The organism is Pantoea sp. T14 (genome assembly GCF_036663535.1).
Classification (GTDB): Bacteria; Pseudomonadota; Gammaproteobacteria; order Enterobacterales; family Enterobacteriaceae; genus Pantoea; species Pantoea phytostimulans.
The window spans coordinates 1-57,671 of the sequence record NZ_JAWUEB010000003.1; the positions used below are offsets into that span (position 1 = coordinate 1).

41 protein-coding genes, 2 tRNA genes and 1 pseudogene are annotated in these 57,671 nt (G+C 52.9%); 10 read left to right on the plus strand and 34 right to left on the minus strand.

Annotation, left to right across the window (positions count from 1 at the left end):
* Positions 1-92 precede the first annotated feature (92 nt).
* The 16 genes and pseudogenes from SC127_RS00730 to trxA form a co-directional block, all read right to left on the minus strand.
* Positions 93-168, minus strand: a tRNA-His gene (locus SC127_RS00730).
* 97 nt (positions 169-265) lie between these two features.
* Positions 266-342: transfer RNA gene (locus SC127_RS00735), tRNA-Arg, on the minus strand.
* 158 nt (positions 343-500) lie between these two features.
* Positions 501-1,241 carry a lipopolysaccharide N-acetylmannosaminouronosyltransferase gene (gene wecG, locus SC127_RS00740; protein WP_215847988.1) on the minus strand — a complete coding sequence of 247 codons (741 nt, stop codon included), beginning with the start codon at positions 1,239-1,241 and terminating at the stop codon, positions 501-503.
* 37 nt (positions 1,242-1,278) lie between these two features.
* Positions 1,279-2,622 carry an ECA oligosaccharide polymerase gene (gene wzyE, locus SC127_RS00745; RefSeq protein ID WP_243079720.1) on the minus strand — a complete coding sequence of 448 codons (1,344 nt, stop codon included), beginning with the start codon at positions 2,620-2,622 and terminating at the stop codon, positions 1,279-1,281.
* Positions 2,619-3,686, minus strand: a complete 1,068-nt coding sequence (locus tag SC127_RS00750; RefSeq protein WP_332624879.1) for a TDP-N-acetylfucosamine:lipid II N-acetylfucosaminyltransferase — start codon at positions 3,684-3,686, stop codon at positions 2,619-2,621. Before SC127_RS00750 ends, wzyE begins: the two co-directional genes overlap by 4 nt.
* Positions 3,683-4,933: a lipid III flippase WzxE gene (wzxE, locus tag SC127_RS00755; RefSeq protein WP_215847990.1), complete on the minus strand. Its 1,251-nt coding sequence runs from the start codon at positions 4,931-4,933 to the stop codon at positions 3,683-3,685. The genes SC127_RS00750 and wzxE overlap by 4 nt, the downstream gene beginning before the upstream one ends.
* Positions 4,933-6,063, minus strand: coding sequence for a dTDP-4-amino-4,6-dideoxygalactose transaminase (gene rffA, locus SC127_RS00760; RefSeq protein WP_332624880.1), 1,131 nt, complete (start codon positions 6,061-6,063; stop codon positions 4,933-4,935). Before rffA ends, wzxE begins: the two co-directional genes overlap by 1 nt.
* Positions 6,050-6,757: a dTDP-4-amino-4,6-dideoxy-D-galactose acyltransferase gene (gene rffC, locus SC127_RS00765; protein ID WP_332624881.1), complete on the minus strand. Its 708-nt coding sequence runs from the start codon at positions 6,755-6,757 to the stop codon at positions 6,050-6,052. Before rffC ends, rffA begins: the two co-directional genes overlap by 14 nt.
* A complete protein-coding gene (gene rfbA / locus SC127_RS00770; protein ID WP_243079724.1) occupies positions 6,735-7,616 on the minus strand; it encodes a glucose-1-phosphate thymidylyltransferase RfbA in 882 nt (293 codons plus the stop codon). The genes rffC and rfbA overlap by 23 nt, the downstream gene beginning before the upstream one ends.
* 18 nt (positions 7,617-7,634) lie before the next feature.
* Positions 7,635-8,705 (minus strand): dTDP-glucose 4,6-dehydratase, encoded by a 1,071-nt coding sequence (rfbB, locus tag SC127_RS00775; protein WP_332624882.1) that lies wholly within the window; start codon positions 8,703-8,705, stop codon positions 7,635-7,637.
* Positions 8,702-9,961 (minus strand): UDP-N-acetyl-D-mannosamine dehydrogenase, encoded by a 1,260-nt coding sequence (gene wecC / locus SC127_RS00780; protein ID WP_332624883.1) that lies wholly within the window; start codon positions 9,959-9,961, stop codon positions 8,702-8,704. The genes rfbB and wecC overlap by 4 nt, the downstream gene beginning before the upstream one ends.
* Complete coding sequence (gene wecB, locus SC127_RS00785) at positions 9,958-11,088, minus strand: non-hydrolyzing UDP-N-acetylglucosamine 2-epimerase (RefSeq protein WP_215847993.1); 1,131 nt, start codon at positions 11,086-11,088, stop codon at positions 9,958-9,960. Before wecB ends, wecC begins: the two co-directional genes overlap by 4 nt.
* A gap of 10 nt (positions 11,089-11,098) precedes the next feature.
* Positions 11,099-12,151 (minus strand): annotated as a pseudogene (wzzE, locus tag SC127_RS00790) (ECA polysaccharide chain length modulation protein); the annotation flags it as partial.
* Positions 12,152-12,181: 30 nt separating this feature from the next.
* On the minus strand, positions 12,182-13,261 hold the full coding sequence (wecA, locus tag SC127_RS00795) for a UDP-N-acetylglucosamine--undecaprenyl-phosphate N-acetylglucosaminephosphotransferase (RefSeq protein ID WP_215847995.1): 1,080 nt from the start codon (positions 13,259-13,261) through the stop codon (positions 12,182-12,184).
* A 280-nt stretch (positions 13,262-13,541) separates the two neighbouring features.
* Entirely contained in the window at positions 13,542-14,801 is a 1,260-nt protein-coding gene (gene rho, locus SC127_RS00800) for a transcription termination factor Rho (protein ID WP_215847996.1), read from the minus strand.
* Positions 14,802-15,147: 346 nt separating this feature from the next.
* Positions 15,148-15,480 carry a thioredoxin TrxA gene (gene trxA, locus SC127_RS00805; RefSeq protein ID WP_003851963.1) on the minus strand — a complete coding sequence of 111 codons (333 nt, stop codon included), beginning with the start codon at positions 15,478-15,480 and terminating at the stop codon, positions 15,148-15,150.
* Between the two features lie 117 nt (positions 15,481-15,597).
* On the opposite strand from trxA, the gene rhlB reads away from it, so the two are divergent.
* Together rhlB and gppA are read left to right on the plus strand one after the other, a co-directional pair.
* Positions 15,598-16,890, plus strand: a complete 1,293-nt coding sequence (gene rhlB, locus SC127_RS00810; protein ID WP_215847997.1) for an ATP-dependent RNA helicase RhlB — start codon at positions 15,598-15,600, stop codon at positions 16,888-16,890.
* 7 nt (positions 16,891-16,897) lie between these two features.
* The gene (gene gppA / locus SC127_RS00815) at positions 16,898-18,382 is read left to right on the plus strand and encodes a guanosine-5'-triphosphate,3'-diphosphate diphosphatase (protein ID WP_243079824.1); all 1,485 of its coding nucleotides are present in this window, start codon (positions 16,898-16,900) and stop codon (positions 18,380-18,382) included.
* 97 nt (positions 18,383-18,479) lie between these two features.
* Here gppA and rep read toward each other — a convergent pair whose 3' ends face one another.
* The gene (gene rep, locus SC127_RS00820) at positions 18,480-20,501 is read right to left on the minus strand and encodes a DNA helicase Rep (RefSeq protein WP_332624884.1); all 2,022 of its coding nucleotides are present in this window, start codon (positions 20,499-20,501) and stop codon (positions 18,480-18,482) included.
* A gap of 139 nt (positions 20,502-20,640) precedes the next feature.
* On the opposite strand from rep, the gene ppiC reads away from it, so the two are divergent.
* Positions 20,641-20,922 carry a peptidylprolyl isomerase PpiC gene (gene ppiC, locus SC127_RS00825; protein ID WP_243079729.1) on the plus strand — a complete coding sequence of 94 codons (282 nt, stop codon included), beginning with the start codon at positions 20,641-20,643 and terminating at the stop codon, positions 20,920-20,922.
* On the opposite strand, the gene SC127_RS00830 is transcribed toward ppiC, so the two are convergent.
* Together SC127_RS00830 and pdeH are read right to left on the minus strand one after the other, a co-directional pair.
* A complete protein-coding gene (locus SC127_RS00830) occupies positions 20,923-22,983 on the minus strand; it encodes an AsmA family protein (protein ID WP_332624885.1) in 2,061 nt (686 codons plus the stop codon).
* Between the two features lie 63 nt (positions 22,984-23,046).
* Entirely contained in the window at positions 23,047-23,820 is a 774-nt protein-coding gene (pdeH, locus tag SC127_RS00835) for a cyclic-guanylate-specific phosphodiesterase (RefSeq protein WP_332624886.1), read from the minus strand.
* Positions 23,821-24,090: 270 nt separating this feature from the next.
* Between pdeH and SC127_RS00840 the strand changes: the two genes are divergently transcribed.
* From SC127_RS00840 to SC127_RS00855, 4 genes are all read left to right on the plus strand, one after another.
* Positions 24,091-25,023 (plus strand): sugar kinase, encoded by a 933-nt coding sequence (locus tag SC127_RS00840; protein ID WP_332624887.1) that lies wholly within the window; start codon positions 24,091-24,093, stop codon positions 25,021-25,023.
* 280 nt (positions 25,024-25,303) lie between these two features.
* On the plus strand, positions 25,304-25,624 hold the full coding sequence (locus SC127_RS00845) for a hypothetical protein (protein ID WP_215848001.1): 321 nt from the start codon (positions 25,304-25,306) through the stop codon (positions 25,622-25,624).
* A 29-nt stretch (positions 25,625-25,653) separates the two neighbouring features.
* On the plus strand, positions 25,654-25,875 hold the full coding sequence (locus SC127_RS00850; RefSeq protein ID WP_215848002.1) for a hypothetical protein: 222 nt from the start codon (positions 25,654-25,656) through the stop codon (positions 25,873-25,875).
* 384 nt (positions 25,876-26,259) lie between these two features.
* Positions 26,260-27,132, plus strand: a complete 873-nt coding sequence (locus SC127_RS00855) for an alpha/beta hydrolase (RefSeq protein WP_215848003.1) — start codon at positions 26,260-26,262, stop codon at positions 27,130-27,132.
* A 4-nt stretch (positions 27,133-27,136) separates the two neighbouring features.
* On the opposite strand, the gene SC127_RS00860 is transcribed toward SC127_RS00855, so the two are convergent.
* The 8 genes from SC127_RS00860 to bcsR form a co-directional block, all read right to left on the minus strand.
* A complete protein-coding gene (locus tag SC127_RS00860; protein WP_332624888.1) occupies positions 27,137-28,654 on the minus strand; it encodes a M16 family metallopeptidase in 1,518 nt (505 codons plus the stop codon).
* A gap of 238 nt (positions 28,655-28,892) precedes the next feature.
* Positions 28,893-30,179, minus strand: a complete 1,287-nt coding sequence (locus SC127_RS00865) for a dicarboxylate/amino acid:cation symporter (RefSeq protein WP_215848004.1) — start codon at positions 30,177-30,179, stop codon at positions 28,893-28,895.
* Positions 30,180-30,408: 229 nt separating this feature from the next.
* Positions 30,409-32,415 carry a biofilm formation regulator HmsP gene (hmsP, locus tag SC127_RS00870; protein ID WP_215848005.1) on the minus strand — a complete coding sequence of 669 codons (2,007 nt, stop codon included), beginning with the start codon at positions 32,413-32,415 and terminating at the stop codon, positions 30,409-30,411.
* A gap of 148 nt (positions 32,416-32,563) precedes the next feature.
* Positions 32,564-36,034 carry a cellulose synthase complex outer membrane protein BcsC gene (bcsC, locus tag SC127_RS00875; protein WP_332624889.1) on the minus strand — a complete coding sequence of 1,157 codons (3,471 nt, stop codon included), beginning with the start codon at positions 36,032-36,034 and terminating at the stop codon, positions 32,564-32,566.
* Complete coding sequence (gene bcsB, locus SC127_RS00880) at positions 36,027-38,324, minus strand: cellulose biosynthesis cyclic di-GMP-binding regulatory protein BcsB (RefSeq protein ID WP_332624890.1); 2,298 nt, start codon at positions 38,322-38,324, stop codon at positions 36,027-36,029. The genes bcsC and bcsB (SC127_RS00880) overlap by 8 nt, the downstream gene beginning before the upstream one ends.
* A 27-nt stretch (positions 38,325-38,351) precedes the next feature.
* Positions 38,352-40,949 (minus strand): UDP-forming cellulose synthase catalytic subunit, encoded by a 2,598-nt coding sequence (bcsA, locus tag SC127_RS00885; RefSeq protein WP_332624891.1) that lies wholly within the window; start codon positions 40,947-40,949, stop codon positions 38,352-38,354.
* Entirely contained in the window at positions 40,946-41,677 is a 732-nt protein-coding gene (gene bcsQ / locus SC127_RS00890; RefSeq protein WP_243079738.1) for a cellulose biosynthesis protein BcsQ, read from the minus strand. The genes bcsA (SC127_RS00885) and bcsQ (SC127_RS00890) overlap by 4 nt, the downstream gene beginning before the upstream one ends.
* Positions 41,677-41,874: a cellulose biosynthesis protein BcsR gene (gene bcsR / locus SC127_RS00895; protein ID WP_215848007.1), complete on the minus strand. Its 198-nt coding sequence runs from the start codon at positions 41,872-41,874 to the stop codon at positions 41,677-41,679. Before bcsR ends, bcsQ (SC127_RS00890) begins: the two co-directional genes overlap by 1 nt.
* Before the next feature lie 236 nt (positions 41,875-42,110).
* On the opposite strand from bcsR, the gene bcsE reads away from it, so the two are divergent.
* From bcsE to bcsG, 3 genes are read left to right on the plus strand one after another with little or no spacing between them, the layout of a single operon-like run.
* A complete protein-coding gene (gene bcsE / locus SC127_RS00900) occupies positions 42,111-43,661 on the plus strand; it encodes a cellulose biosynthesis protein BcsE (protein WP_332624892.1) in 1,551 nt (516 codons plus the stop codon).
* Entirely contained in the window at positions 43,661-43,849 is a 189-nt protein-coding gene (gene bcsF, locus SC127_RS00905; protein ID WP_332624893.1) for a cellulose biosynthesis protein BcsF, read from the plus strand. The genes bcsE and bcsF overlap by 1 nt, the downstream gene beginning before the upstream one ends.
* Positions 43,849-45,510, plus strand: a complete 1,662-nt coding sequence (bcsG, locus tag SC127_RS00910; RefSeq protein ID WP_243079741.1) for a cellulose biosynthesis protein BcsG — start codon at positions 43,849-43,851, stop codon at positions 45,508-45,510. Before bcsF ends, bcsG begins: the two co-directional genes overlap by 1 nt.
* A 540-nt stretch (positions 45,511-46,050) precedes the next feature.
* On the opposite strand, the gene SC127_RS00915 is transcribed toward bcsG, so the two are convergent.
* Genes SC127_RS00915 through bcsO form a run of 7 tightly spaced genes read right to left on the minus strand, consistent with a single transcriptional unit; the run spans position 46,051 to position 57,416 of the window.
* Positions 46,051-47,055, minus strand: coding sequence for a glycosyl hydrolase family 8 (locus tag SC127_RS00915; RefSeq protein WP_442955733.1), 1,005 nt, complete (start codon positions 47,053-47,055; stop codon positions 46,051-46,053).
* A 9-nt stretch (positions 47,056-47,064) separates the two neighbouring features.
* A complete protein-coding gene (gene bcsD, locus SC127_RS00920) occupies positions 47,065-47,511 on the minus strand; it encodes a cellulose biosynthesis protein BcsD (RefSeq protein ID WP_243079743.1) in 447 nt (148 codons plus the stop codon).
* A complete protein-coding gene (locus SC127_RS00925) occupies positions 47,511-51,314 on the minus strand; it encodes a cellulose biosynthesis protein BcsC (RefSeq protein ID WP_332624894.1) in 3,804 nt (1,267 codons plus the stop codon). Before SC127_RS00925 ends, bcsD begins: the two co-directional genes overlap by 1 nt.
* Before the next feature lie 9 nt (positions 51,315-51,323).
* On the minus strand, positions 51,324-53,804 hold the full coding sequence (gene bcsB, locus SC127_RS00930) for a cellulose biosynthesis cyclic di-GMP-binding regulatory protein BcsB (RefSeq protein ID WP_243079745.1): 2,481 nt from the start codon (positions 53,802-53,804) through the stop codon (positions 51,324-51,326).
* Positions 53,801-55,909 carry a UDP-forming cellulose synthase catalytic subunit gene (bcsA, locus tag SC127_RS00935; protein WP_215848013.1) on the minus strand — a complete coding sequence of 703 codons (2,109 nt, stop codon included), beginning with the start codon at positions 55,907-55,909 and terminating at the stop codon, positions 53,801-53,803. Before bcsA (SC127_RS00935) ends, bcsB (SC127_RS00930) begins: the two co-directional genes overlap by 4 nt.
* A gap of 53 nt (positions 55,910-55,962) precedes the next feature.
* Positions 55,963-56,766 carry a cellulose biosynthesis protein BcsQ gene (gene bcsQ / locus SC127_RS00940; protein WP_243079746.1) on the minus strand — a complete coding sequence of 268 codons (804 nt, stop codon included), beginning with the start codon at positions 56,764-56,766 and terminating at the stop codon, positions 55,963-55,965.
* Positions 56,757-57,416, minus strand: a complete 660-nt coding sequence (bcsO, locus tag SC127_RS00945; RefSeq protein ID WP_332624895.1) for a cellulose biosynthesis protein BcsO — start codon at positions 57,414-57,416, stop codon at positions 56,757-56,759. The genes bcsQ (SC127_RS00940) and bcsO overlap by 10 nt, the downstream gene beginning before the upstream one ends.
* Positions 57,417-57,671: the final 255 nt, after the last annotated feature.

The window sequence follows — 57,671 nt, forward strand, 5'->3', positions numbered from 1 at the left end:
GAGGGACTTGAACCCTCACGTCCGTTAAGACACTAACACCTGAAGCTAGCGCGTCTACCAATTCCGCCACCTTCGCGTATCCCAGCAAAATCTGGGGTGGCTAATGGGACTCGAACCCACGACAACTGGAATCACAATCCAGGGCTCTACCAACTGAGCTATAGCCACCACAATACTTAATGTTGCAAGCCAAAAACCTACATCATATAAATCTTTACTACTAACTCGGTAATCAAACCACCGCAGCTCTTGCGCACAAAGTTAATGGCGCGCCCGACAGGATTCGAACCTGAGACCTCTGCCTCCGGAGGGCAGCGCTCTATCCAGCTGAGCTACGGGCGCGTAGCGCCGTTGCGGATGTGCATACTAGAGATAAGCGCCCATCGTGTCTAGTGCTTTTTAAATAAAAAAACGCGTTTGATTACGCTTTGTGCATTTCGTCGACAAATAGACCATTTATCTTGCTCGCACGCATGAAAACGCTGCATTTATCAGCAATATCAGAGATCGCCGCGCCAATGATAGCGCAGGTATTTCAGCAACTTTAACTGCCTGCGCCAGCGGCTGGGTTGTTTGATCAGCCGATAAAGCCACTCTAGCCCCATATTTTGCCACATTTTCGGCGCACGCTTCACATGCCCCGTAAAAACGTCATAGGTGCCGCCTACACCCATGTAGAGCGCATGGGTCCAATGTTCGCGGCACGCCAGCATTAACTGTTCCTGACGCGGTGATCCCAACGCCACCGTCACCAGCTTTGCGCCGCTGGCAGCCACACGCATAAACAGCGCATCACGCTCAGCCGGGGTAAAGTACCCATCCTGAGCACCAACAATATTCACATTCCATTGGCGACGCAGCTTGTCACACGTTTCATCCAGCACCGCCTGGCGGCCACCAATCAGAAAAACCGGCGTCCCTTCACGGCCAGCGCGTTCCATTAGCGCTTCCCATAAATCTGCACCCGCAATTCGGTTTACCGGCGCACCTGGGTATTTTTTGCGAATGGAACGCACAATGCTAATGCCATCAGGATATTTGAACTCAGCATGTTGCAGTAAGGTATTAAGCCCTTCATCCTGCTCAGCGGTTAATATCTTTTCCGCATTGATCGCGACCAACGTGCCCGTCCGTATGCCCTTTTCCGGCATAAGAAAATCAACAAAAGACGCCATGCTGTTAAAGCCATACAGCGCCACGCCGCGAATCTGATACTGCGGCGTGTCAGGTAACATAGTCATAGTTATTCTATATCTTCCTGTGAATCCCAAAGGCTGATCAGGATGGGCTGTGTAATGCCCGTACGCCGCGACTGCGAATCAGTCCGGCGTGATCCAGTAACCTAAAAATTAATTTCGCAATGCCTAAACAGGCAGCAAAAATGAGGCAGAAAAACACCACGCGCGAACCAAAAGCATCCAGGCCTTCGCGCGCCAGCACAATCATGTTAAACACCGCACCAAAGCAGAAGCTCTGCAAAATAGCGCCACTATAGCGATTCGTTTCAGTGCGCCCGCGTTCATACAGCCCATCAAAACCTTTGATGATCATGCCAACCGCGACCGCACCTACAGGAATAGCCCAAACACCCCCCATCACCAGCAGCGAGCCAATCAACGTTGGCGAAATTGCCAGCCCGGAATGGTTATTCAGCACTTCCCAGGTAAAGTAATTGGCACTGTTCAGCACCATAACCGGGCGACCTGGCCACAACCAGCTTGGGATAAACACATAAAAGTCACGCCACAGTGGCGCGAGGCCCTGAAACTCAATCTTGTGGTAATTCTCCAGCAACAAGGCCAGATTTTCCCACGGCGAGAACGTATCGCGCGTCAGGTAAAGAAAAGTGTAAAACGCTTCTGCACCCATCACGTCCAGGTTGTAACGCCGCAACGCCAGCCAAAACATGCCGCAAATGGCCATTACACCTGCCGCCGCCAACATCCATAACGTAATCCAGCCACGCGTAATGCCTATAAAAAGAAACAGTGCAAAGGCAATGATGATATTGGCTCGCGTGCCGCCGACCAGCGCATAGGTGAGCAAACCGAAGGCTGCGGTGATAATCAGAAACAGCATCCAGTTGCGCTGGGTTGGGCGCAAGAAATAGGGGATCAGCATTGCGGGTATAAAGAAATAGAAGAAACGCTTAAGCGCAACGCCAGAGACTTCGCTGGAGAAAATCTGGTTGTAAGCGGTCAGACGGAACAGAAGAAAACCATTGTGCAGGAAAAAAACTGTCACAGTGCCCAACGCCACCAGCGCCAGGATCACACAGGTTAAATGTGTTTCTACTCGATTCATCTGCAGCCAGGGTTTCGCTGGCGGCGCATTAATCGGTTTGAGCCGCACTTTATAACTGACGTAATAGATTGCGTAAAAGGCGCTCGCCGACAGCAGCGCCTGCAACAGAAACTGAGGGGGCACCACCGACGTATCAAAACGAAACACCAGCACGCAGCTTAATGGAAAACCAAAATAAAAAGTCAGTAAAAACAGCAAGGTAAAAAACAGATGGAAATTGAAACGCACACGCTTAAATTCCCGCCAGGTCAGGGTAAGAATAAAACCGAGTGAGAGCAGATAAACCACCAGCAGACCGCTAAACTGCATCAGGCTCATGAAGATTCCTCTTCGCAAAAATATAACGCTTCACGCCAGCCCGTCAGATAACCGGGAGCAAAGAAGGCGATTGCCTGTTTATCACATCCCATCAATTGACGTCGCGCTTCCGCCACAACGGCTGGATTGAGGGCATCTTCACTAAACAACACCGGCAGTTGCTGCTCGCTGACATCGCGCCAAAAAGGATTTTTTCGACTCAACACAAAGGGCACATTGGCCTGTATCAGTAAAGATAGCGTGCCAATGCCCTGCTGACGCTCGAACATAAAATAACCTAAATGGCAGCGTGAGAGCAGATTTAAATAGGCATCAAAGGCCAGGTTATCGCGTAGCAAGCGTACTTGCCCAGCCGGGAACAACCTGTCCGCTGTGGCCTGTACTTGCTCAATATAAAGATCGTTATTGGGCGGATAGCCGAGCGGCACCATTACTTTTACCTGTTCGCCAAACTGCTCACGAATGGCGTTTAAACCCGCAATATGACGGTTACTGACGTCGCCGGAGTTACCGAGCAGGAGAGTGAACGTTTCTCCCGGTTCAGCTGTTACCGCCGCATCAGGCATTTTGGTCGGGAAATAGAGCAACGATGTCGCAACGTTGGGATGCTGTTGTTGGTAGTGATGCAAATCACCACGCGTGGCAAACACGCGCGCCACCCTACCCTGCGCGATACGCCGCAACAGATAAAACAGGCGGAATTTCAGGCTGCGCGAGTCTTCATATAAGTCAGCACCCCACACATGCCAAAACAACTGCGAACGGCGCACTTTGCCGCTTAGCAGCGCCAGCCAGATCCAGGGATTAAACTGCCCATGACAAAAGAAGCGCTGCTGACGATGTTTCGCCCGCTCAATCAGTTTTTGCGCCAGCGCTTTCTTGCTGCTGAATGTTTCTATCTGCAGCGCGTTCAGGGACTGAAAGTGTTCAGGCTGCTGCGTGACCACCATAAAATGGCGTGGCGATGCGGTTGGCTGTTCAACGTGCATAACATCGTTAAAAAAGCGCAGCACCGTCAGATTGTGATGGGGAATATCGGATCCCAAAACGTGAATCAAAATCATTTTTTCCGACAATAAACAATGAAAGCGCCACAGCAAAGGGCGAAATAGGCCACATAAGTGAACATATAGGCTTGCGCAGCGCCGGTGGCACCGTGAAGCGGTATGAGCCAACGCGAAAAAAGTGTCAGTAATGTGAACTGGCTGATTTCGGTCAAAATATAGAAGCGCAGCGAAGCTTTGGCGATCACCAGATATCCGAAAACGTAAGCGCCGACTTTAAATACGTCACCGCAAAGTTGCCAGACAAACAGGTCGCGCATACCACGAAAGGCATCAGAGAACAGTAAACTGATCGCCATATCGCGCAGCAGCCAAACGCAGAAACTGGCAGCGGCTACTGCAGGTAAAACAAAACGTATCGCACGACCTATTTCGCGGGCGATGTCCCGCTTGTGCTCCAGACGTGCCAGCGTGGGTAAAAGCCAGACGCTAAATGTCGCGGTGATAAATTGCAGGTAGGCATCTGAGATGCTGGTGACGCCTTGCCACAGCCCAACCTGAGCCCAGCCTTGCTGATCGGCGAGTAAATTACGCATCATCACCCAGGCAACCGGTAATGTGACAGCGGTGATCAGCGCCATGACAGTGTATTTCGCCAGCCTGCGGGCAATATCGGGTTGCCATTGTGGCCGCAGCCAACTCAGCGGCAGCGGTACGCGCCGCTTTAGGATAATCATTGCCGGTAAAACCAGTAATGCAGGCACCAGCGCCAGGCCGATAAGCGCGCCCTGATAGCCGCCAAGCCACCAGCACAACACGTAACCCGCCAAGCCGATTAAGCTGCCAAGTATCAACGCCAGCGCATTACCACGCGCGTCGCGATACCCTTTGATTAACGCCAGCGTCAAATTGGCCCAGGCAATACCAAGCTGCAAAAATGCCACAACGCGAATCACGTTTTGAAAGCGATCGTGACCAAACAGCGCTTCACTGATCGGCGTAGCGGCCAGTAAAAATATCAGCGCCACCAGGGTTGAAAAACCCAACACCATCGCCGACGCCGTGCCCACCACCGCGCGTAGCCGTTCTGTTTCCTGCTGTGATTGCGCAACGTAAGTCGTCACGCCATTGAAAATTCCCGCTCCCGCTAAGACGCCCAGGACGGTGATCAACTGACGGAAATTCCCGGCCTGCCCTACGCCTTCTGGCCCGAAACTCACCGCCAGCAGTTTTACCACCAACAAGCCCGCAGCAATTTTTACCAGCGTAGACGATGCCGTCCACACTGAGGCTTTAGCTAATGACATCAGGAAAAGAAGCTCAGCAGAGAGCTGATCACTGTGTTTTGGTTATTGTCCGACAGGTTGTAGAACAACGGCAGACGTAACAGGCGTTCACTTTCTTTGGTCGTAAAGCGATCGTTGCCAAAAAAGCGTGAAAAACGTTCTCCAGCAGGCGAGCTATGCAGTGGGATGTAATGAAAAACAGTAAGAATTTCCGCTTCTTTCATCCAGTTAATCAACGCCTGGCGATCGTCTTGATCGTGCATTTTCAGATAAAACATGTGCGCGTTATGTTTACAGTCCGCTGGGATAGTAGGGAGCGTGATACGGCCTTTAGCGGCTAACGGTTGCAAGGCATCATGATAACGCTGCCACAGACGCAAACGCTGCTGGTTAATGTGTTCCGCGGCTTCCAGTTGCGCCCAGAGATAGGCTGCTTGCAGGTCAGACATCAAATAGCTGGACCCCCTATCGCGCCAGGTATATTTGTCTACCTGACCACGAAAGAACTGGCTGCGGTTGGTGCCTTTTTCACGAATGATTTCAGCGCGCTCAACCAGACTCGCATCATTGATTAGCGTGGCACCGCCTTCACCGCCCGCCGTGTAATTTTTGGTTTCGTGAAAACTAAAGCAGCCAATATGACCAATACTGCCGAGCGCCCGACCTTTGTAACTCGACATCACGCCCTGCGCTGCATCTTCAATCACGAATAATCGGTGTTGAGTCGCCAGCGCCATAATGGTGTCCATTTCGCAAGCCACACCCGCGTAATGCACCGGCACAATAGCCCGGGTCTTATCTGTGATTGCCGCTTCAATCAGGTTTTCATCAATATTCAGCGTATCAGGCCGGACATCGACAAAGACGATTTTTGCGCCACGCAGTACGAACGCATTGGCCGTTGAAACAAAGGTATAGCTCGGCATGATCACTTCATCGCCGGGCTGAATATCAATCAGCAGCGCGGCCATTTCCAGTGATGCGGTGCAGGACGGCGTTAGCAGGACTTTTTTACTGCTGAAGCGTTGTTCCATCCACTGTTGGCAACGACGCGTAAAACCGCCATCACCGCAGAGTTTGCCGCTGCTCATCGCCGACTGCATATAGTCGATTTCAGTGCCCACAATCGGGGGCGCATTAAATGGAATCATGACCTTTCCTGTAGAACCAGTACGCCGTGCTTTCCAGCCGCGCACCGCTGCGTAAATAAAGGCGCATCGCCGTGAGATTGCTAAGTTGGGTGGCAACACGTAATTGCTTTAATTGCCGAACCCGCGCCCAATCGGCGGCAGCGAGCATCAAACGCAGGCCAACGCCGTTGCCTTGCGCTTCCGGCAGCACCGCCAGCAAACCGATACGCGCATCCCCGTCAACTTCACGCATCGAGACAAATCCCTGCAAAGCACCGGCTTCATCGCTGGCAACCAGGCATTGATTATCGAACGTGCCGCGTACGGCATTTTCAATCCACTGAGCATAGAAGCGGCCACTGTCATCTGCGGCATACCAAGGCGCACGAAAGCGGCTTTGATTAAAAACCTGCATCGCTGCGTCGCGTAGCGCAGGGATCTGAGATTCCCGGGCAATGCGAATGCCGGTTTGGCGTTCAGTGTGTTTAAGGGTGAGCGCTAAATCTGCCTCGCCTTCCACCAGTTGAAAACCGTGTTGGCCGAGCGCATCAATCACTTCCGCTTGTTCTGCAGGCACTTTAATGTGTAGCAGCGCGCAGGGATGTTGCACGGCAGTAGCCAACGGCGTTTCACCATCAAGCTCCAGCCGTACCGTATCAAGGCCGAAGAACTGGCTCTCCCACGCAAGGGGATTAATATTGACGAGGACGGGCATGCAATAAATCCAGCAAATACTGGCCGTAGCCAGTCTTAGTTAAGGCTTCACCGGCAGCACGCAACTGATCGTCACTCAACCAACCGTTGCGCCAGGCAATCTCTTCCAGACAGGCAATTTTAAATCCCTGTCGCTTTTCAACCGTTTGCACAAACATACTGGCTTCAATCAGGCTGTCGTGGGTGCCCGTATCAAGCCAGGCGAATCCACGGCCAAGTAGCTCAACCGAGAGGGCACCACGCTCAAGATACATTTGATTGATGGCGGTAATTTCCAACTCGCCACGCTCGGAGGGCTGAACCTGTTTAGCGAATTCAACTACTTGATTATCGTAAAAATAGAGTCCGGTGACAGCCCAGCGCGATTTGGGTTGCTTTGGCTTCTCTTCGATCGATAACGCATGAAAGTTATCGTCAAATTCCACCACACCAAACCGTTCTGGATCCATGACCTGATAACCAAATACCGTGGCACCCTGATTCTGCTCGACAACTTTCTTGAGCTTAGGGCTGAAACCCTGGCCGAAATAGAGATTATCGCCCAGCACCAAACAGCAACTGTCGTTGCCGATGAAGGTTTCGCCAATGATAAAGGCTTGCGCTAATCCATCCGGGCTGGGTTGCACTGCATAGGTAATCTGAAGGCCAAATTCGCTGCCATCACCTAATAATCGTTGAAACTGGTCACGATCTTCTGGCGTCGTAATGAGCAAAATATCGCGAATTCCCGCCAGCATTAATACCGATAATGGATAGTAAATCATCGGCTTATCGTATACGGGCAGCAACTGCTTCGAAACGGCGCGGGTGATGGGATGTAGCCGCGTGCCCGAACCTCCAGCCAAAATAATGCCTTTCATCTCTGCTCCTTGCGCCTGTTATTGCGTTAAGCCGAGGCGTTCACCACGATAACGGCCATCAAGAATAGCCTGCCACCAAGCGGGATTATCGAGATACCATGCCACGGTTTTACGCATGCCGCTTTCAAAGGTTTCCTGTGGCGTCCAGCCAAGTTCACGTGCGATCTTGCTGGCGTCGATGGCATAACGCTGATCGTGGCCAGGACGGTCAGTCACGTAGGTAATAAGGTCACGGAAATGTGCGGTATTTGTTGGTTTGCGATCTGCAGCCAGCTCTTCCAACAGCGAGCAAATTGTTTCCACTACCTCAATATTTTTGCGTTCGTTGTGACCACCAATATTGTAAGTTTCACCCACTTTACCTCTGCTCACCACGCGATAAAGCGCGCGCGCATGATCGTCCACAAATAACCAATCGCGTACTTGCTGCCCATTGCCATAAATCGGTAAGGCTTTGCCTGCCAGTGCATTGATGATGGTGAGCGGAATCAGCTTTTCGGGAAAATGGTAAGGGCCGTAATTGTTTGAGCAGTTCGTGACGATAATCGGCAAGCCGTAAGTGCGTAGCCAGGCGCGAACCAAATGGTCGCTGCTGGCTTTGGTTGCAGAATAAGGGCTGCTCGGTGCATACGGCGTCGTTTCAGTGAAAAATGCACTCTGGTCATGAAGATCGCCAAATACTTCATCCGTTGAAATATGATGGAAGATAAAAGCCTTTTTGCGCTCATCTTCCATCGAATTCCAGTAAAAGCGCGCAGCTTCAAGCAGCTGATAAGTGCCGATAATATTGGTTTCAATAAAAGCGATCGGCCCATCAATTGAACGATCAACATGGCTTTCCGCAGCCAGATGCATGATGCAATCGGGTTGATACTGTTTCATCACGCGGTCTAATTCGGACCGGTCGCAGATATCTACCTGTTCAAACTTGAAACGCGGATGGTGAATAACGCTGGCCAAGGACGTAAGGTTGCCAGCGTAGCTCAGTTTATCCACCACCAAGACTTGATGATCAGTTTCGTTGATCAAATATCTCACCAGCGCTGAGCCAATAAAACCAGCGCCGCCCGTCACCAGAAACTGCTTCATCGCCACACGCCTTTGGTATCTACAATCCAGGATTGCGTAACTTGCGCAGCATCAATGGCACGGAAAGCACGGTGATCAACCAGCATCACCAGCAAATCAGCTTGGTTAAGCGCCTCTTCGCAGGCAACTAACGTGGCATGTTCAGCCAGCGCAGACGGAATCTGGGTAATATTGGGCTCAACAACCCATGTAGCGCCGCTGTGCCATTCGGCAATCAGCTGTGCTACGCCCATCGCCGGGCTTTCGCGTAAATCATCGATATTCGGTTTAAACGCCAGACCAAAACAGGCGATGGTGAGCTCACTGGCACGTTTACCGGTTTGCACCAGGCAATCGGCTAAGGCTTTTTTCACCTGATCTAATACCCACTGCGGTTTGGCATCATTGACTTCGCGCGCAGTGCGAATCAGCCGCGCCAGTTCAGGATTTTGTGCCACGATAAACCAAGGATCGACAGCGATACAGTGACCGCCTACGCCGGGCCCGGGCTGAAGAATATTGACGCGCGGGTGGCGATTTGCCAATGCGATCAGTTCCCACACGTTAATCTCTTGATCGGCACAAATCAGCGATAGCTCGTTGGCGAAGGCGATATTGACGTCACGGAAACTGTTCTCCGTTAGCTTGCACATTTCAGCGGTGCGGGCGTTGGTTTCAACACATTCACCTTTAAGGAAAATGCGATACAACTCGCTGGCGCGCGCAGAACAGGCGGCTGACATGCCACCAATGACGCGATCGTTATTGATAAGCTCAACCATGACCTGCCCAGGCAAGACGCGTTCCGGGCAATAGGCAATAAAAATATCAGGAGCTTCACTCTGCTGCGGAAAGCGCAAATCAGGACGCGCTGCGGCTAACCATTCCGCCATTTGTTCGGTGCTGCCGACGGGCGAAGTCGATTCGAGAATCACTAAATCGCCCTTTTTAAGCACCGGTGCGATGGATTCTGCGGCCGCTTTGACGAAGCGTAAATCGGGTTGGTGCTCATCCCTAAACGGTGTGGGTACGGCAATCAGAAAAGCCTCTGCGGCTTCGGGTTTTGTGGTTGCCCGTAGATCACCGCGCGCCACAGCGTCATGCACTACGCGATCTAAATCGGGCTCAATAATATGAATCTCACCACGATTGATGGTTTCAACAGCACGCGCATTGATATCTACGCCTACCACCTTTTTCCCTTTAGAGGCAAAAACGGCTGCGGTTGGCAGCCCAATGTAACCCAGTCCAATGATGGAAATGGTTTCAAAACTCATAAGTCGACTCTGTTATCTTTTAAGGCTTGCAAAATGCGTCCGCAGGCGGCGCCATCACCATAGGGATTATGGGCGCGGCTCATTGCCTGCCAGGCGGCTTCATCCGTCAGCAACTGGCTCACTTCATTAACGATTTTTTCAATATCGGTGCCAACCAATCTCACGGTTCCCGCTTCCACCGCTTCAGGTCGTTCAGTGGTATCACGCATTACCAGCACCGGTTTACCCAGCGAGGGCGCTTCTTCCTGAACACCGCCCGAATCGGTAAGAATCAGCCAGGCACGATTCATCAGCCAGACAAAAGGCAAGTACTCTTGCGGTTCAATAAGAATGATGTTTTCAATGCCGCTGAGAATGCGGTTTACCGGTTCGCTGACGTTGGGATTAAGGTGAACCGGATAAACAATTTGCGCATCAGGATGCTGACGAGCGATTTGTGCCAGCGCGCTACAGATGCGTTCAAAACCCTCACCGAAGCTTTCACGACGATGGCCTGTAACCAGAATCAGCTTTTTACTTTCATCAAGGAAAGGGTAACGTGCGGTTAATTGCGCATTGAGATCGCTGTCATCTAACACCCGATCGCGCACCCACAGCAGCGCATCTATAACCGTATTGCCGGTAACAAAGATGCGCGCATCCGGCAGGTTCTCCTGCAGCAGATTCTGCCGTGAACGTAACGTTGGCGTGAAATGCAGACTGGCGAGGTGCCCCGTCAACTTGCGGTTAGCCTCTTCCGGCCACGGCGATGATAAATCGCCGGTACGCAGTCCCGCCTCAACATGCGCGACGGGAATCTGTTGATAAAATGCGGCCAGGCTTGCCGCCAGCGTGGTGGTGGTATCACCATGTACCAGCACGACATCAGGTTTGAAATCGAGCAATACGGTTTTCATGCCCTGCAAAATGCGGCAGGTGATTTCAGTCAACCCCTGTTCAGGGCGCATGATGTTGAGATCGTAATCGGGTTGCAGTTGAAATAAACGCAGCACCTGATCAAGCATTTCACGATGCTGCGCAGTCACGCACAGACGTGATTCAAAGGCGGGATCCTGCGCCAATGCTTTCACGAGCGGCGCCATCTTGATGGCTTCGGGGCGAGTACCAAATACTGTCAGAACTTTCACTCTGTTTCTCTCAATGACGCGGTTCTAACATCGGACGCGGCCGACGCATCAGCGCCACACCTGCACCCACCAACGCGCCAATGGCGCCCCACATGATCATCATAAACAGACGACGCGGGCTGTCACGCGAGACCGGCTCTTCCGGTGTGCGTAAATAGCGGTAGGTTTGAAATTTGCTGTTCAGCGCCGGACCTGCCTGCAACGTGGTAAGCATTGCTCTGTTTTGATCATAGCTTATATCGTAGGTCGGGCCCGTTGCCTGCAAAGTCTCTAGCTGACCTTGCAGCATCGGTTGACCTAACAAAAACAGATCGCTGTCCGCCAGGTTTTCTCCAATATCACGCGGCTGCTTTTCACGAATACCTTGCTGGTCTGCAATTTTTAACGCCTGTTGCAGGCGATGCTCCTGACGCTGAAACACCGCTTTTGCCACATCTTCCTGACGTTTAACCTGGGCTTGCAGCTGTGCACTGCGCACTTGCCATGCGCCGGTAAGTTCAGTGTTGAGATGACGTGCAGCACGTTCGCTGGCGTAGGCGATATATTGCCGCAGCAGATTGTTAGCATCGCTGGCCGTTTCCGCCTTTAATTTGACGTTATCGAAGGTACTGTGCGCGGTGTCAGCGGGTGTAAACTGGACATTACCGATTAAATCGTCCAGCAGCGCCGCATCATTATGCGCATTCCCCGTTTTACGGCTTTTGAAATAGTCCGTTTGCTGCCAGAACTCCCGGCGCGTATCCCAGGATGAGAGCTGCATGACAAATTCCTGGTAAACCTCATCCATGATCGTAGGCGACGGTGCACTCAGCGTCAGCGCATTGTTATGCACGTCCAGGTTACTGAGAAACTGCTGCTGAGCGTAGTAAGAACCCAGCATATTCACCGTTGGGCGTTCAGTCATCGCCGTGGTGCTCCATACCTGTTTCATCAACAGCGTGGCTAGCCAGGCGATCACGGTAAACAGCAACGCAAGACCAATAATCCAGCGCTTTCCACGCCATAAGCAGCAGCACAGGCCGCGAATATCCAGTTCGTTCTCCACAACGTCAGAGGGCATAACAGGGTTATCCTTTGTAAGGTCTTATCAGAGTCATTTTTTCTTCGCGTCTCGGGCGCTATTAATACGGCGCTTGATGCGTCGAATACGTCGCGCTACACGCCAGGCATGCTTCAGGCAATAGCCGTAAACCATAAAGGCAAACAGGAACAGCACCAGCATCACCCATTCGGGGATAAAGGCGAGATATTCGCCTAACACACCAATACCCGCGAGAATCGCGGCAGCAACGGTGATCAACATAAAGGCCTGACGCGAGCTAAAACCGGCCCGCATGATCAGGTGATGAATGTGCTGGCGGTCGGCAGAAAACGGACTCATACCTTTGCGCAGGCGACGATACATGATCGCAACCATGTCCATCAGAGGAATGGCGATTAACCACAGCGCGGTAACAGGGGTGATGGGATGACTTAATCCTTGCGTCGTTTCCAGCAAAATCCAGATGATGGTGAAGCCAATCATCGTACTGCCGGCATCGCCCATAAAGACTTTATAGCGGCGCCCCAGAAAACCGAGATTAAGCAGGATATAAGGCAGCGTGGCGGCGATCATCGCAAAGCACCACATGGCGAGGCTGAACTGACCATCGAAATAGAGGATGATGCCCATCGCCGCAAAAGTAACAGACGCAAGGCCACCCAGCAGGCCGTCAATGCCATCCACCATATTAAAGGCGTTAATGGCCGCCCATACGGCAAACAGCGTTAGCACATAGCCAAACGGCCCAACAATCAACTCAACCGGACCGATGATAAACCCAAGGCTGAGTAAGTAGAGTTTGGCACCCACCATCATCACAACAGCAACAATGGCTTGTACCACGGCGCGAATTTTCACGCTGATATCAAAGCGATCGTCTAGCGCGCCTACCAATACCAGAACACCCGCGCAGGCTAAAAACAGCAGCGCGTGCGGCAAATAATAATTTGTAATCGCGAAGGTAAAACAGATCCCTGCATATACGGATATGCCGCCAACCAGCGGAATCGCCCCATGATGACGTTTACGCGAATTCGGCGTATCAACCAAACCAATTTTTTTAGCTGCTTTACGAGCAAAAAAGAGGAAGACTAAAGAAAAGAGAAAAATTAAACCAAGCTCAGTACTCATAGTGAGTAAATTCACGTTAAACGCTCTCAGCTAACATCTTGGGCAACAATACGCGAAAATCCACTTTTACTGCTGCTCCAGAATCCGAATTCTGCATGAAGAGGTGCGTGAATGCTTAATAATTCACCACCGCTACCACAGTCATTATAAATGCTCCTGTCAGAGTTCAATCCTATAGCCCAGAAATGAAAAACGCCACGTTAAGACGTGGCGTTGTTACGATTTCCTGCTCATTTTACTAAAAAAGCCGAAACTCGCGTTCGGCTTATTTTTTATAAAATCAGGAACGCTTCATCATATCGAAGAATTCGTCGTTGGTTTTGGTCATCGCCAACTTGTTAATGAGGAATTCCATGGCATCGATTTCGCCCATTGGGTGAATAATCTTGCGCAGGATCCACATTTTCTGCAGCTCTTCCTGAGTGGTAAGCAGCTCTTCTTTACGCGTACCTGAACGATTGTAATCAATCGCTGGGAAGACACGTTTTTCAGCGATTTTACGTGAGAGGTGCAATTCCATGTTACCGGTGCCTTTAAACTCTTCGTAAATCACTTCGTCCATCTTCGAGCCCGTATCAACCAGAGCGGTCGCGATGATGGTCAGGCTGCCGCCCTCTTCTACGTTACGTGCTGCACCGAAGAAACGCTTCGGACGATGCAGGGCGTTAGCGTCCACACCACCGGTCAATACTTTACCAGAAGCGGGTACCACGGTGTTGTAGGCACGCGCCAGACGCGTAATGGAGTCGAGCAGAATGATCACGTCTTTCTTGTGTTCGACCAGGCGCTTGGCCTTTTCGATCACCATTTCAGCAACCTGAACGTGGCGAGAGGCTGGCTCATCAAAGGTCGAAGCGATAACTTCACCTTTAACCAGACGCTGCATCTCAGTCACTTCTTCTGGACGTTCGTCAATCAGCAACACCATCAGCACGCAATCGGGATGGTTATACGCCAGGCTCTGTGCAATGTTCTGCAGCAGCATGGTTTTACCGGCTTTCGGCGGTGCGACGATCAGACCACGTTGACCGCGACCAATTGGCGAAGCCAGATCCAGTACGCGAGCTGTCAAATCTTCAGTTGAGCCATTACCCCGCTCCATACGCATACGGCTGTTAGCGTGCAGCGGCGTGAGGTTTTCGAACAGAATCTTGTTCCGCGCGTTCTCCGGCTTGTCATAGTTGACTTCGTTAACTTTCAGCAGGGCAAAGTAGCGCTCACCTTCTTTAGGTGGGCGAATTTTGCCAGAAATGGTGTCACCAGTGCGAAGGTTAAAGCGGCGGATTTGGCTAGGGGAAACGTAGATATCATCGGGACCGGCGAGGTAGGAGCTGTCTCCAGAGCGGAGGAAACCAAATCCATCCTGCAATATCTCCAGCACGCCATCACCAAAGATGTCTTCGCCGCTTTTCGCGTGCTGCTTCAGGATTGAGAAAATAATGTCCTGCTTGCGCATGCGAGCCTGGTTTTCCAGCCCCATATTTTCGCCGAGGGTAATCAGCTCAGAAACCGGCGTGTTCTTTAATTCGGTAAGATTCATAGTGATGGGTTCTTAAACTCGGGGTAATACTCGGAATGTTTGTCGTGAGTGGTATGGCAATTAATCCATGCCTGTTAATGGCTTTTTTCGACTCTTCTCGACGATCATCGTCAGGGATGGCGACTGGAAGCGTGGAGAGGGTTCGATTGCTATGCCAAAGTTGGAGCTAACCGTCAGATTGCAAAACCGCTGTTATAGGTACAGTGCGACAGGGTTTAACAAGGGAAAACTTTTAGATGCTAACTACAAGGTAAGTGCGTAATGCAGTCTTGGTAACTTAGCATGCTTGAAAGAGAACGTCCAGCAGCAGGCAAAAAATTCACCAATGCTGAACGTTCAGTCCTGATTAAGCCAGATTGGCGTTCAGGAACTCTTTCAATTGACCTTTGGACAAGGCGCCCACTTTGGTCGCGGCGACTTCACCGTTTTTAAACAGTAGCAGCGTCGGAATACCACGAATACCGTATTTCGGTGCAGTGCCCGGATTGTCGTCGATGTTCAGCTTAGCGATGGTCAATTTGCCATCGTACTCTTCTGCGACTTCATCAAGGATAGGGGCGATCATTTTACAAGGACCACACCATTCAGCCCAGAAATCTACCAGTGTAACGCCGTCGGCTTTTAGCACGTCGGTGTCGAAACTGTCATCGGTCAGATGAACGATTTTATCGCTGCTCATGTTTTACTCCACAAGATTATGCCTGGCGAATTGGCGTAAAATATACCAATGTAGGTTGACTTTATTTCATCGGATACGCTTTCGTAAAGCGATAGTAAGCTGATATTCTACCACACTATGAGCAAAACACACTTAACCGAACAGAAGTTTTCCGACTTCGCCCTGCACCCTACGGTGGTGGAAGCCCTTGATATTAAAGGCTTTCAGCATTGCACGCCGATTCAGGCGTTAGCACTGCCTTTTACGCTTTCAGGGCGTGATGTCGCAGGTCAGGCGCAAACCGGTACCGGCAAAACGATGGCGTTTTTAACGTCAACGTTTCATCATCTTCTCTCAAATCCTGCGGCGGAAGGCCGTCAGGTCAATCAGCCACGCGCATTAATTCTGGCCCCAACGCGTGAACTTGCGGTGCAAATTCATGCCGACGCAGAACCGCTGGCAGCCACAACCGGGTTGAAACTTGGCCTGGCATATGGCGGCGACGGCTATGATAAACAGCTTAAAGTGCTGGAAAACGGCGTTGATATTCTTATCGCCACTACCGGTCGTTTAATCGATTACGCAAAGCAAAATCACGTTAACCTCGGTGCTATTCAGGTCATGGTGCTGGACGAAGCCGATCGCATGTTTGATCTCGGCTTTATTAAAGATATTCGCTGGTTATTCCGCCGCATGCCGGCTGCGTCCCAACGTCTGAGTATGTTGTTCTCCGCCACGCTCTCCTACCGAGTGCGTGAACTGGCGTTCGAACACATGAACAGCGCCGAATATGTTGAAGTAGAACCCGAGCAAAAAACCGGTCACCGCATTCAGGAAGAACTTTTCTATCCGTCTAACGAAGAGAAAATGCGCCTGCTGCAGACTTTGCTGGAAGAAGAGTGGCCAGACCGCGCGATCATTTTCGCCAACACCAAGCATCGTTGTGAAGATATCTGGGGCCATTTGGCTGCCGATGGTCATCGCGTTGGTTTGTTGACGGGTGATGTGGCACAGAAGAAGCGTCTGCGCATTCTGGATGACTTTACCAAAGGTGATGTTGACATTCTTGTCGCTACCGATGTTGCCGCACGTGGCCTGCACATTCCTGCGGTAACTCACGTCTTTAACTATGACCTGCCGGACGATCGTGAAGATTACGTTCACCGCATTGGTCGTACCGGACGCGCAGGTGCCAGCGGCCATTCAATCAGCCTGGCGTGCGAAGAATACGCACTGAATTTGCCTGGCATTGAAGAGTACATTGGTCACAGCATTCCGGTCAGTAAATACAACAGTGACGCGTTGATGAGCGATCTGCCGCCACCAAAACGTCTGGCGCGTAGCCGCACGGGCAACGGTCCACGTCGTGGCGGTAACAACGCCAACCGTCGCGGTGCACCACGCAACAATAACCGTAAACGTTCGAGTTAAGCTCACCATGCTAAGCGCATCGTCACTTTATGCTGCGATTGATTTAGGATCTAACAGCTTTCATATGTTGGTGGTGCGCGAAGTGTCTGGCAGTATTCAGACCGTTGCGAAAATTAAGCGCAAGGTACGCCTTGCTGCAGGTCTGGATAAGAGCAACCAGTTGTCAGCTGAAGCGATGACGCGCGGCTGGCAATGCCTCAAACTGTTTTCGGAACAGCTACAAGATATTCCTCTTGATCAAATTCGCGTCGTGGCAACTGCCACGCTGCGTCTTGCGTCCAATGCGCAACAATTCCTTGAAACCGCTCAAAAAATTCTCGGCTGTGACATCAACGTGATCAGCGGAGAAGAAGAAGCCCGCCTGATTTATCAAGGTGTGGCTCACACCACAGGTGGTTCCGATCAACGATTGGTGGTCGATATCGGTGGCGGCAGCACAGAACTGGCAACCGGCGACGGGTCTCACGCTACGGTGTTATTTAGCTTATCAATGGGTTGCGTCACCTGGCTGGAGCGTTTTTTCAGCGATCGCCATCTGGCAAAAGAAAATTTTGATCAGGCTGAACAAGCGGCGCGTGAAATGATTCACCCTGTGGCGTCTCGGCTGCGCGAACAAGGCTGGCAAGCTTGTGTTGGCGCATCAGGCACCGTTCAGGCGCTGCAAGAGATTATGGTGGCGCAAGGTATGGACGAGCGCATCACCTTAAGCAAATTGCAGCAACTAAAACAGCGTGCAATTCAATGCGGCAAGCTGGAAGAGTTGGAGATTGAAGGATTGACGTTGGAGCGTGCGCTGGTTTTCCCCAGCGGCCTGTCGATTTTAATCGCCATTTTTCAGGAGCTGCATATCGAAAGCATGACGCTGGCGGGCGGCGCACTGCGCGAAGGGTTGGTTTACGGCATGCTGCATCTGCCCATCGATCGCGATATTCGTACCCGCACACTGCAAAATGTTCAGCGCCGCTTCAACATTGACGTCGAACAGGCAAGCCGCGTACGTCAGCTGGGGGAAACGTTTTTCCGTCAGGTCAGTGCGCTGTGGAAGCTCGATCAGCGCTGTCGCGATTTACTGCTTAGCGCCTGCGCCATTCACGAAATAGGCCTGAGCGTTGATTTCCGCCATGCTCCGCAACACGCTGCTTATCTGATTCGCCATCTCGACCTTCCCGGTTTTACGCCTGCTCAGAAAAAATTGCTGGCTTGCCTGTTGCAAAACCAAAGTGGCAGCATCGATTTAGCGCTGCTCACGCAGCAAAATGCCGTACCGCCGCGCCTGGCGGAGCGCATGTGTCGCTTACTGCGTTTAGCGATTATTTTTTCGAGCCGCCGACGCGACGACACATTGCCAGCGGTGCGATTACGGGCCGATGATGATGCCCTGCACCTTACGTTGCCAGCGGGCTGGCTTGATATGCATCCGCTACGCGCTGAGTTGCTCGAGCAGGAAAGCCATTATCAATCTTACGTCCACTGGCTGTTAACGATTTCCTGATCGCAGCCGCTGAACTTGTCAAAGCAACCTTAAGCCTGCATTCAATGTGATTTAGCGATCAGAGGCCAGATTTGGCCTCTTGATCACTCGGTTTCAACTACGCTTTCTTCGCCTTTTCCAGCATCGCTCTTAATCCTGCCACGCGACTCTGGCCGGTTTTCATGCGTTCTTCCGCACTTACCACTTTACGTTCGGTTTCCCACACCACATCATCTTGCGGCAGCTCAAGTAAGAAGCGGCTAGGTTCTGGGCGCATTAACTCGCCATATTGGCGACGTTCGCGGCATAAAGTGAACGTCAGCTCCTTTTGCGCACGGGTGATGCCCACGTAAGCAAGGCGGCGTTCTTCCTCGATATTATTTTCATCGATGCTGCTCTGATGTGGCAGCAAACCCTCTTCCATGCCGACCAGATAAACGTACGGGAACTCCAGCCCTTTCGAAGCATGCAGCGTCATCAGTTGCACCTGATCCAGCTCTTCATCGCTTTCACCGCGCTCCATCATGTCACGCAAGGTAAAGCGCGTAACAACCTGCGCCAGCGTCATTGGCTCATCCAGATCGCTGCCTTCAAGCATCTCAGTCATCCACTGAAACAGCGTATTGACGTTTTTCATGCGCATTTCAGCGGCTTTAGGGCTGCCTGACGTTTCAAACAGCCAACTTTCGTAATCGATACCGCGGATCAAGTCGCGCACGGCATTCACCGGTTCACGTTCGGTCAGTTGGATCAGCGTATTCAACCATTGGGTAAAACGCTGCAAATGCTCCAGTCCGCGCCCCGTCAGCGTTTGTCCCAGCCCCACATCAAAGCTGGCGTTAAATAAACTTTTATTGCGCAGATTGGCCCATTCACCCAGCTTTTGCAGCGTGGCCGGCCCAATTTCACGGCGTGGCGTATTGACGATTCGCAGAAAAGCGCTGTCGTCATCGGGATTGGTTAACACGCGCAAATAGGCTAATAAATCTTTGATTTCCGGGCGCGAGAAGAACGAAGTGCCACCTGAAATACGATAAGGAATACGGTTTTGCATCAGCTGCTTTTCAAACACGCGCGACTGATGATTGCCACGGTAAAGAATGGCGTAATCTTTGTAGGCCGTTTTATTAATGAAGTGATGCGCAATCATTTCACCCGCTACGCGCTCTGCTTCATGATCTTCATTATTCGCACTCAGCACTTTTAATTCATTGCCGATGCCCAGCTCGGAAAAAAGACGTTTTTCAAACACATGCGGATTGTTGGCAATCAAGATATTCGCCGCTTTCAGAATGCGCTGCGAGGAGCGGTAATTTTGCTCCAGCTTGACGACCTCCAACGCGGGAAAATCTTCTTTCAGCAGAACCAGATTTTGTGGACGTGCGCCACGCCACGAATAGATCGATTGGTCGTCATCGCCAACCACGGTAAAACGCGCCCGCGCCCCTACCAGCAATTTCACCAATTCGTATTGGCTGGTGTTGGTGTCCTGATACTCATCGACCAGCAGATAACGAATGCGCTGCTGCCAGCGTTCACGCACTTCCTGGTTGCGCTGCAACAAGAGCGTAGGCAGCAGAATCAAATCATCAAAGTCCAACACGTTGCAGGCTTTAAGGTGCTGGTCGTACAAGCTATAACAGTGCGCAAAAATAGTATCTCGCTCGGAACGCGCCAGAGCGGCGGCCCGAGGCGGATCGACAAGATCGTTTTTCCAGTTTGAGATCGTTGAAATAAGCTGCTGTACCAGTGCTTTATCTTCTTCCAGCCACTGTTTGGTCAGCTCCTTCAGCAAGGCGAGCTGGTCTTGGTCGTCAAACAGCGAGAAGTTTGATTTCATGCCCAACGCGACGTATTCGCGCTTAATGATCTCAAGCCCCAAGGTATGGAACGTTGAGATCATCAGCCCACGAGCTTCTTTGCGGCCCAATGTCTGCGCCACTCGCTCTTTCATCTCGCGAGACGCTTTATTGGTAAATGTTACCGCCGCAATGTGGCGTGCCTGGTAGCCGCACTCACGAATCAGATGCGCAATCTTATTGGTAATAACACGGGTTTTTCCCGATCCCGCACCCGCCAGCACCAGGCAAGGTCCGGTGACAAATTCGACAGCACGTTGTTGACCGGGGTTTAAACGCATAACGGAATATCACTCAGTAGAAAATGAAAAAGGAGGCAGACACCCGATCTCGAACCAGAACCACAGCGGTGAGCAACGCACCTACAGTTCGAAAGATAGGGTTATAATGGGCGACGATTATACACAACGAGACACTATCATGGCGAAAACCGCGGCGGCTTTACACATCCTCGTGAAAGAGGAAGCGCTGGCTAAAGAGTTACTGGCAAAACTGGAAAAAGGCGAAAATTTCCAGCAGTTGGCGAAGAAACATTCAACCTGCCCATCAGGGCGTAACGGCGGTGATTTAGGGGAGTTTCGTCAGGGGCAAATGGTGCCGGCCTTTGATAAAGCGGTCTTCACCTGCCCGCTACTGAAACCTTACGGACCGGTGAAAACCGCTTTTGGTTATCACATCATCAAAGTGATCTACCGTAACTGATTACTTCTTGCTCTTCATCTGCTGCAAAATAGTGCTGCACTGATTGTCTTCATTATCACTTGGAGAAATCAGTGCCAGCAATGCGGCGGCAGGCGCAACCACCGCGCCCAATGCTACCGCTGCCGCGCCACGTGCAATTAACGGCCCCGCTTTCACCCCCGCATCCGGGCTTTTAAACGTGCCGCGCACGTAAAGCGGCGATCGCAGCGTGATAATGCGCACACCTTTGCTCTCAGGATTAACGGTGAGATCCATGCGTTCGTTGGCAAAGTTGGCGTTGCCGGTAATATTAATCACCGCATTCTCGGTATCGAACACAAAGAGGTTCGGCGTTGCTAAGCCGTTTTGCAGTTTGATATCGGTCGCAGCGCAGTTGATACGCACTTCATCATCACCGAAGAGTTTACCCACCACGTAATTACCGACATTCAGCCCGGCTATTTCCATCAGGCTGCGGCTAATCAAACCATCGTTCATCAGCAACTTGAGTTGACCATTACTGGTCGCCAGCAAATCCGCCACTGAGTTGCCGTTGCCGGTAAAGCTGGCATCACCGTTTAGCTGACCCATGCTGTTTTGCATGGCAGTCACATCCGGGAACAACTGACGCAGATGCAATTTACGTGCATGTATATCCGCGCGTCCCCGCATCGGGGTTCGATCGCCTTCCAGATGTATGGTGCTGTTCAGACTGCCGCCCGCCATACCAAAGCGCAGCGGATCTAACAGCAAATCACCGTTTTTAAGCTGTAAATGGGTATAAAGATCGCTTAACGGCAGCGAATTACTGTGTTCGATGCGCTTTCCGCTGAACTTCACATCAGCGTCCATGACATCCCAGCTTTTGGTATCAAACGTGTCATGCGGCAAGACACGATCGGCAGGCTGCGTCGATTTTTCACCGCGCTGCGCTTTAGCCTGCACGGTTTTTTCACTGCCTTTACCGGAATCTACCCCAATCAGCGGCCCCAAATCAGCCATGCGCAGCTGACGAGATGTCAGTTCGCCAGCCAGTTTAGGCCGCGGTTTGCCTTGGGTATAAGTCAGCGATCCGTGAATATCGCTGTCGCCAATATGACCATTAAAATTCTCATAGTGGAAAACCGGCCCCTTCTCACCCGCAAACTTGGCGATCAGATGACCATCGGTTTCGTACGGCGGGGTATCAGGCAGCAACACGCCGGTTAAACCATACAAGTTGGCTAAGGTGTCACCCGAGAAGCGCAGACGCACATCCAGTCCACCAAGATTCATCGGATCTTGCAACCCGCCCGTGACCTGCACGCGTGTACTGCCGTTGCGAATATCTGCCTGGAGAGGGAATGGCGTTGTCTGGCTGCGCAGCGATAACATGCCACCAATTTTGCCTTCGCCAACCAGCCGCTCATTGTTATAGGTGCCGTTCGCCTGCCAGCCAAAGATAAAATCACCCGCGCCTTTTTGCTTGTCATCGCCGCCAGCAATTTGTGCATAAGGTAACGGTTTACCCAGCGGATTCACTTTTACCGTGACATCGGCTTTATTGACGGCGTCGCGATAACGAATCTGACCTTGATCAAACAGGATATTGTCGAGACGGAATGACCAGGCTGACGGCGGCGCGTTTTCATCTTTGCTGTCACTGTTGGCAAGATTGAAGGTCCAGTTATTTTTCTTATCCGCTGTTTGGATCAGGCGTGCATCGGGCGCTTCCAGTTTGATCCACGGAACAAAAACTTCTTTATGCAGCAGAGCCAATGGTGCCAGCGTGGCGTCCACGCGTTGTAAATGTACCATCGTCACTTCTGGAATTTCGGGCGGATTGCCCAGCATGATGTCCTGCGCATGCAGATGCGGCCACGGTACCCAGCTGCGCCAGCCCGGTTCGTCGCGATTGCGCTCCCAGGCCACGCCTAAATCGCCGCGAATGGCGAAAGGACGGTTCAGTTCCGTGGAGACTTTCTGGTTGATGGTTGGTTTCAGGCGATTCCAGTCAAACGTGGCAATCACCACGATGATCACCACAACCAACAATAAAAAAATCCCAATAATCCAGCTTACTATTTTTCCCGTACGTGACATTTTGCATTCTCCTTGCCCTTCCCCGGTCTCCGTTAAAGATAGTCGAGAGCGTGGGGAACGGCATCAGGGAAGCTGGATAGGAAGATGATTCAATTCAGAAAAGGGCACTGGGCGCGAAAAAAAATAGCCTTGCGCCGCCATAGCAGGAGAAGATTGCACTTGTTGCCACTCCTCTTCTGTTTCTACACCTTCAACAATCACGCCATTGCAGTAACGGTTAATCAAAGCCAACAACATAGAAAACAAGCTACATCCCTCTTCGCTGGCGCGCAGCAGGATGAACAGTTCACGCGAAAGCTTGATGTAGTCGTACTTGAGTTCAGTCAGAGCAGAGAAATTTGCCATGCCGGAACCGAAATCATCCAGCCAAAGCGGGCCAAGTTCCGGCATCTGCGCCACCATCTCTTCCTGCGGCAAAACATGGTGTTCGGTCAGTTCGAATCGCACCCAAGGCAAGCGCGCGATTAAACTGCGAATAGCGGGATGATTTTGAATCGACAGCAGCGAAGGGCCGTCAATATTCACGGATGCGACAATGCCGGTGCGTTCGAAAAAAGTGGCCCACTGCGTTAAGAGTTCCAGCTGTTCATGCACAACATACAGGCGTTGAGGAATATCGAGCGCCGCGAAATAGGCTTCAGACGATAACTTTTCCTCCGGCGTAGACGGATGGGTGATGGCGGTCAACAATTCAATCGCTAACAGCCGACCCGTTGTCTGATAGATCGGCTGAAAAGTATAAAACCGTTGGCATTGCTGCCAGAAAAGGCGCGTTTCCTGCGGGGGATTGATGTCAGTCGAAGAAGGTAGTCTGGGACTAATATTCTCCATCACCATGGTATTTTCCTGGTTGGTGGCGAGCGCCTCAATGCGGCAACCCAACGGCAATTTTGGTAATTACTTTATTTTAGGGCCGCAATAAAGCGAAGAGTGTACCAACCCACCAACCTAAACAATCGGCGAAAAAAGCCTGCATTTATTCGCTTTATCAATCAGATCGCACCCTAATCGCGACTTAAGTGGAATCAAAACGGCGTTTTAAAAATCGTTGACGTCTGCCATACCAGACGCGAGACTAATGCAATATTTCACTACAGGCCGAAAACCATGACGCAGAAAAAAATCGCCGTTATTGGCGAATGCATGATTGAGCTGTCCGAAAAGGGTGAGAACATTAAACGTGGTTTTGGCGGTGATACGCTCAACACCGCAGTTTATATCGCCCGCCAGGTTGATGACGCGCAGCTAAGCGTAGATTACGTTACCGCGCTGGGTACAGATTCGTTCAGCGATCAAATGATCGCCGCCTGGCAGCAGGAAAAGGTTAAAACCGATCTGATTCAGCGGCTAGATAACAAAATGCCGGGCCTGTATGTGATTGAAACTGATCCACACGGCGAACGCACCTTCTGGTACTGGCGCAGCGATGCTGCCGCACGGTATTGGCTCGACAGTGCAAACAGCGACGCGGTTTGCCAGCAGCTCGAAAATTATGATTACCTCTATTTAAGCGGCATTAGCCTGGCGATTTTGCCTGATGCCAGCCGTGAGAAATTAATGGATCTGCTGTCGCGTTGTCGCGCCAACGGCGGCAAGGTGATATTTGATAACAACTACCGTCCACGCTTGTGGGCTGATAAATCCCAGGCACAAGCGGCCTATCGCGCCATGCTAAATTGCACTGATATCGCCTTCTTGACTCTGGATGATGAGCATTTGCTATGGGGTGAACAGACGCTTGAAGCGGTTATTGCCCGAACGCGCGAGGCTGGTGCCAGTGAAATCGTCATCAAACGCGGCGCAGAATCTTGCCTGGTTGCTATCGGTGATGATCCTTTGATTGATGTCGCTGCGGTACGTCTGGCGAAAGAAAAAATCATTGATACGACGGCAGCAGGTGACTCATTCAGCGCGGGCTACCTTTCTCAACGTTTGGTCGGTGCATCGCCTCAGGCGGCGGCCGAGCGAGGCCATCTCACTGCCAGCACGGTGATCCAACATCGCGGTGCCATCATTCCGCTAAATGCCATGCCGAATTAATATCTCGCCCCATTTATTGGGGCGTTATTATAACAACGCGTTAAAAAATCCATTCATTAAATTGCGTCCTCCGATAATAATATTAATAATTACTGTTACCTGAACACGTTAAATATATGAATAATATAACCTGTCATTTTCAATAAAATAGTAGATCTGCGTCTGAAAAAAATAATTAACTTCCTGCTTTAGATTTACTCTGCAGCCCATTTATTTTATATTTTTTTGGTCTTGAGAAAGACAAATCTATAAATCTGACCACTAAAATAAGGAAATTTCCATGCGTGAACTGACTTTAAAAGAAGTCGAGATCATCTCTGGCGCGGGCAACTTTGCAGACAAATCCAGCGGTGGAACCATCTCCAGTGGCTACAACGGCGGCAAAAGGGGTGGCGCGCCAAAAAGTTGCGCTAACGACGTCGGCGCAGGCGCTATCATAGGATTAATCGGTGGTATTCCTGGCGGCCCGGCGGGAATGGCAATGGGTGCTACTGCGGGCGCACTGGGTGCGTCTTTAGGGTGCAATAATAGCCCGTACGGTGGCAACAAAAATAATAATAGTAATAACAACAGCGGGATTGGCGGACAATGTTCCTGGTAACGTTTGAATAAGCCGTTGCGGTGATGAAAATGCGCTTAAACGATCCACGCACCCGTAGAACAATAATCAGTCTGCTTTCATTATTTATAGCAATGCATATTGCTTATAACACCAGCTTATGTCGTTTTTCAGTTACAAAAAACCCTTACGATCTTTTAATGTGGTTTTTTATGATTGTTGGCGTTTATAGTTTCTTTGCTGCAATTTTCCGCGCACTTGATTGGTATAACGGAAAATCAAGGCAACCTTAATAAATCAGGCAGCGCTGTGCTGCCTTTTTTCAAGGTCTGAAACATCAATAACATTGATAATTGCCGAGTTAAAAAAACTAAAAATTTCAGTGTCGATAAAATTTTACGCTTTGTATTTTAGTTATTAACTCAAATTTCAACGGTTCTACCCTTTCTTCTCTTCAACATATAAAACCCCGTTATAGATTTATTATTAATAATCTTAAAAATCATTAAGTTACAAAATCACCTTGCCACCAGGCATAGTCCTAATCTGCTTATTTTTACCGTTTTCGGATGGACGTCGCTGCTAAAAAAGACCATCTTTTAATCAACAACAGCAGGACGCTGTTTACCCGGCCGCGAACAAAACAATTACAACAGCTCTCGCATCAGGACCTATTTATGAACACAGAAATTATTAATATCTGGCCGCAAGGTGATGCGCCAGGTGCGAGCGACTCGCGCGCTCAGCCTCAGATTGTTGATATGGCGAAGCCGTATGAACCTTTTGATCGTGCCGCTTCGGGCGTGCGCTGTCCAGAAATGGCCATTTGGCATCCGATTGAGTCCAACGGCATTACATTGCTTGTTGCGCCCGGTGGTGGTTATCACCGCGTAATGATTGATCGTGAAGGCAGCGCGCTTGCCACTTTTTTCACTTCCATGGGCTATACGCTGGCGGTCATGACGTATCGCCTGCCCTACGATGGGCATCATGAAGGCCCGGATGCACCGCTGGCAGACGCGCAGCGTGCGGTACGCGTATTGCGTGAACGTGCGCAGCGCGGCTTGAACGGTAAATATATCGTGATGATGGGTTTTTCAGCGGGAGGTCACGTAGCTGCCAGCTTGGGCACACGTTTCGCGGAAAAGCTTTATCCGGTGCAGGACAACGCTGAAAACCACTCGCCGCGCCCAGATGCCATGGTGCTGGTGTATCCGGTAATCAGTATGCGTGAAGGATTGGCCCATGAAGGCTCTCGTACTCGCCTGCTTGGTGCCTGGCCAGATCAGCAAACCATTGATGCTTATTCAATGGAAACACGCGTCCATGCGCAAGTCCCGCCGACGTTATTGATCCACGCTGCTGATGACGAATCGGTATCGGTCAATAACAGCATGGTGTTCTTTAGCGCATTACGGGAACACAACGTTCCAACAGAAGTGCATTTCTATCAGAAAGGCGGACACGGCTTTGGTATCCGAGGTGTGGCAGATTTGCCCCTCGCCAGTTGGCCAATGTTAGTGACCGAATGGCTCAGGGCAAAAACCTGAGTCGTTAAGAAGCCGGCGGCGCAACGTCGCTGGCGCTACCATCGGGTTGGCTAGTGCTGCTGTCCGGCTGGCTGGCATCGCTGCTGGTTGCAGGCGTTGCCGGTGGAGCCATCACCTTATCCCAGTCGCTTTGCAACATTTTCACGTTGGTTTCCGCTTCGCCTTCCGGCTGAATCAACACCATCATCAATTCCTGACTGAGTTGCTGACGCAGTTCCTGATTCAGCTGCTCGCGCGTTAATCCAGCCAAAAAAGCCTGACGCAGTTTTTGATATTGTTCAGGCGCAATATCCACCACGGAATTTTGCTGCGAACGCAGACGCTGACTGATTAACACGTCAGTATCGGTGCGGGCATAGGTGGTAAACAGTTTGTTCAGCTCCAACAGTTTTTGCGCCATCAGCGCATCAAACTCTTCCTGCGGTAAACCTTTATCACGCACTTTCGCCAGCTCACGCGCCACCAGATTCATATTCTGGGACAGCGTGTCGTTGCGCGCATCCATGTTGATTGAGCATTGCGCACGTTGGTATAGCACACGGCAATCGAAACCAACCTGTACGCCCTGCGCTTTGCTGTCGCTTAGCGCACGCTGCACATGCCAGAACAACGCTTCACGTGCCAGATCGCCTTGCCAGTAACGCTGCAAATTTTGCGAATCACGAATCGGCTGCCATGGCGTATCCCACACCAGCGACAGGCGATCCTGGCTCATCTTGCCATTGACCAGATTCACCGGCTCATGCGGCAACGGAGAAAGCGTCGGCAACGGCGCAGGCGCATCGCGCTTGCCTTTTAGCGGTGAGAAAGCTTTATTGATCTGTTCCGACAGACTGCGGCTGTCGACGTTGCCAACCACATAAAGTGTCATTGCATCGGGTGTATACCATTGACGATAAAAGGTTTCCAGCTGAGCCAAATCCACCGGCGCGCGTGGCTGCTCGGCGGGGTCATGTGCCAGTAGCGCCGACCCTTTCAGACGAAAGCGCCACCAGACATCCTGGGTGTTTGCTGGCCAGGTCGCAATAGGATCGGAAGCGGAAAGCGCGGTGTTAACCACTTGATCGGTAATGGCCATATTACCTGCCGTTGCCGCCAACCAGTTCAATGCTTCTTTCAACAATTCTGGCCGGTTATTGGGCAGGCTAAGGTTAAATTGGGTGTAATCATAAGATGCGATGACCGGCGGGAGCGGATGCTGCGGGTCCATCGCTTGCTGCCATAAGGCGCGTTGTTGATTAGTGTCGAGCGCAGTGTTGTGCACCATGGCAAGGCGCGGCAGCAGATGACTGAAACCTGCCTGTTGCGTCCCTTCCACCAGCGAACCGGTGTTTACCACCATACGCAGTTCAATGCGATCGCTGGGGCGTTGTGGTGTCGCCAGCAACTGCCAGTTGAAACCGTTATCCAGTTTCCCTTCCTGCCAGGCAGGATCGGGTTGCAGCGTTTCTGCTTGTACACCATAACTGGTTGCCGCCAGCACTAATCCACCAACTAAAAGCCGAATTCTGGTGCCCTGCATGTGAACCCCTACTCAAACAATTCAAAAAATCGTTATCACTGGCGCATACTGCCGCTGTTATTAACGAACCGGCAGGCGCCGGACCGCGCTGTTATCCAACAACAAAGTCTTTGACCACAGGAAGGTCATGATGTCGCGCAACGAAGTGAAAAACATTAACTGGGGTTCATTATCCAAATGCCCGCTGTCAGGGCAAGCGACAGCGGGCATTTGTGGGGATTTAAATGGAAATCAGTGATTAAACAGAGGATTCAGACGTTTTTTTCGTCTTATTGCTACCTGAAAGTGTCTCCTTCAACTGGTTTTCATCCAGCTGACCTACCCACTTCGCCACCACCACCGTTGCCACACCGTTGCCGACCAAATTGGTCAGCGCACGCGCTTCGGACATAAAGCGGTCAATACCGAGAATCAACGCCAGGCCTGCTACCGGTAAATGCCCCACCGCTGAAAGCGTCGCTGCCAGCACAATAAATCCGCTGCCCGTTACGCCCGCCGCTCCTTTTGAGGAGAGCAGCAATACCACCAGCAAGGTGATTTGGTGGAAGATATCCATGTGCGCATTGGTTGCTTGCGCGATAAATACCGCCGCCATGGTGAGATAAATAGAGGTGCCATCAAGGTTAAACGAGTAACCCGTTGGAATAACCAGCCCCACTACCGATTTCTTGCATCCGAGACGTTCCATCTTATCCAACATGCGCGGCAGCGCTGATTCAGAAGAAGACGTGCCCAGCACAATCAACAACTCTTCTTTGATATAGGCGATGAACTTGAAGATGTTAAAGCCCACTACGCGCGCAATTAGCCCTAAAACTATCACCACGAACAGAACACAGGTGATATAGAAGCAGACGATCAACTGACCAAGCTGGACCAGCGAGCCAACGCCATATTTACCAATGGTGAAGGCCATCGCACCGAAAGCACCGATTGGCGCAAGGCGCATAATCATATTGATAATGCCGAAGATCACACCCGAGAAGCTTTCGATAACGTTGAAAATCAGCGTACCGGCGTTGCCCATACGATGTAGCGCAAAACCGAACAGCACGGCAAACAGCAGCACCTGTAAAATATTGCCGCCAGCAAACGCACCGATCACGCTATTAGGAATCACATCCAATAAGAAGGCGACGATACCTTGCTGCTCAGCCTGCTGCGCATAAACCGCCACGGCTTTGGCATCCAGCGTGGCCGGATCAACATTCATTCCTGCACCTGGCTGCACCACGTTGACCACGATCAGCCCGATAATCAGCGCAATGGTACTGACGATCTCAAAATAGAGCAGCGCGACTGCGCCAGTCCGTCCAACTGCTTTCATGCTTTCCATGCCAGCAATGCCGGTCACTACCGTACAAAAGATTACGGGAGCGATGATCATCTTGATCAGTTTTACGAAGCCATCACCCAACGGCTTCATCTGAGTACCTAACTCGGGATAAAAATGACCCATCAAAACGCCGATGCCGATGGCAACCAGCACCTGGAAGTAAAGGCTTTTAAATAGCGAGGTTTTCATAAACAGGAGTCCACTAGCGACAGAAATGACGATATTGTCGTATTCGTTATCATGACCGTCAGGCTGGAAAAACCAGACATCAACCGGTAGCCGAAAAATAACACTCTGTTTACGTGATTAATACAGGCTGACAAAGCCCAGGGAAATGATACAGACATAATTCTGAACTGAAACGCTTCAGCTGCGACTTTTGTAACTAAAATTCTCGCAAAATCAATGTATCAGGTGATTATTCTGTTCGTGACGGTTTCACAATCCATTGTTGATTGAAACGTGTCAGATTCACAGCTTCAGAGTAGAGGTAGCCTTGACCAATATGAATACCGCGCGCCAGTAGCCAGTCGCGCTGCTCATTCGTTTCAACACCCTCAGCAATGACATCCAGATTAATGATCTCCGCGATTGCCGCCACAATACGCACCATGGTGTCATCATCGGGCAGAGCTGAGACAAAACTGCGGTCCATCTTCAGTTTATTCACAGGCAGGGCTTTGAACTGATGCAGGTAATTCAGATTGGAATAGCCCATGCCAAAATCATCCAGCGCTACGGCCACGCCGGTTTGCTGAAGCATTCGCAATAGCGAAATCGCCTGTTCTGCATCGCCAATCTGTGCCGTTTCGGTAATCTCCACCACAAAAGTGCCGGGCGCAATACGATGGCGCTCTAACAGCGACTGGAGATGCGTCACCATGCTGGCATCACGCAGTTGCACGGCTGAAATGTTCACGCTGAGTGGAATCATCACGCCATGCTTTTGCCAACCCGCCAGAATGCGGCAGGCTTCTTCGAATACCCAACGGCCAATGGCGGAGATCACGCCAATCTCTTCGGCGCTGGCAATAAATTCTTCCGACAATCCGTAGCTGCCATCCGGTTGGCGCATGCGCAGTAGCGCTTCCGCACCTGCCAATTCACCGGTTTGCATGTTGATTTGCGGCTGGAGGTAGAGCGCAAACTGCTCGTCATGCAGGCCCTGCAAAATATCGTGCTCTTGGGTTAAACGCTTTTGCGCCCGCTCCGTTAAGGCAGCATCAAAGAACAGGATTTGGTTTTTGCCTTGATGGCGTGCCGACATCATTGCCGAGGTCGCGCGGTCCAGCAGTTCATTGGCGCCCAACGGCTCATCATCGCGTAATGCCAATCCGATACTGGCATTGGGGCGTAATTGCAGCTGCTGCAAATTCACCGGCTGATTAAGTCGGATGATCAGGTTGCGCGCCAGTCGTATCGCCCGGAACGGATTATTGGCGCGCTTCATGAGCAGCGCAAAATCACTGGGGCCGGTTTGCGCCAGTAAGGTGTGATCGTCGAGTGTGCTGCGTATTTTCTCCACCAGCGTCAGCATCAGCGTGTCGCGCTGTTCGTCACTCAACACGCCGTTGGCTTCCTGTAGCGTTTCTACGCGGATCACCATCAAACCAAACGGTCGACAAGGATGACGCATGTGTTGATCAACCAGGGCGAGAAACAGGGTGCGATTCGGTAAATCAGTCACGGCAAAGTGGGTCGTCAGGCGACTCATTTCATCATGCACTGACTCCAGCACCTGCTGATTGCGATTGTAACTGCGGATCAGCATGCCTATTTCATCATCGCGATGTCCCTGCGGCAGCGTCAGCTTGTGCGCCAGAATAGATTGCGGCGGCAGTTCCTGTAGCTCGCGGGAGATATTCCGCAGAGGATGAATGATTAAACGGTTGATACACCAGCTGATCGCTACCGAAAGAATCAGCGCCAGCAGCAAATAGGTGATGATCATGGTCGAGAGCGTGCTGAGAATAAATTGATACACGCGCGAGGAGTTCGCTTGCAACACCAGATACGCCAGCGGTTTAGGCGAACCGGTATTTTCAACGGAATAGAGCGGCAGTGTAATTTGCACCGGCAGTTCAAACAGGCGCGCCACTAAGCGCGGCACCGGTTTTTCGGGTTCGAAATCCGCATGCAGCGCCTGAAAAGCGTTGGGTAATACCACATCCGCGCGCGATAAAATCCCGGCAGGTTTCAGCGAATGTAAAATGTGTTCAGCTTGCGGTATATCGGCTCGCAGTACCGCTTCCGACAGCGGCTGACGCACGCTATGCGCAATCGTTTCCATTTGCTGGGCGTAGTCAATCCTGCGCTGCTGCACAAAATGAAACAGTTGAATGACGATAAAAATGCTGACCGTGATAACGGCAACCAGCGAAACTGTCGCCATCTGCTTTATCGTAAGTGACCGACTTACCCGCAAAAATTCTCTCCCGACTACAAAAAAGCTCAGATATCAGACAGGAAAATGCGCAGCAAGTATATCCCAACGCAATGTTTTTTTTGATGCTTATGCGGCAAGTCGACGCAGAATCAGACCAGCGCGCCAGATTCTCCTCAGACAAGGCGCGCTATTTAAAATCGGCATAAGGCACCAACGCCTGCGGTGGCATCGCCAGATCGCCTTGCCATCCTGCGGCTGAATAACGCAGATAAATCAAACCGTGGCTTGGCGTGTAATCTTCAGCTTGCTGGATATCAATGCCCGCGCCAATAAACCAGTTTGCGGTCACGCGTCGCTCTAGCAGCGCCTGCAAAGTGTAACCGATACCGCGACTGGTGCTGCTTTCTGACAGGGGATTCGAGGCCAGCATAAAGCCCGGATTCAGCGGATAGCGCCGCTGCGCATCACGATGAGATTGCGACCATGAAGCTGAACCGCCGAGTTCATACGACCAGTTTTCCATGCGCTGCCGCCAGCTCACCGGCAGCGAGAAAGAGAGGTAGCGCTGCGGACTGTAATAACCGCCCTGACCAAAGCTGTAACCGCTGAGATCCTTCTGGTAATGCCAAAGCATGCTGTTCAATCCGACGGTAGCGCGGCGATTGTCTTCATTAATCAGCTTGTAGTAATAGCCGCCCATTACACGTTCGCGGCTATTATCCGCAACGTTTTCACCGCTAATCTGGTGCGCGCTGACATCGCCCCATATGCCTTGTGCGCCGCCGCGATCGTAACTCAACCCCATTCCCCCGCCGGTGGCGACCACGCCGCCAACAGTTTTTCCGCCCTGCGCCGAGGGATCACGCGTACCCGCAAAAGCCAGTAACGAACTGGAGATGGGACGCCGTGAGGCGTTGATAACAATGCCAACCTCTTTCAGATCGGTTTTCCAGCTGATGCCGCCGACCCAATTTGTTACCGCAAAGCCCAGCGGCGTGGTGCCGACATCCGCCGACCAGCGATCACTCTTCCAACCGATGCCGACAGCCGTGCCTTCGTCGCGTTGGGTAAAGTCTCGGCTACAGCCGCCAGAGTTGGCGTCATTACAACTGCCGAACAGGGCGTCATGCGTACCGTTCGCGTGAGCAAAGCTCCCCGCCGAGAGCTGTACATGATCGAGCCGGACAAAAGTGCGTCCTGCTGCCAGCGGCGTGTCGGCCTGCAACAAGGTGGTGTGCGCGGTGAAATCAGAAAGTCCGCCGCTGCCTTTATTACGTGAATAATCCTGTTCCAGCGTCAGCGTCGTCTCTTGCTGACGATAAAGATCGGCGGCATCGCGGCGAATGCTGCGTTTTAGCCAGTCATCCTGCAATTCATTGCGCGTTAACGCCGTTAAGCTCTCGCTATTTTCCGGCCGTGTTGCCGTGATGCCGCTGGCGACCATCGCGTCACGATAATCATTAAGCGCCGCCGTGGATTGCTGCTGCGCCAGTTCAACGCGTGCCGCATCGCGGTAAATCAACGCCTTATCGGGTGAAGGCGGATCAGAAGCCACGCGAAGCTTTAGCGCCTGAAACAACTGCTGCGCGCGTGCCGTTTCGCCCACCTGCTGCCAGGCCAGCGCGATACGACGTTCGCTGTTACTGGTTTGCCGTTCAGTAGAAGGCCGTTTTTGCAACGCCTTGTACGCTTCCGACCTGTGTTTTAAAGCAATTAGCGCGTCGATACGGCCTAATCTGGCATCGCTGTTATCCGGTTCTTTTATTAAAACTTTTTGATAGGTATCCAGCGCCTGTCGCGCATCGCCTCGCTTCAACGCCCAATCCGCTAACAGCATGTCGCGGCGCGTTGATACAGGCTGCTGAAGCAGCAAAGCCGTTGCGGCCTCTTCCTGGCCCTTTTCACGCAGCGCACGCGCCTCAGCCAGCAGCTTGTCCTGCATCAACCGAGCCGCCAACGCCCGCATATTATCGTCCCATTTTGCCGACGGCAGCCGGTGCATGGTGGAAAGCGCGGCATCGCCATCGTCATGGCTGGAAAGATAAAGCGCAGCGGCATAATGAGCAGTCACATCGTCAGGATGATGATTCAGCAGCGCGTGCATGATGCCATCGCCCTGCTTCTTCTCGCCGCCGTTGTGCAGCGCACCCGCAAGGCGATAGTTAAGCCAGACATCATTCGGGGTTAACTGTGCCGCCTGTTGATACTTTACCGCAGCCTGCGCCCAATAGGTTTGCTGCGCCAGCGCATCACCTTCTGCACGCAAGGTATCGCTATGTAAATCACGTAATGTTTCTGCTAATGCAGGCTGCTGCGCGGCGGGCAGGCTACTCATAAATTGCAGCGCACGTGCCGGAGATTCGCTTTGATAAAGCCCAATCAAGCGACGAATGGTGGTGATATTGCTACGATCACGCGTCAACGCCTGCTGCCAAAGCTGCTCTGCTTTCTGGCTATTTTTACGCGCCAGCGCCACGTCACCGAGGCCAATCAGCGCATAACTGTCGCGATCGTCAAGCGCCTGCGCCGTACGATAGTACTGCTCTGCCCTGTCGATATCCTGTTTTGCCAGCGCCTGATCGCCGTTCTCAATCGCCAGCCAGTAGCGGTTGGTTTGCAGCAGCGATTGCCATTTGCCAAGCTGTGTACTTTGCTGCCCAGCTTTTACTGCGCGTTCCAGCCAGCTGATTGCACTGGCACGATGATTGACTCGCGCCTGTGCCTGACCCATTGCACCCAGCAATTCGGCATCGTCGGGATGCGCTTTGATCGCTGCCGTCAGCGAGGGAATAGCATTCGCGCCGCCGCCAGCCTCGACTAATGCCAAACCACGTACGCGCTGGCGATAAGCGGGATCGGCCAGCAACGTTTGCTGGCGCGTAAGCTCTTCTTCACCTTGCCGCTGCTCGTCACCGCTGTTGAAGAGACTGAGATAGTGTTGCAATGCAGCCACGCTGCTGTCGCTGACGGGCTGATTACGGATTTGCGTCAGCCACAGCTCTGCTGCGGCCACGCGACCTTCATTGATGTTGGCAAGACGACGCAGTTGCGTCACCGCTTCAGCAGGCTGTTGGTGTTCAAACGCCATGCGTGCCAACTGCAGTTCAACGCTGATGTTGCCCGGATAACGCTTTTCCAGCGCCTGCAACTGTTGGTATGCCGTCGTTTCATTGCTGGGTAAGCGCGCCACCAAACGCCAATATTCCAGTGCCATACTGACATCAGGAAAAATCCCGGCAAATTGCGCATCGTAAGCGGCTTTAGCTTCTGCCAGCCTTCCCGACGCCGCCAACAAGCGTGCTTCCTGCAATTTTTGCCGCCCCTCGCCTGACATCATCTTCAGTCCCGCCGCCGACTCACGTGCGACTTCAGAATCTGGCGCGACATGACGCAGTTGCGCCATCAGGCTCTGCGCCTGCGTCAAATCGCCCTGATGCAGTGACACGCGCAGGCGTGCCGCCAGCACCTGCGGATTTTCAGGGTCGATTTTTTCCAGTCGATAGAGCGATTGCTGCACTAAGTCGTACTTGTTGATCGATTCACCGGTGCGAATCTGCGTAAGCAACCACGCCACCGGCGAAACCTGTGGGCCCGAAGCCTGGGCGGTTAACGCGCCCAGCAATCCGCTCAACAGCAGGCTCAGACGAATATTATTCATCATCATCTTCAGCTAAACGGCGGCGGCTCATCATTCGCATCAGGCGCCATGCCATCAGCGCAAACAGCACCACCACAATCACCGCGCAGGAAGCCAGCCAGAAAGGATGCGTTGCCAGCGCGTTCCATAAACGTTCCCACCACGGCAGATGCCCAACGTAATAACTTTCGCCAACGCGCAGGCTATCAACACCCGATTCACGAATAATGGCGGCTGAACCAAACACGTTGCCACGCTTGCTGCTGTCGAGCATGGCGCTGTTCAGCAAATCCCAGGCGCGCGGGCTGCCATCCGCCAGCAAAGCCACCACGCTACGCTGCGCATTAAACGGCGACTGGAAGCCGATAATCGCTGCCAGCGGGCCGCGTGAGCCAATCGTGGTGGTGCTTTCGACCTGACGATCGCTGCTGTTTTGCGCCGTGATATCCGACAGCGGCTGGCGCATCGGCTTGTTCATCCAGCCCTGCGCGGCTTCAACCAGCGTATTGATCGTGCGTTCATCCTGCAGATCCGCCGGAATAGTGCCGATCATCAGAAGATCCCTGTCCTGCTCTTTCGCGTTGCGCCAGTCGTCCGTCAACTGCACCCGCAGCGCCGGATAACCGGTTTGCGCACCCATATTGCCTAGCGCATCGAGCAACGTGGTCATCTGTTGCTGGCCGGGATTTTTATTCACCAGCACCAGCGTTTGTGATAAGTCAGCGTATCGGCTGAACGGGAAACCGGCATTGGCAAAGGCGCGCAGCGACGGCATTTCGATGTAATGGCGATAACCGGAAAAATCGATGCTTGAACTTTCGTCAATTACCACATGATGCCCAACCGGCGCGACAGTTTCGCAGCGTCCGTCGGCGGTGCCGCCAATAAAGGTGTTGGCGTAATCGAAATCAAAACGCAGCTGATTCACTACGCCCAACCGCAGCGCCGGAATAGTGAGCTGGCGACTGCTGTCCTGCAAACCCTGAATCAATGAAAGGCGCAGGATCTGTTTATCCGCAGTATCTTTGGGTTGCAGCGGATAATCCTGCATAAACTGGTTGTTAAGATGCACCGCCAGCCGCGATCCATCTTGTTGGATCGGCGCACTGTAGCGGTAAATCAGATCCATATCGATGCCGCGTGCGCGCACTAAAAAGAGATCGGGCGGCAGGTTAAGCGTCAGGCTAATCGGATTGGGCTGCAGTCCGTCAGATTGCAGCTGATTTTGATACTGCGTGAGCTCCGCAAACGTAGTGCGTCGGTCAGTTCGCACCCAGCTCGGCGCGTCATACGCTTTGCGCGGTTCACGTAATTTGACGCTGTCGATTGTGGAGGTGTCGCCACGCAGCAGCAATTCACCCTGCGCAATCCCTTGCACGGCCGTGATCAAATCATTGTCATCACGCCCCAGAATCAGCAGCATTTTTTCATAAGGATTGCCGGGCTGGCTGACAATCTCTACCGTTGGCTTGCTGACTGACGGATGATCGTTGAGGAAATCTGGGCGCTGCGTGTTGGTGGCAAACACCACCGCATGCTGCTGCTCGGGTAGCTGGTTATACAACACCGGAAACGTTTGACCACGCCACGCAGCTTTACTGCCAAACCACGAGGCCAGCATCGCCGCAGCGCGCTGTTGGTTAAGCGTGGGTTGGGTGCTGAATACCATCGGCAACGTCAGCGGACGCGCATCGCGGGTATCAAAGAACGGTTCCGGGAAATGCGAAAGATCATCTTTTAACGGCAGTTTTTGCAGCGTTAAATCAAGGCGGCTCTCTTTGCCAATATCCAGCCAAATGGTGCTGTTGGCCGGGTTTTCGCAGACGTTCGCGTAATGGCCTACCAGCTCAAGCCGAATACGGTTGAAATCAGCAATGAAGCGCGGATCGAGTGAAATCTGCGTTTGGTTGCGTTTTCCCAGCTGGTCGGCGGTTAGCGTCACCAGCCCCACCATCTCATCATTAAGGTAAATTTTCAGCTGTGATAGCGTCGGGATCAGCGCGGGAGACGGGCGATAGCTGAGATTCAGCAAGGCTCGCGTTACCACTTCATCACTGCGCACACCAAATTCAATCTGGCTGGTGGGCTGGGTACCGCGTAGCGCCATGCTGCCTGGCGACGGGGCAACCTGAGAAAAATTCAGTAGGCTGTCACGCAGTGGCGCATTCGGATCGCTGGCTGTCGCTGTCAACGCAATCGGTGCTGCTGCAGCGTAAGTTGGCATCATCGGACTCGCGGGTTGGACTGCTAAACAGCTCAGCGTCGCGGTGCCCATCAGCAGGGCGGTGAACCAACCGGTTAATCTTGTCATGGTTATCTCAATCAATGTGTTGAACTGTCACGCCTGTTGGCGCGCACTGACGCTTTTTGGCAGCAGCGAGGCCAGCCAACTCAGTAGTCCGGTAAGCAGCGTAAACAGCTGACGTAATTGCGGCGGCCCATACTCTGCCAGGCGCAGATAGCCTTTGAAGCCCAGCACCATAATATCGGCAAGACTTTGCACCGGTTTATCTTCGGGGAAACCGTCCTGCCACAACGCCCAGGTATCGGCGCGAGCAAACGTGCACTGGATAAATTCGATATGTTGTTCGGTGCTCAGTTGATGCAGCCGAATCCCGGCGCGACGCCCAAATACGCGCTGTACGTGGCAGGGGAAACTGAACTCCTGCTGTCCGCGCCGTAACAGTAAGTGCACCGCCTCATCTTCCACCAGCGCGTCGGCTTCGCGCAGTTCAACGCCGACGCCACCATCCGAATAGTCGCGCAGCGTACACGGCACCATGTGACCATCTTTGCGGGCAATCGCAGCGGGCATGGCAATTTCTACGCGGTGCGCTTCGCGTATCTGCCGCGCCTCTACCGATACCGCGACCGCACCGCCCAGAATCACCATGTTGTAAATCACCCAGATCAAGCTGACCCAAACGGTGAGGATTTCTGTGGTTGGGCCATTTGCCATGCGCCAAAACGCCATGCCAATGCCCGCCAGGTTGATCAGCACCAGGCACATATAAGGACGCGTGATGACCCAATCGAGATGCTGTTCCGCCACCAGTCCACCTTTGGCCGTGACGTTAAAATTACCTTTGTGTGGATTAAACAGCGCCACCGTCGTTGGCCGGGCGATATACCAGGCAAGCACGGTTTCATAGACCTCGCTCCAGAAAGAGTGACGCCAGCGGCCCTGAATACGTGAGTTGGTCATGCTGGTGTGCAGCATGTGCGGCAAGACATAGAGGGCGATCGCCAGTGCGGGCGCATAAATGATGTAGGCGTGGAACAGCAAAAACGCTAACGGCGCGAGCAGGAAGATCAGCCGTGGAATCCCCGCCAGAAAATGCAGCATTGCGTTGGCATAACAGAGGCGTTGTACCAGTTTCAGCCCTTTGCCAAACAGGGGATTATCCAGCCGGAAGATTTGCACCATGCCACGCGCCCAGCGAATACGCTGACTAATATGCGCAGAGAGATTTTCTGTCGCCAGCCCCGCCGCTTGCGGAATACGAATATACGCAGACTTGTAGCCGCGACGATGTAAACGCAGCGACGTGTGAGCATCTTCTGTCACGGTTTCAACGGCGATGCCACCAATCTCATCCAGCGCGCTACGGCGCAACACCGCACAGGAACCGCAGAAGAATGTCGCGTCCCAGGTATCGTTGCCATCCTGTACCAGGCCATAAAACAGCGAACCTTCGTTAGGTGTACGACGAAAGCGACCCAGATTGCGTTCAAACGGATCGGGAGAGAAAAAGTGATGCGGCGTTTGCAGCATCGCCATTCTTTCTTCTTTTATGAACCAGCCCATCGTCATCTGTAAAAACGAGCGGGTTGGAACGTGATCGCAGTCGAAAATAGCAACGTAATCACCCTGACAGCGGGTTTGTAAGGCATGATTGATGTTGCCCGCCTTGGCGTGTTCATGGGTTGGACGTACCACGTAATGCACGCCAACGCTGGCCGCAAACTCGCCAAAATCGTCGCGCGTGCCGTCATCCAGCAGGTAGATATTCAGCTTCTCTTTCGGCCAGTCGATACCCAGCGCGGCATAAATCGTCGGCTTCACCACGCTCAAGGGTTCGTTAAACGTCGGCACCAGCAAATCCACGCTCGGCCACTGATCGACGGGAATCGGCATTGTCATCGGCTGACGATTGAGCGGCCAAAGCGTCTGGAAGTAACCCAGCACCAGCACCGTCCACGAATAGGTTTCCGCCGCAATCAGCAACACGCCAAAGCTCAGACTCAGCGGATCGTCCCCGTTAAGCGTTGAGGTATAGCGCCACCACAAATAGCGGCAGGAAACGGTTAACGACAGCACAATCAACATGATGGTGGATAAACGGCCCGGTACACGACGCACCAGCATCGCCAATCCCCACAGCAATAGCACAAAAATAAATTGCGTCATCAAGCCAAACGGCTGAGAGATACAGAGCAGCGCCAGCAGCGTCGTACCCATAGCAACGATGATAAACAACACGCGACGCAGGGTGGGTGAAAGACGGCGTAACCGTTTTTCTGCGCGTTGACTAACGCCTTGCGCATCCATGCGTTCAGGCAATTGTCCCAGCCATTGATACAAACGTTGACGCCAGCGGAACAGCGGCTGAAACGCGTTAAGTCGCAGACGTTCGCTGCGGACGCTGCTATCCAGCGGCAAAAACAGCAGCAGCCAGAAGCTTTGTAGCAGATAACGCAGAATATCAAGCGGCCGCGGCCGTTCGGGCGAGATATGTGGATAAAGACGACGGCGATCCCGAATCACACGTTGCCAGGCTGGCGTTTCAAAGCGTAAAAAGGCCCAGCCCAGCGTGCACCATAGCAGCTGCAACACGCTGGCAATGACAGACGCGTCATGTTGACGTGCGCCGCTATAACGCCGTTGCAGCGCCTGACAAACCTGAGGGATCAATAGCCAGCGCAGCGGATTCACTGACGCACTCCCGCTATATGCAAAATCAGCCAGTTCGCTAACGTGGTGATCTCTTCGCTCGCCAAGGCGTGTGGACGATACTCACCCAGCGGCTGCTTCATCATCAGTGATTCTGCCAGTGCTTCATCCCGATGAATCAGCACCGGGATCAGGTGGGTGAGCGATGCCAGCCACAGCTGATGCAAATCCTGCTGCAATTTGCTGTTAGCATTAAATTGGTTGAGTAAAAAACGCGTATTGGCCGCAAAGGTATGTTGATGTAAACGCAAATGGCAATTGGCATCCGGCGTTAATACCTTAAGTACGCAGTCAGCCTGCGCCAGCAGAGTGTGATGCCAGGGCAAGCTGATGGCTGGGATATCCAAAAAAAGCCATTGATAGTTGCGTTTCAGGACCGGAATGGCGTTGAGCAGTTCGGCGGCGATCTCGCCATCCTGCTGTAAAAGCGTTAAGTCAGATTGATGAATGAGCTGACCAAACGGCAGCAGATCAAGGCCAGCCTGATAGCGCAGTGCGCTCTCCTGCCAGCGTTGTCCGTCGCGGATTGCCTGCATCCAACCGCGTGTCGCGGTAAGCGGCGCGTTGAAATGCGCCGCCAGCTGGTTTTCAGCATCACCATCAATGGCTAATACCGATTCGCCCAACGCGGAAAGCGCCCAACTCAGCGCCGCAGTGAGTGACGTCGCGCCAGTCCCGCCGCGCAAACCCTGAATCACCACCGTTGGCATTAGCGCTGCTGCTCCGCGACAACAGACGCTAATTCCGTCAGCAATGGCCAGCGCGCCACGATGCCCGCCAGCCGTTCTTCACGCGCAATATCAATATAGTGAAAAGTCTTGATCGCAAAAGCTTCTCTCAAGGCACTGATATCATCTTGCTGCTCACTGGCAGAGGTCACCACTGAAAAGGTGTTTTCAATATTCATTACTCTTCACTACAAAAAGTTTGTCACAAAGCGTTCGCCACAGAACTTTTTGTCACAAATAAGCGACGCAAGTTAATGTGCAGTTTTATTATTTAAATTTAATACAGGCATGCTGCGTTACGCCGATCATAAATCATTCAGAGGTATTCTGTCATAGCGTATTTTTAAATATCTTCGGTTACATTCGCCGCTTTCTATAATAAGCTAGCGCTGACTGAATGAATCGCGATACTTAAATGAAAAACTCCTCTCTACTGGGCCTGCAACAGGTTCAGCCAGAATTAATGGCAATGCAATCACCGGGATGTTATTGGGTCACCTGCCAGCGTCAGGAAGATGCCCGACACTTTATTCGTCAGGTGATCAGTGCTCAACAGTCAGCAACGCTAATCAGTGCTGATGAAGCACCTCGCGCCTTACTGACACCCACACCCGCAGCGGGCCCCGATCGTATTCCGCTGTTTTCGCTACCAAAAAATAAAAAAAGCCTGCTAAAACTCGACAGCGATTTAGCGCGAACTCTCAGTAATAAAAGCGGCCTGGTGCTGTTTTATACGGATTCGCTTCTATGGGATAAATTATCCGCTGAAGAATTGACGTTATGGATGAAACGTATCCGTAGGGTAATAACAAAAAAAGCATTCACCTTTTTAATCATCACCTTTGGTTCCACAATTATTAACCTTCGTGACAATCTTCAACGGTATTTTCGGCAGATTGACGGCGTCGCACATTTAGAATTCCAGCAAGATAGTTGGCAATATCGAATTAATTGGTGGTATTCGACCGATAGATTGTTGGCAGATCGTGCATTGCGCTTAAAACAGCATAATGAATGTTTTATTGCCGTTAATGAAAAAGAACAGCCTGAACCTTTAAGCCGTGATGATGTAACCCATTATCTGGCCGATAAAATTGTACTGGAAGGAGCCCCACCGCTATCAAAACAGTGGGTTTTATTCGCGGATAATGAGCAGGTTTTTTCCCGCGCACAACAAGCCAGTGCGGCAACGGTCATTTTTAGCCTGACGCACACAGAAGAGATCAACTCGCTGGCAAAACGTGTGCATAGCCTGCGCCGTTCACGCGGTAACGGCTTAAAGATTGTCATACGTGAGATGAAAACCAGCCTGCGCTACAGCGATGAACGCCTGCTGCTGGCGTGCGGTGTCAATGCCATCGTGCCGTCAACGGCACCGATGTCACGTTTCCTGACGACGCTGGAAGGCTTGCAGGGTTTGCAATTCAGCCGACACGTGCCGGGCAATCTTGACGCGTTGATCAGCGCATTGCAGCCCTTGCAGCAAAAGGGGTATCTCCGGTTGGATGCCTTTTGCATAGCGGTGTCGCAGTTAATGTCGAATACGCTGCTGCCAGAAAACGATAAAGGCTTGTTGGTCGCGCTGCGTCCCGTCCCAGAGCTAAAGACGGAACAGATTCTGACGCTGTGTAAGCCGCGCCGCTACGGTGATTTAGTCACCACGCTGGAGGATCGCGTCTATCTGTTTTTGTCCTCTTGCCGTTTCAACGATCTTGATACCGCGCTGACGTTTATCTTTTCGCTGCCGCACGATCAGCTTTTTGCTAATCGGGTGCTGTGGTTTGAAGATCATCAAATCCTCGCTGAGGTTGGCAAGATAAAAAATGTCGTGCCTGATTCCCTGCGCGAAATGCCGCTGTTGGTGGAATCGACGACTGTTGAAAAAACCACGACTGGCGCGACGCGTATGCCGTTGCGCCGCATACCGCAACCCGTCTCACTCAATCTTGAGGGGAAAAGACGCTGATGAACTTGATGGATAGCGTGCAGATTGCGCTGCTTGTTCTGTTTCTTTTGTTATTTTTGAAGCCGTTATATCGCCACTGGTTGCCACGCCGCTGGAACGGATTCCTGAACCGCCTGTTGCCTACACGTGCGTTGAAGTCTCACGGTTACTGGCAGCGAGAATCCTCGAAAAAGGATGTGAAACGTTAATGCATCACCACACACATGATTCCGCCTCCTCTACGTTGCTGTGGAACGGCTGGCGTGGGTTGGGCGGCTGGAATTTCTACTTTCTGCTCAAGTTTGGCCTGTTATGGTACGGCTATCTGAATTTCCATGCGCTGACTAACCTTGTCTTCCTTGCCTGGCTGCTGTTTCCGCTGCCCTCTTTACGCCTGCATCGTCTGCGCAATGGGCTATCAATTCCGCTGAGTATTGCGCTGTTCTGGCACGATACCTGGTTGCCAGGCATGCATTCCCTGCTCAGTCAGGGCGATCAGCTGGCGGGATTCTCTGGCGCGTATCTGCTTGATCTGACTAACCGGTTTATTAACTGGCAGATGATCGGTGCGGCTTTCGTGTTACTGGTGCTGTACCTGTTTGTTTCGCAGTGGGTTCGCATTTCAGTGCTGGTTTCGCTGATGCTGATTTGGCTCAATGTCATGAATTTTGCCGGTCCCTCGTTCGCGTTACTGCCGACGAAAGCCGCCACGCCAGAAGTGGCACGTAACGTTGCGCCAGGCGAAAAAGCCGTCGTTAATTCGTCAGACCCGCTCGATCAGTCTGCACCGCCCAGCAGCGCTAACTTGACGGCCTGGCTCAACCGTTTTTACGACAGTGAACGCCAGCGTGTGACAGAATTCCCTGCCGCGCTTCCGGCGGATTCGCAGCCGTTTGATATTTTAATCGTCAACATTTGCTCGCTGGCCTGGTCAGATGTTGACAGCGCTCAACTGCGTAATCATCCACTGTGGCAGCACTTTGATATTGTGTTGAATAACTATAACTCGGCAACCGGTTACAGCGGCCCGGCCGGCCTGCGTTTACTGCGCGCCAGCTGTGGGCAAACCTCGCACAGCGATCTCTATAAGCCCACCGATCAGCGCTGCTACCTGTTTGATAATCTCGCTAAGCTGGGTTTTAAACAGCAGTTGATGATGGATCACACCGGCGTGTTTGGTGGCTATCTTAAAGAGCTGCGTGATTATGGTGATTTGCAAGCACCGCTGATGTCGCAAGTGGGTATCGCACCTGCGCTGACGTCGTTTGAAGGGTCGACAGTGTTCAATGACGCGCAGCTTATGCAGCGCTGGTTAGATGAACGCAGCAAAAGTAATGATGCCCGCAGCGCGACTTTTTATAACCTGATTCCGCTGCATGACGGCACGCGTGAACTGGGCAGTAGCCAAACCGCCGCCTGGAAACCGCGTGCGCAGCAACTGTTTAACCAACTCGATAGCTTCCTGAATAATCTGGAGAAATCTGGCCGTCGAGTCATGGTGGTGGTGGTGCCGGAGCATGGCGCAGCGTTGCAGGGTGACAAAATGCAGATGTCAGGTTTACGCGACATTCCCAGCCCCAGCATCACACATGTGCCGGTAGGCATTAAATTTGTCGGCATGAAAGCACCCCATCAGGGGCAGCCGTTAACGATTGATACGCCCACCAGCTTGCAGGCGATTTCAGCGCTGGTTTCGCGGGTAATTGATGGCCAGGTATTTAATGCGCCGAATGTGAATATGTCAGCCTTGACCGACAATCTGCCGCAAACGCCTGTGGTCTCTGAAAATGATAATGCGGTGGTGGTGATGTATCAGGGCAAACCCTGGATTCGCCTTAATGGCGGCGATTGGGTGGCTTATCCGCAGTAGGGATGCTGGTCCCAACCTTTTTAAGTGCGAGGTCGTTTGCCCCCCACCTCGGTCCTCCCCCATAAATGGGGGAGGAAGATGCTGCCATATGTTAGTGATGAGGCTGCATGTGGCAGCGTCTCCTTCCCCCGCGTCGCGGGGGAAGGCCGGGATGGGGGGCAGCGCGCAGAGGAGGTCGTTTGCCCCCCACCTCAATCCTCTTGAGTGCGGGGTCGTTTGTCCCCCACCTCAATCCTCCCCCATAAATGGGGGAGGAAGATGCTGCAAAATGCCCGCTCTGTACCCGCATGTGGCAGCGTCTCCTTCCCCCGCGTTGCGGGGGAAGGCCGGGATGGGGGACAGCGCGCAGAGGAGATCGTCTGTCCCCCACCTCAATCCTCCCCCATACATGGGGGAGGAAGATGCTGCCATATGCGAGTAGTAAAGCTGCATGTGGCAGCGTCTCCTTCCCCCGCGTCGCGGGGGAAGGCTGGGATGGGGGACAGCGCGCAGAGAACAAAAAAACGCGCAGAGAACAAAAAAACGCGCAGAGCACTTAACTCAGTGCTTATCCTGAAGCGCCAGCCACGTCAGTAACTGCAGGCTAGAGGAGAAGTAGTTCTGATCCGGGGCGAGGGTATCGCTGATGTAACCGGTTTGATTCATCGTCAAATCCCGCACCGCTAACAATCCACCCTCGAGGTTATAAGGTGCTGGCGTATTGGCCAACACATCAAACCAGGCAGGCGTTTGCTGACGACTGTAACCCTGCCAGACACGCTGGAACGGCCCCAATGCCAGGCTTTGCGGATCGTACCACCAGATATTGAGCGGAATACGAATCGCGTCATAACTAAAGCGGTTGGAATAGCCCAATGCGGGTGCCAGCGATCCATCCGCGTTCAAGGCTACCCAATCCAGCGGCAGGCCGGTTTTGCCGAAATGCATTTCGCTCAGCAAATCATTACCATCATCGATCAGTTTGCTCCAGACCTGAAGATGGCTGCGCTGCGCGAACGCCTGCCAGGCCGCAAACAGGAAATAAGACGGATTCAGCACCACATAGCTGTTTTTATTAAAGCCCTGCGCACCCGGCAGCATCACGGTATGGCCGCCAAAGGTGATCACATTGAGCTTCACAATGGCGCGCTGAATACGATCCGAAGCCTGCTGATACTCATTTGCCTGCCATTTCTGCGCTGCACGTTGCAGCGCCCAGGCAATCAAGACATCGCCGTCTGAAGCATTGTTTTTATCCGCAACAGGATTGTCGTTGCCCGGTGTGTAGCGCCAGTAAAACAGGTCGTTTTGTGCATTGCGCAAATGCGTTTGCGTCCACAGCCAAAGCTGGTCAAAAGTGGCGCGATCATCATTAGCTACCGCCAGCAACATGCCATAACCCTGACCTTCGGTATGGCTGACGTTGTTATTCGCGGTATCAATGATGCGCCCTTCTGGCATCACAAAGCGGCTTTTGAACGTATCCCAGCCACTTGCACTAGCTTGCACGCTAAAAGCCATTATCAAACAACAAAATAGCCATCTCAGGCAGACCTTCGCTCTCATTCCAACGTCCTATTGATATCGATAATGCAGCGTATTGCCGTCATTCAGTTCAAGTACGATTTGTACTGCTGCGCTACCGCCCTGGCCTTGCAGCCAGCCCGAATATAATCCGGCCAGTACCGCGCCAAAAGCAGATTGCCAGTCTGCTACTGCCTGCGCATTATCACCGGCTGGCAACGCATGATGCTTCAGCAGCAGCGCGTTATCTTGCGGTTGCAGCTGCACAAAACCCCAGTTAAAACGTGCCAGTTGTAGGTTAATTTCGCGCTCCAGATCCTGGACAGTGCGCGCTTCTGGCAAAGGGTAGCGCGCAGCCAGTGATTCACCCCTATTCTGTAAAAAGGCTTCTGCTTCAGCCTGACCGGCGTTGGCGACCATGCCTTCCAGCAATACGCTGACCAGATCAAACCAGCCGGGTTGATGCGGGTGCGATGCCCCACCGAAATGTTCACTCATTACTTTTCTCCGAACATGTAACGGACATTCAACTGCGCCGTGCTTTCGTTGTAATCGCCAAAGGTGTCATAGCCAAGCTGGCCACCAATCGTCACGTCTTTGTTGATCTTGTAATCCGCGCCAGCATGCAGGTTATAGCCGATGCCGTTTTTGCTGTCGCCCGAATAGAAGGCGCTCTTCGCGCTACCCGAGGCAGCCAGCGCTTCCATTTGTGACTGAAGGTTTGGATCGTCCGGGAAGTAGGCGCTCTTATCCTGGCTGTAGGATTGATAACCGACCGAACCGCCAACGTTGACTTTCAGGTCATCAAACTTGCGTGAGAAATCGACCGGGAACGACACCGAAGCATAGTTCTGCGGGCTGAAGTAACCGCCCTGACCGTAGCTGAAATAGCTCAGGTTTTTCGAAAAATCCATCCACGACAGGCTCATGCCCACTTTCAGCTCGCGGTCGTCGTAATGATAAGGACGCACATACGCGCCAGCGGTTGCCTGCATACTGGTGTTGCTGGCCACGTTTTCACCAATATAGCTGTAGCCGCCCGCGCCGACATAGAAACCCGCATCGCCGTTGTCGTAACTCAGCAAAGCGTTGCCGCCGTTCTTGGTGACGCGGCCCCATTTCTTGCCGCTGGTTTTATCTTCCAAACCCACGTAGGAGAGCAGGCTGTCAGTCATTGCGCGACGTTCACCCGTCAAGATCAGCGTCAGGAAGTCTGTCAGCTTCGGCGACCATTGAACGCCACCCACCAGCGTGCTGAGATCCTGGCCCAATGGCGTACTGCCTAAATCAACTTTGTAACTGTCGCCTTTCAAGGCGAGGTTCAGTTCAACGCCCGATGCGGTTTGTGAATCGGTGGTGGCGCTTGGCTGATCGGTTACGGTTGCCCCGCCTGCCGCCACGACGTTGCCTTGCGTGATCGCGTTGGTGCCGAAACGGCGCCATGCATCACCCGATGCGCTGCCTGCGGTCAGAGAAACAGGCGTCAGGGTGAAGTCGAAGCGCGACTCACCAAACGGCACGGTAGAGAAGGTCAGCGGCGCTTTGGCTTCGGTCAGTTTGCTCAGGCCCGATTCACCATCACGTCCACGCACCTGCACCGTGCCCTGCGCCCAGGTGCCGGTTTTTTCTTGCAGATCGTCCATCATGGTGTCGATCTGATGCAGCATCTGCGTCTGCGGTGACGGCATACTCGCGCCGCTCGCCAGCGTGACGCCTTCAGCGCTGCTGGTAGCAGCCGGTGCACTTTGCCACGGCAACACGGTGCCGTAGCTGGACGGCGAGCGCCCTACTGGCGAGGTGCTGCGGTTGATAAACGGATTGTCCGCTAAGGCCAGGCCGCCCACGGTTGGCGTGCCGCCTTGTGCACCTTGCAAACCAATCAGCTGCCCACGCGCCGAGCGCAGATAAACCATCGCTTGTGAATGCTCACCGTTGGCTTCAGCCACGCGTGCCATCAGCAGTTGCCGATCGGGCGTCTGCACGCTGTTCAGGCCGCGTGACAAATCGTTGACACGCTGGACGTTGTTCTGCGCCAGTGCAACATTGATGGCACCGACTCGCGCATCTTGCGTTGGCGTGTCCTGCGTCATCAGATAGTCATACACCACGCCCGCATCTTTGTTCATCTTGCCGTCTTGATAGAGACGTGCCATAGCGAACATCAGATCGCGGTTTTGCGGATCGTGTTGCAGCGCGCCGATCAGCTTGTCGTAAGCGGCGGCGTACTGTTTCTGCTGACGCAAGCGATCTACTTCATTGATCAAATAGCCGTTACGAATACCGGCCAGCTGGGTTGGCGTGCTGCGCGCCTGCAGTTCTGGGCTGCTAAGGAAGCTCTGCGCTTCGCTGCCCAAACCCGCCTGATTCAGCACGTTAACCTGCGCGGCGTAATCGCCTGCATTGCCCTGTACACCGCGCTGCATGTTGCCGCGCACCACAGCAACCGCCGTAGTGACATCGCCCGCTTTCGCCAGCTTCTGCGCCAGGTTGCCCGCATCCACTGGATTAGTTGGCGGATGGGCCGCCAGCGCTTTTAGCGTATTCGCTGCTGCCGCGTTCGAACCCTGCGCCAGATATTGATCGGCAGTGTTCATCTGCAAATTGAAATTCACGCGCTGCGCCAGGTCTCGCATCTCACGCGTTTGTGCGCTGGACGGAATCCGCGACAGCAGCACGCTGGCCTGTTGCCAGGCACCACTTTCGCTGGCGTTCAGTGCGCCCGCGTAAAGCTCGCTGCTGCTGGCGCCGTTACGCATCACCGGCTGCATCACGTTAGCCGCTTGTAGACTGTCGCCCTGCTGGCGATAGAGACGCGCCAGGTCGAGACGCAACCAGCCTTCGTTTGGATAACGCTGAATGCCCTGTTGTAGCGTAGCGATTGCGGCACGGGTATTGCCCGCCGCCAGCTGGCGTTTGGCCTGCTGACGAATCGGATCGATGCTGCTGCCACGCGGCGTCACGCTTTGACGCACGCTGTCCGGTAAAGAAGAGAGCAAGGTATTGGCTTCTGCACTGCGATTCTGCTGACGCAGCACGTAGAACAAGCCCTCTTTCGCGCTGCGGTTGTCCGCATCGCTTTGTAAAACAGCGCGATAAGTTTGTTCTGCCTGCTCCAGCTGATTACTGCGACGCTGCACATCGGCGCGGAACAGTTTTGCAGAAATCCCTTTTTCGCCTTCGGCCTGCGTTAACGGCTCGCTCAAAGCCAAAGCCTGCGCGCTGTCACCGCTTTTCAGCGCTTGCTGTGCGTTAGCCAACTGCGCATAGAAGCGAGCATCCGCTGCCTGTTTCTGACGCTCGGCACCTTGATCGCCTCCCATCTGAGCAGCGCGTTGCAGATAATCTGCGGCGTCCTGATAACGTCCTGCACGCTGCGCGACATACCCCATGCCCGCCAGCGCGTCGGCATCTTGCGGATTGGCAGTCAGCACTTTTTCAAAGTTACTTTGGGCACCGCTCACGTCGCCACTGTTCAGCGCGGTGAAACCTGCGCCTTTCTCAGCACCGCCGACGTTTTTACGGTAATAATCCAGCACCTCAGCATCCTGCGGGTGACGCTGCTGCCAGGTTTGATAGATCGCCGCATCCGTGGCTTGTGGTGCGAGCCACAACAGCGCCTGGCGCAGCGATCGATCGGCATCTTTATTGCCGTCCGCCAGCGATCCCAACACATCGACCCCTTCACGGCGTGTCGACTCTTGATAAGTCATCGCTTTACCCAGCGCCAGCTTAGCGCCGGTATCTTGCGGGTGTTCTGCGGAGAACTGACGCAGCGCTTCAACTGCCTGCGGCAGCAGCGTGCGATCGCCCGCCATGGTCAGATAATATTCTGCCGCCACGCTGGCAGGGGGTTCATTGCCGCTAAAGGTGTTGCGCCAGGTTTGCAACGCCGCCGCGATATTGCCGCTGCGCGCCTGCTGGCGAGCCAGTGACAGCTGCGCCTGCGGAATGGTTTGCAATTGGCGAGCGTTATCCAGCTCGCTCAGATGGGCATCATTGGGTGAAACCTGACTCAGGCGTGCGCGATACTGCGCCGCGCTGGCGTTATCACCGCCCTGCTGCGAATAGAGCGCCAGCAAATAGAGCGCCTGCGTATTGTTGGGTTCAACCATCAATACTTTTTGCAGCGAGGACTTAGCCAGATCGTCATGCGCTTTTTGATGCCAGTAAGCCGCCTGATCAAACAGGGCCTGTAACGCAGGATTGGTGGACTCAGCCGCCAACAGCGGCTGAGAAAGTGTCAGTGCGCCGCCCAGAAACAGCGCGTGACGTATGCCGGCACTCAACAGATTTTTTTTCATTATTGTTCCTTACTTCTTGCCGGAATCACGATCATTTTTGTAGTTGAGGCGGCGTCCTGCGTGACGTTTCAACATTACCCACACCGCGCTTCCCACCAATGCCGAAAGCAACAGCGCCGTCATCGCCAACAGCACAGAATGCTGGTTGGCATACCACACCACCATCATGTACCACGGCATTTCCCCGCTCGGGAACTGCGGCCCGACGCGGAAGCTGCGGATACCGTTTTCATCAGTAATGATGGCGGTATCGCCACGAATGCCGGCATTGATGCGCGCTGAACTTAAATCGTTATGCAGACGCAGCAGCTGATCGTCACTGCTTGCAACCGTCATCACCACCAGGCGATCCGGGTTCCAGGGTGAGCGATAGCTCAGGAAGCCACGCCATGACTCATTCGAAGAGAAATAACGATCGGCGTCCAGCTGCTGGCGATACCAATCCCCCATCAGCCAGGCGCGGGCTTTTTCCAACGCACTCGGCTCTTTCACGCCAAAGGTACTGCCGCTGGCTTCGTAAGGTGAATTTGCTAGCATCGCCTGATTAAACGCGCTGTTGCCGGTGGTGCTAATGGCAAGCACATCACTCTGCTGTAAACGCGCCAGGTTGGTGCCGCCGTTTGGCAGGCCAAACAGCACCTGATTCTGAGCCAGTGCTACGCCCGTTGCGTTACCGGCTCGCGCAGCCAGATCCAGCAGGGTAGAGATCTCCGCATCGGTGGGCTCTTCTGGCAGCAGCAGTGTGGTCTGGCCAAAGTCCGCCAGCCGCGTGAACGGGAATGATGCACCAACAAAGTAGGAGAGATTCGGCAACATGCTGAAGTGACGCGTATGGCTTAAATCAATCCAAGAATCCTCTTCGATGCGGCTCTTAATGTTGTTATTCAGCAGTACACCGCATGGCGCATCGGCCTTTGGCTTGATGTTGAAATAGAGCGCCAACTGGTTGTCACCGTAGATCAGGTAAGGATCGAGGTTGAGCTGATACTGCTCCTGACGCGCATCACCGCCCAAACGATGCCAGGCATTTTCCAGCAGGCCGACTTTGTTTACCGTCAGATTACGCAGGAAGGTGCCGTTCAGCGTCACGTTGAGTAACGAGGCGTTTTCATCAATCCAGCTTTCTGACGGGAAGCGATAGTGCAGATTAACCGGCACAGTGTCGCCATCCCACAGGAACAGGTCGGGCGCGGCGCGGAAGTTAACGCGCATCGCATCGTGCCAGATTCCGGTGCTGGTCAGGCTCTGATCTTTACGCAACAGCTCACTCAGACGCACCGGGCGGCTGGTGTTGATCCAGCGTGGCGCATCGTAAGGCTGACGGTTGGCGATTGACTGCGGCTGCACTTGCAGCGCGCTGCCATCGGTGGTCAGCGGCTGTGAAGTCAAACGGTAAGCCGCCTGACGCAGCTGCTTCTCATCTTCGCCGCTCACCAGCAACAGCTTGTAAACCGGGTTGTTCGGATTATCGACTACCTGCAGATGCGGGCCAGTGACCGCCGGGAAGGTCAGCGTGCCGATCTTGTCGCCCGGATGACCGAACAGAATGCCGTTTTTCTCTGGCAGTTCACCGCGCATCACCGGAAAACGGATGCCGCGATAATCACTCTGAATGCCCAACCAGGACGCCACCAACGCCGCCGCGCTAATCGAATCTGGCGCAACGTTGCTGGCAAATCCCATGGTTACGGCGCTTGCCGTCATACGTTGCGGATCGAGGAACGGGCGCGGGAAGTTACGCAGAGCAGTGCCAATGTTCAGCTGTTGCCCTTCAAGCGTCAGCGTAGTTTTCGGCAGAATCGTTACCTGATACTGCTCGGCGCTCTCTTTCTCACACAGCAGTTTGTCTGCATCGTTGATTTTAAAGCTGAGATTATTGCTCGACACCACCATCGCTGCGGGAATATCCAGCTGGTAGTCGCTGACATCGCTGTCGCTGGAACCCAGCGGCAGCGTCCCCAGCGGCTGACCATTGAGCATCAGTTGCAGCGAGGTGTTACGCGCAGCCAGCGCTTGCGACACGCGCAAAGACAAATTGAGATGCGCATTGGTGATGACTTCATCATTTGGCAGCGTGAAGACAATACCGGATTGCAGCTGACCGCCAGTCAGCGTGATGCCTTGAGTCTGGCCCATTTGCGCCACGGTAATGGCACTGCTGATCGGCTGATTCAGGGCCGCGCTGATCACCGGCAGCGGCTCAGGCGCAGTGATTTCCTGACCTGGTGCGTAAGGCAGCGCGCTGGCTGCCGCTTCCAGTTGCGGATCGGCATTTTGCAGCCCTTCTGGCGGCGGCACTTGTGAAAGCGCACTGCTGTCCTGCGTCACCGCAGGCGCGGCATCGTTAACGGGTTGGTCGCTGGGCGCTGCACTGTTCACCGGCGCATCATAGCCGTTGTTTTCTGTGGGCGGCGTTTCTGCCCAGGCGGGCGTCAGCAACAGCGCAGCTGCCAGCGAGCTTGCCAGCAGAGTTTGCGTCAAGGTTTTCATGCTGCGCTGTCCTCTTTCGCGGCGGCGGCCTGTTCGGCGTGTTTCCGCTTGTCGTGGCGGCCTTTCCAGGTCAGCCAGAACAGTTCAAATACCGTGCGAACGATAGTGCCGAGCGAAACCAGCGGATTATCTTTCTTATACTCCGGCTGAATCCAGGCATCGGCACGCGCCAATACCACGCGAACCAACTCGCGGCGACGTGACAGCGGCATGGCGCCAAAACGCAGGCGAATGGTTTTTTCATCACCGGAAATTTTACTCACGGGAATGGTAATGGTGCCGGACTTCAGCAACAGATCGATCTCTTCGATTTCATCCGTCTCATGACGATTATCGGGTGCATCCAACTGCGCGCCACCCATCGACATATCGCTGGTCATGGTGCGCGAGGAAATTCCGCTGGCGTAGTGAATAATCGCCGGGATCTGCACCTCAATACGGATTGTTTTACGGACCTGTTTGGTTTCACGGGCCACCGCAATCGCCGCCATTAGGATAATCAGGCTGAACACCGCCCAACCTACGTTGAGGGCAATAACGTAAGGATCGACACCGAAATAATCATGCATCACCGCACGTACCACGCCAGCAACGATGCCGACGGTCAGCAGCACCGCCACGATGACGTGAGGACGCACAATGTGGAAATCGAAGAAGCCCTGATCCAGCACACCGCCTTTATCGGTCACGTTAAATTTGCCGTGCTTGGGTGACAGCATGGTCAAAATCGTCGGGATGATCAGATGGAAACACATCACCGTTTCATAGATTTCACCCCAGAAGGTGTAACGGAAACGGCCATTCATCCGCGAGTTGACGTAAAGCGACATCACCAGATGCGGCAAAACATAGGCAAAGATCAACGAGGCAGAGGAGTGAATAATATTGAGATTAAACAGCAAGTAAGCCAGCGGTGCCGTTAGAAAGGCAACGCGCGGCAGACCAAACTGGAAGTGCAACATGGCGTTGAGATAGCACAAACGCTGCTGCCATTTCAGCCCACGACCAAACAGCGGATTATCGACGCGAAAGATCTGCGTCATGCCACGCGCCCAGCGGGTACGCTGAACAATGTGCAAACCCAGGCGCTCTGTCGCGAGGCCCGCCGCCAGTGGAATCGACAGGAACGCCGATCCCCAACCCAGACGCTGCATTTTCAATGCGGTGTGCGCATCTTCGGTCACGGTTTCAACCGCAAAGCCGCCAATCTCTTCCAGCGCTGAACGGCGAATCACCGCACAAGAACCGCAGAAAAAGGTTGCGTTCCAGTTGTCGTTACCCTGCTGAACCGGGCCGTAAAACAGCGAGCCTTCGTTGGGAATACTGCGCGCTGCGCGCAGGTTGCGCTCGAATGGATCGGGAGAATAGAAGTAGTGTGGCGTCTGTAACAGCGCCAGCTTGGGATCTTTCAGGAACGGGCCCACTGTCGCCTGCAAAAAGGTGCGGGTCGCAACGTGGTCACAGTCAAAAATGCAAATCAGCTCACCTTTGGTGATTTTCATCGCATGGTTGAGGTTGCCGGCTTTTGCGTGATTATTGTTGTCACGGGTGATGTAACCCACGCCAACATCGGCGGCGAATACCGCAAACTCGCTGCGCTTGCCATCATCCAGCAAATAGACTTTTAACTTGTCGCGCGGATAGTCGATGCACTGTGCGGCCAGTACGGTGTCGCGCACGACGTCCAGACTTTCGTTATAGCTCGGCACGTAAATATCGACCGTTGGCCACAGGCTAGTATCATCCGGCAGCGGTTCAATGGTGCGCTTTAATGGCCAGGTGGTTTGCAGGAAGCCCAAAATTAATATCAGCCAGACATAAAGCTCCGCTAAATATAAGCCGATGCCCATGATGGCTTCAATTTCTGAATTAAAATGCAGCGTCTCAGTGGTGCGCCACCAAATATATCGGGTGGACATCAGCGCGGAAAGAATCACCATGACCACAGTTATTTTGCGGCTTTTGCTGAAACCCAATAAAAACATCATAACGATGCTGATTAAGCCAAAAATATACTGCTTTTGGCTATCCATCGGCGTGATGATGATCACCGCAGCGACCGGTGCAAGCACCAGCAGCAGCAGGTAAAACCCGATTTTACTCATGAATCACCCTAAAAGAGCTCTGTTTTTTTAACGCACCTGGCGAGGCCAGGCGATTAATAGTGGCTGGTGCGAATGGGGGCCTGAACTTCGCCGTTACCTACGGTGATATCCAGAATATTGGCGACGCGTTTAGCAATCAGTTCAATATCAAACGCTGCAGCGGAAGCAGGACTGAAATCATAAACAGATTGCTGTGAGGCATTCGCTTCACCCACGCTTTCATCACGATGAACCACACCTAACAAATTATCGCCCAGGCGCTGCTGTATAAATGCCGTAACGTCACGGTTAATATTGCGGCGATTGTCGCATTGGTTCAGGACGAAATAATGTCCTTGTTTAGTATTGAGAGGCTGACCAATCATTCGGTTCTCCTCAATATGCGGCAATAATGAGACCGATGCGGTATCCGCTAACATCACCACTAAATGCATATCGGCTAATGCGCTGATTGCTTTAAGCGCCGGGCCTGGGCCGGGCGGAAAATCGGCGACGATCACTAAGCCAGGGTAATTCAGTACCGTATCAAGACCGCGGCGGAGGAAATGCGGATCTTTTGACAGATTCTCTTCAAACCGTTCACGTTGTGGTTCGGTAACATCGCCATACGGCAGCACAAAAATGTTGCCGCCAGTGGTGAGAATCGACTGACTCCAGTCTGCCTGCTCTTCTGAACGCGCCACAAAACCGCGCCCATCGTGAAGTGGCACACCAAAATGAAGGCGTAACGCATTCTGCACATCGAAATCGATTGCCAGAACTTTGCTACCTGAACGCGCCAGACTCCAGGCCAGGTTGGCCGCCATCGTGGTTTTTCCAACACCCCCTTTCGGCGAGCACACACAAACTAACGGCATAACGCAATCTTCTCCAATAACGGTTTCAGTAAAGTCTCTTTGGACAGGCTGACCGGTTCGCTATTACGTGAACGGAACAGCGCACCGAAACGTCCGGGCTCGGCGCTGGAAACAGCGGCAGGTGCCGCCACAGGCGCAGACGCTGCGGCAAACACAGGCTTAGGTTGAGCAACAGGTGCAGCTTGTGCGGGAACAGCCACGGGTTGAATCATAGCCGGAGCAGGCTGAAAAGCGGCGGGCGCAGGTTGAGTCACAGGCTCTGCAACCGGCTGAGCTTGAGCAAGCGGTGGTGGAAACAGTGAAGACAAACCCGATGTAGGCGCGGCAACAGGGGCAACCGACGCGTTAGGCGTTAGGCTATCCAGAATTGAGCCACGTGCCGAGGAAGGCGTCGCCAATCCAGCAGGGCGCGACGTCACGCCTTGCGCGGAATCGCTGAATTCGTCACCACGAATCGGCTGCGGCTGCGGCAGATCGATACGCTGATTGCTATCAAAAGGGGTGGTTTGGTCATCTTTTGCCAACTGGCGAATCAATGCCCATTTACTCTGTTCCGCCGCTTCCTGCGTCTGGCCAGACATATCTTTAAAGGCGATATCGAGCGTCTGCGTCTTCTCTTTAAAACGCTGTAAATCGTCGTAATTCTTCATTGGCCGTGGCCTACAACAAGGGGGGAATTATCCTGGAATATATCACATCCCTTTAAACACAGTGAGATAAATCTGATTACAAAAACAGCACATTCAATAAAAGAGTTTAATCAGATAGATTGAAATTTAACGATAAAACGCGGTTGTTAACTGTTTATGCCTGGAAATTAATAAGATAGCCTTAAGTTAAATCAAGCAACATAACATTAACAAAACTGTGTAGTCATTCATCCGACCTTGAGCTGGCACGACCAA

Coding starts and splice junctions, on each gene's coding strand:
- wzxE (WP_215847990.1), bottom strand. CDS start 4,933: ATGTCATTAGCTAAAGCCTCAGTGTGGACGGCATCGTCTACGCTGGTA.
- SC127_RS00840 (WP_332624887.1), top strand. CDS start 24,091: ATGACGCAGAAAAAAATCGCCGTTATTGGCGAATGCATGATTGAGCTG.
- wecA (WP_215847995.1), bottom strand. CDS start 13,261: ATGAGTACTGAGCTTGGTTTAATTTTTCTCTTTTCTTTAGTCTTCCTC.
- rffA (WP_332624880.1), bottom strand. CDS start 6,063: ATGATTCCATTTAATGCGCCCCCGATTGTGGGCACTGAAATCGACTAT.
- SC127_RS00925 (WP_332624894.1), bottom strand. CDS start 51,314: ATGAAAAAAAATCTGTTGAGTGCCGGCATACGTCACGCGCTGTTTCTG.
- rep (WP_332624884.1), bottom strand. CDS start 20,501: ATGCGTTTAAACCCCGGTCAACAACGTGCTGTCGAATTTGTCACCGGA.
- SC127_RS00860 (WP_332624888.1), bottom strand. CDS start 28,654: ATGCAGGGCACCAGAATTCGGCTTTTAGTTGGTGGATTAGTGCTGGCG.
- SC127_RS00850 (WP_215848002.1), top strand. CDS start 25,654: ATGCGCTTAAACGATCCACGCACCCGTAGAACAATAATCAGTCTGCTT.
- bcsF (WP_332624893.1), top strand. CDS start 43,661: ATGAACTTGATGGATAGCGTGCAGATTGCGCTGCTTGTTCTGTTTCTT.
- bcsA (WP_215848013.1), bottom strand. CDS start 55,909: ATGAGTAAAATCGGGTTTTACCTGCTGCTGCTGGTGCTTGCACCGGTC.
- trxA (WP_003851963.1), bottom strand. CDS start 15,480: ATGAGCAGCGATAAAATCGTTCATCTGACCGATGACAGTTTCGACACC.
- rffC (WP_332624881.1), bottom strand. CDS start 6,757: ATGCCCGTCCTCGTCAATATTAATCCCCTTGCGTGGGAGAGCCAGTTC.
- bcsB (WP_332624890.1), bottom strand. CDS start 38,324: ATGACAAGATTAACCGGTTGGTTCACCGCCCTGCTGATGGGCACCGCG.
- bcsQ (WP_243079746.1), bottom strand. CDS start 56,766: ATGCCGTTAGTTTGTGTGTGCTCGCCGAAAGGGGGTGTTGGAAAAACC.
- bcsO (WP_332624895.1), bottom strand. CDS start 57,416: ATGAAGAATTACGACGATTTACAGCGTTTTAAAGAGAAGACGCAGACG.
- ppiC (WP_243079729.1), top strand. CDS start 20,641: ATGGCGAAAACCGCGGCGGCTTTACACATCCTCGTGAAAGAGGAAGCG.
- wecC (WP_332624883.1), bottom strand. CDS start 9,961: ATGAGTTTTGAAACCATTTCCATCATTGGACTGGGTTACATTGGGCTG.
- bcsC (WP_332624889.1), bottom strand. CDS start 36,034: ATGAATAATATTCGTCTGAGCCTGCTGTTGAGCGGATTGCTGGGCGCG.
- rfbA (WP_243079724.1), bottom strand. CDS start 7,616: ATGAAAGGCATTATTTTGGCTGGAGGTTCGGGCACGCGGCTACATCCC.
- SC127_RS00845 (WP_215848001.1), top strand. CDS start 25,304: ATGCGTGAACTGACTTTAAAAGAAGTCGAGATCATCTCTGGCGCGGGC.
- rhlB (WP_215847997.1), top strand. CDS start 15,598: ATGAGCAAAACACACTTAACCGAACAGAAGTTTTCCGACTTCGCCCTG.
- SC127_RS00865 (WP_215848004.1), bottom strand. CDS start 30,179: ATGAAAACCTCGCTATTTAAAAGCCTTTACTTCCAGGTGCTGGTTGCC.
- bcsQ (WP_243079738.1), bottom strand. CDS start 41,677: ATGCCAACGGTGGTGATTCAGGGTTTGCGCGGCGGGACTGGCGCGACG.
- bcsE (WP_332624892.1), top strand. CDS start 42,111: ATGAAAAACTCCTCTCTACTGGGCCTGCAACAGGTTCAGCCAGAATTA.
- bcsG (WP_243079741.1), top strand. CDS start 43,849: ATGCATCACCACACACATGATTCCGCCTCCTCTACGTTGCTGTGGAAC.
- rho (WP_215847996.1), bottom strand. CDS start 14,801: ATGAATCTTACCGAATTAAAGAACACGCCGGTTTCTGAGCTGATTACC.
- pdeH (WP_332624886.1), bottom strand. CDS start 23,820: ATGGTGATGGAGAATATTAGTCCCAGACTACCTTCTTCGACTGACATC.
- SC127_RS00750 (WP_332624879.1), bottom strand. CDS start 3,686: ATGATTTTGATTCACGTTTTGGGATCCGATATTCCCCATCACAATCTG.
- SC127_RS00855 (WP_215848003.1), top strand. CDS start 26,260: ATGAACACAGAAATTATTAATATCTGGCCGCAAGGTGATGCGCCAGGT.
- bcsR (WP_215848007.1), bottom strand. CDS start 41,874: ATGAATATTGAAAACACCTTTTCAGTGGTGACCTCTGCCAGTGAGCAG.
- SC127_RS00830 (WP_332624885.1), bottom strand. CDS start 22,983: ATGTCACGTACGGGAAAAATAGTAAGCTGGATTATTGGGATTTTTTTA.
- rfbB (WP_332624882.1), bottom strand. CDS start 8,705: ATGAAGCAGTTTCTGGTGACGGGCGGCGCTGGTTTTATTGGCTCAGCG.
- wzyE (WP_243079720.1), bottom strand. CDS start 2,622: ATGAGCCTGATGCAGTTTAGCGGTCTGCTGGTGGTTTATCTGCTCTCA.
- bcsB (WP_243079745.1), bottom strand. CDS start 53,804: ATGAAAACCTTGACGCAAACTCTGCTGGCAAGCTCGCTGGCAGCTGCG.
- SC127_RS00915 (WP_442955733.1), bottom strand. CDS start 47,055: ATGAGAGCGAAGGTCTGCCTGAGATGGCTATTTTGTTGTTTGATAATG.
- bcsD (WP_243079743.1), bottom strand. CDS start 47,511: ATGAGTGAACATTTCGGTGGGGCATCGCACCCGCATCAACCCGGCTGG.
- gppA (WP_243079824.1), top strand. CDS start 16,898: ATGCTAAGCGCATCGTCACTTTATGCTGCGATTGATTTAGGATCTAAC.
- wecG (WP_215847988.1), bottom strand. CDS start 1,241: ATGACTATGTTACCTGACACGCCGCAGTATCAGATTCGCGGCGTGGCG.